Source organism: Fulvivirga imtechensis AK7 (assembly GCF_000331535.1).
Classification (GTDB): Bacteria; Bacteroidota; Bacteroidia; order Cytophagales; family Cyclobacteriaceae; genus Fulvivirga; species Fulvivirga imtechensis.
In genome coordinates, this window is record NZ_AMZN01000006.1 from 173,015 (window position 1) to 230,685 (window position 57,671).

At 42.9% G+C, this 57,671-nt stretch carries 47 protein-coding genes (2 of these 47 running past the window's edge); 26 read left to right on the forward strand and 21 right to left on the reverse strand.

The features are described 5' to 3' along the window. Nucleotides 1–1,061, forward strand: partial view of a S8 family peptidase gene (locus tag C900_RS02555; protein ID WP_157493858.1) — the end only. 1,348 nt of this gene lie to the left of the window's left edge; only the last 1,061 of its 2,409 coding nucleotides appear in the window; its start codon lies beyond the left edge, outside the window; its stop codon occupies nucleotides 1,059–1,061. 278 nt (nucleotides 1,062–1,339) lie between these two features. On the opposite strand, the gene C900_RS02560 is transcribed toward C900_RS02555, so the two are convergent. Both C900_RS02560 and C900_RS02565 read right to left on the reverse strand, forming a co-directional pair. Next, nucleotides 1,340–1,537 carry a hypothetical protein gene (locus tag C900_RS02560; RefSeq protein ID WP_157493859.1) on the reverse strand — a complete coding sequence of 66 codons (198 nt, stop codon included), beginning with the start codon at nucleotides 1,535–1,537 and terminating at the stop codon, nucleotides 1,340–1,342. Nucleotides 1,538–1,730: 193 nt separating this feature from the next. Next, nucleotides 1,731–3,689, reverse strand: coding sequence for a toxin-antitoxin system YwqK family antitoxin (locus tag C900_RS02565; protein WP_009577996.1), 1,959 nt, complete (start codon nucleotides 3,687–3,689; stop codon nucleotides 1,731–1,733). Between the two features lie 311 nt (nucleotides 3,690–4,000). Here C900_RS02565 and C900_RS02570 point away from each other — a divergent pair, with 311 nt between their 5' ends. Beyond that, a complete protein-coding gene (locus tag C900_RS02570; protein WP_009577997.1) occupies nucleotides 4,001–5,494 on the forward strand; it encodes a Gfo/Idh/MocA family protein in 1,494 nt (497 codons plus the stop codon). Nucleotides 5,495–5,527: 33 nt separating this feature from the next. Beyond that, nucleotides 5,528–6,340: a 3-keto-disaccharide hydrolase gene (locus tag C900_RS02575; protein WP_009577998.1), complete on the forward strand. Its 813-nt coding sequence runs from the start codon at nucleotides 5,528–5,530 to the stop codon at nucleotides 6,338–6,340. Between the two features lie 134 nt (nucleotides 6,341–6,474). On the opposite strand, the gene C900_RS02580 is transcribed toward C900_RS02575, so the two are convergent. Continuing rightward, on the reverse strand, nucleotides 6,475–7,218 hold the full coding sequence (locus C900_RS02580; RefSeq protein ID WP_009577999.1) for an EcsC family protein: 744 nt from the start codon (nucleotides 7,216–7,218) through the stop codon (nucleotides 6,475–6,477). Between the two features lie 237 nt (nucleotides 7,219–7,455). Here C900_RS02580 and C900_RS02585 point away from each other — a divergent pair, with 237 nt between their 5' ends. The 3 genes from C900_RS02585 (at nucleotide 7,456) to C900_RS02595 (ending at nucleotide 11,241) form a co-directional block, all read left to right on the forward strand. Further along, the gene (locus tag C900_RS02585) at nucleotides 7,456–8,391 is read left to right on the forward strand and encodes an ABC transporter ATP-binding protein (RefSeq protein ID WP_009578000.1); all 936 of its coding nucleotides are present in this window, start codon (nucleotides 7,456–7,458) and stop codon (nucleotides 8,389–8,391) included. Next, a complete protein-coding gene (locus C900_RS02590) occupies nucleotides 8,388–9,557 on the forward strand; it encodes an ABC transporter permease (protein ID WP_009578001.1) in 1,170 nt (389 codons plus the stop codon). The genes C900_RS02585 and C900_RS02590 overlap by 4 nt, the downstream gene beginning before the upstream one ends. Before the next feature lie 175 nt (nucleotides 9,558–9,732). Next, nucleotides 9,733–11,241, forward strand: coding sequence for a T9SS type A sorting domain-containing protein (locus tag C900_RS02595; protein WP_009578002.1), 1,509 nt, complete (start codon nucleotides 9,733–9,735; stop codon nucleotides 11,239–11,241). Between the two features lie 218 nt (nucleotides 11,242–11,459). Here C900_RS02595 and C900_RS02600 read toward each other — a convergent pair whose 3' ends face one another. The 5 genes from C900_RS02600 to C900_RS02620 form a co-directional block, all read right to left on the reverse strand. Then, complete coding sequence (locus C900_RS02600) at nucleotides 11,460–12,560, reverse strand: type 1 glutamine amidotransferase domain-containing protein (RefSeq protein ID WP_009578003.1); 1,101 nt, start codon at nucleotides 12,558–12,560, stop codon at nucleotides 11,460–11,462. Between the two features lie 677 nt (nucleotides 12,561–13,237). Further along, complete coding sequence (locus C900_RS28040; protein WP_009578005.1) at nucleotides 13,238–15,202, reverse strand: OmpA family protein; 1,965 nt, start codon at nucleotides 15,200–15,202, stop codon at nucleotides 13,238–13,240. A 64-nt stretch (nucleotides 15,203–15,266) separates the two neighbouring features. Next, nucleotides 15,267–19,160, reverse strand: coding sequence for a CHAT domain-containing protein (locus C900_RS02610; protein ID WP_009578006.1), 3,894 nt, complete (start codon nucleotides 19,158–19,160; stop codon nucleotides 15,267–15,269). 105 nt (nucleotides 19,161–19,265) lie between these two features. Beyond that, entirely contained in the window at nucleotides 19,266–20,393 is a 1,128-nt protein-coding gene (locus tag C900_RS02615; RefSeq protein ID WP_009578007.1) for a PQQ-dependent sugar dehydrogenase, read from the reverse strand. Between the two features lie 74 nt (nucleotides 20,394–20,467). Further along, the gene (locus C900_RS02620; protein ID WP_040495321.1) at nucleotides 20,468–23,701 is read right to left on the reverse strand and encodes a ligand-binding sensor domain-containing protein; all 3,234 of its coding nucleotides are present in this window, start codon (nucleotides 23,699–23,701) and stop codon (nucleotides 20,468–20,470) included. Nucleotides 23,702–23,925: 224 nt separating this feature from the next. On the opposite strand from C900_RS02620, the gene C900_RS02625 reads away from it, so the two are divergent. The 4 genes from C900_RS02625 to C900_RS02640 all read left to right on the forward strand — a co-directional run bounded on the left by C900_RS02625 (nucleotide 23,926) and on the right by C900_RS02640 (nucleotide 28,405). Continuing rightward, complete coding sequence (locus tag C900_RS02625; protein ID WP_009578009.1) at nucleotides 23,926–25,017, forward strand: Gfo/Idh/MocA family protein; 1,092 nt, start codon at nucleotides 23,926–23,928, stop codon at nucleotides 25,015–25,017. Between the two features lie 109 nt (nucleotides 25,018–25,126). Then, nucleotides 25,127–25,621, forward strand: a complete 495-nt coding sequence (locus C900_RS30505) for a gluconokinase (protein ID WP_009578010.1) — start codon at nucleotides 25,127–25,129, stop codon at nucleotides 25,619–25,621. Nucleotides 25,622–25,627: 6 nt separating this feature from the next. Continuing rightward, the gene (gndA, locus tag C900_RS02635) at nucleotides 25,628–27,049 is read left to right on the forward strand and encodes an NADP-dependent phosphogluconate dehydrogenase (protein ID WP_083867416.1); all 1,422 of its coding nucleotides are present in this window, start codon (nucleotides 25,628–25,630) and stop codon (nucleotides 27,047–27,049) included. A 9-nt stretch (nucleotides 27,050–27,058) separates the two neighbouring features. Next, a complete protein-coding gene (locus C900_RS02640) occupies nucleotides 27,059–28,405 on the forward strand; it encodes a GntP family permease (RefSeq protein WP_009578012.1) in 1,347 nt (448 codons plus the stop codon). Nucleotides 28,406–28,575: 170 nt separating this feature from the next. Here the strand turns inward: C900_RS02640 and C900_RS02645 are convergent, their stop codons facing one another. The 4 genes from C900_RS02645 to C900_RS02660 form a co-directional block, all read right to left on the reverse strand. Further along, entirely contained in the window at nucleotides 28,576–29,394 is an 819-nt protein-coding gene (locus tag C900_RS02645; RefSeq protein ID WP_009578013.1) for a translation initiation factor IF-2 N-terminal domain-containing protein, read from the reverse strand. Between the two features lie 116 nt (nucleotides 29,395–29,510). Further along, entirely contained in the window at nucleotides 29,511–31,748 is a 2,238-nt protein-coding gene (locus C900_RS02650; RefSeq protein ID WP_009578014.1) for a helix-turn-helix domain-containing protein, read from the reverse strand. A gap of 220 nt (nucleotides 31,749–31,968) precedes the next feature. Continuing rightward, complete coding sequence (locus tag C900_RS02655) at nucleotides 31,969–32,448, reverse strand: YdeI/OmpD-associated family protein (protein WP_009578015.1); 480 nt, start codon at nucleotides 32,446–32,448, stop codon at nucleotides 31,969–31,971. Beyond that, a complete protein-coding gene (locus C900_RS02660) occupies nucleotides 32,432–33,154 on the reverse strand; it encodes a M15 family metallopeptidase (protein ID WP_009578016.1) in 723 nt (240 codons plus the stop codon). Before C900_RS02660 ends, C900_RS02655 begins: the two co-directional genes overlap by 17 nt. Nucleotides 33,155–33,467: 313 nt before the next feature. Between C900_RS02660 and modA the strand changes: the two genes are divergently transcribed. The 5 genes from modA (at nucleotide 33,468) to C900_RS02690 (ending at nucleotide 37,512) form a co-directional block, all read left to right on the forward strand. After that, nucleotides 33,468–34,232 (forward strand): molybdate ABC transporter substrate-binding protein, encoded by a 765-nt coding sequence (modA, locus tag C900_RS02665; protein ID WP_009578017.1) that lies wholly within the window; start codon nucleotides 33,468–33,470, stop codon nucleotides 34,230–34,232. Then, entirely contained in the window at nucleotides 34,213–34,611 is a 399-nt protein-coding gene (locus C900_RS02670) for a TOBE domain-containing protein (RefSeq protein WP_009578018.1), read from the forward strand. Before modA ends, C900_RS02670 begins: the two co-directional genes overlap by 20 nt. Next, a complete protein-coding gene (gene modB / locus C900_RS02675; RefSeq protein ID WP_009578019.1) occupies nucleotides 34,611–35,282 on the forward strand; it encodes a molybdate ABC transporter permease subunit in 672 nt (223 codons plus the stop codon). Before C900_RS02670 ends, modB begins: the two co-directional genes overlap by 1 nt. Then, nucleotides 35,279–36,157 (forward strand): ABC transporter ATP-binding protein, encoded by an 879-nt coding sequence (locus tag C900_RS02680; protein ID WP_009578020.1) that lies wholly within the window; start codon nucleotides 35,279–35,281, stop codon nucleotides 36,155–36,157. Before modB ends, C900_RS02680 begins: the two co-directional genes overlap by 4 nt. A 302-nt stretch (nucleotides 36,158–36,459) precedes the next feature. Continuing rightward, nucleotides 36,460–37,512, forward strand: coding sequence for a COX15/CtaA family protein (locus tag C900_RS02690; protein ID WP_009578021.1), 1,053 nt, complete (start codon nucleotides 36,460–36,462; stop codon nucleotides 37,510–37,512). Here C900_RS02690 and C900_RS02695 read toward each other — a convergent pair. Then, complete coding sequence (locus tag C900_RS02695; RefSeq protein ID WP_009578022.1) at nucleotides 37,496–38,677, reverse strand: GNAT family N-acetyltransferase; 1,182 nt, start codon at nucleotides 38,675–38,677, stop codon at nucleotides 37,496–37,498. The genes C900_RS02690 and C900_RS02695 overlap by 17 nt on opposite strands. A 262-nt stretch (nucleotides 38,678–38,939) precedes the next feature. On the opposite strand from C900_RS02695, the gene C900_RS28045 reads away from it, so the two are divergent. From C900_RS28045 to C900_RS02720, 5 genes are all read left to right on the forward strand, one after another. Next, nucleotides 38,940–40,235: an oxygenase MpaB family protein gene (locus tag C900_RS28045; protein WP_009578023.1), complete on the forward strand. Its 1,296-nt coding sequence runs from the start codon at nucleotides 38,940–38,942 to the stop codon at nucleotides 40,233–40,235. A 14-nt stretch (nucleotides 40,236–40,249) separates the two neighbouring features. Next, nucleotides 40,250–40,927, forward strand: coding sequence for a DUF6989 domain-containing protein (locus tag C900_RS02705; protein ID WP_157493860.1), 678 nt, complete (start codon nucleotides 40,250–40,252; stop codon nucleotides 40,925–40,927). A gap of 149 nt (nucleotides 40,928–41,076) precedes the next feature. Next, complete coding sequence (locus C900_RS02710) at nucleotides 41,077–42,423, forward strand: sensor histidine kinase (RefSeq protein WP_040495324.1); 1,347 nt, start codon at nucleotides 41,077–41,079, stop codon at nucleotides 42,421–42,423. Between the two features lie 126 nt (nucleotides 42,424–42,549). Next, entirely contained in the window at nucleotides 42,550–42,975 is a 426-nt protein-coding gene (locus C900_RS02715; RefSeq protein WP_009578027.1) for an SRPBCC family protein, read from the forward strand. 172 nt (nucleotides 42,976–43,147) lie between these two features. Continuing rightward, nucleotides 43,148–43,597 (forward strand): GNAT family N-acetyltransferase, encoded by a 450-nt coding sequence (locus tag C900_RS02720; protein ID WP_009578028.1) that lies wholly within the window; start codon nucleotides 43,148–43,150, stop codon nucleotides 43,595–43,597. On the opposite strand, the gene C900_RS02725 is transcribed toward C900_RS02720, so the two are convergent. Beyond that, nucleotides 43,566–43,943: a reverse transcriptase family protein gene (locus C900_RS02725; protein WP_245558389.1), complete on the reverse strand. Its 378-nt coding sequence runs from the start codon at nucleotides 43,941–43,943 to the stop codon at nucleotides 43,566–43,568. The two genes, C900_RS02720 and C900_RS02725, sit on opposite strands and share 32 nt — an antisense overlap. A 455-nt stretch (nucleotides 43,944–44,398) precedes the next feature. On the opposite strand from C900_RS02725, the gene C900_RS02730 reads away from it, so the two are divergent. Further along, a complete protein-coding gene (locus C900_RS02730) occupies nucleotides 44,399–44,926 on the forward strand; it encodes a DinB family protein (protein ID WP_040495326.1) in 528 nt (175 codons plus the stop codon). Here the strand turns inward: C900_RS02730 and C900_RS29680 are convergent. Further along, a complete protein-coding gene (locus C900_RS29680; RefSeq protein ID WP_157493861.1) occupies nucleotides 44,909–45,082 on the reverse strand; it encodes a hypothetical protein in 174 nt (57 codons plus the stop codon). The two genes, C900_RS02730 and C900_RS29680, sit on opposite strands and share 18 nt — an antisense overlap. A 280-nt stretch (nucleotides 45,083–45,362) precedes the next feature. Here C900_RS29680 and C900_RS02735 point away from each other — a divergent pair, with 280 nt between their 5' ends. Both C900_RS02735 and C900_RS02740 read left to right on the forward strand, forming a co-directional pair. Then, nucleotides 45,363–45,707, forward strand: coding sequence for a type II toxin-antitoxin system RelE/ParE family toxin (locus C900_RS02735; RefSeq protein WP_009578035.1), 345 nt, complete (start codon nucleotides 45,363–45,365; stop codon nucleotides 45,705–45,707). Next, a complete protein-coding gene (locus C900_RS02740) occupies nucleotides 45,707–46,018 on the forward strand; it encodes a helix-turn-helix domain-containing protein (RefSeq protein ID WP_009578037.1) in 312 nt (103 codons plus the stop codon). Before C900_RS02735 ends, C900_RS02740 begins: the two co-directional genes overlap by 1 nt. A 1,007-nt stretch (nucleotides 46,019–47,025) precedes the next feature. Here C900_RS02740 and C900_RS02755 read toward each other — a convergent pair. The 6 genes from C900_RS02755 to C900_RS02780 form a co-directional block, all read right to left on the reverse strand. Further along, nucleotides 47,026–48,435: an MBL fold metallo-hydrolase gene (locus C900_RS02755; RefSeq protein ID WP_009578040.1), complete on the reverse strand. Its 1,410-nt coding sequence runs from the start codon at nucleotides 48,433–48,435 to the stop codon at nucleotides 47,026–47,028. 215 nt (nucleotides 48,436–48,650) lie between these two features. Beyond that, on the reverse strand, nucleotides 48,651–49,994 hold the full coding sequence (locus C900_RS02760) for a hypothetical protein (protein ID WP_009578042.1): 1,344 nt from the start codon (nucleotides 49,992–49,994) through the stop codon (nucleotides 48,651–48,653). A 1-nt stretch (nucleotide 49,995) separates the two neighbouring features. Beyond that, a complete protein-coding gene (locus tag C900_RS02765; RefSeq protein WP_009578043.1) occupies nucleotides 49,996–51,024 on the reverse strand; it encodes a c-type cytochrome in 1,029 nt (342 codons plus the stop codon). A gap of 4 nt (nucleotides 51,025–51,028) precedes the next feature. Beyond that, complete coding sequence (locus C900_RS02770; protein ID WP_009578045.1) at nucleotides 51,029–51,442, reverse strand: DUF6691 family protein; 414 nt, start codon at nucleotides 51,440–51,442, stop codon at nucleotides 51,029–51,031. Between the two features lie 159 nt (nucleotides 51,443–51,601). Further along, nucleotides 51,602–52,177, reverse strand: a complete 576-nt coding sequence (locus C900_RS02775; RefSeq protein WP_009578046.1) for a YeeE/YedE family protein — start codon at nucleotides 52,175–52,177, stop codon at nucleotides 51,602–51,604. Between the two features lie 726 nt (nucleotides 52,178–52,903). Next, on the reverse strand, nucleotides 52,904–53,536 hold the full coding sequence (locus C900_RS02780) for a Crp/Fnr family transcriptional regulator (protein ID WP_040495331.1): 633 nt from the start codon (nucleotides 53,534–53,536) through the stop codon (nucleotides 52,904–52,906). 288 nt (nucleotides 53,537–53,824) lie between these two features. On the opposite strand from C900_RS02780, the gene C900_RS02785 reads away from it, so the two are divergent. The 3 genes from C900_RS02785 to C900_RS02795 form a co-directional block, all read left to right on the forward strand. Continuing rightward, nucleotides 53,825–55,114: an acetyltransferase domain-containing protein gene (locus tag C900_RS02785; RefSeq protein ID WP_221408101.1), complete on the forward strand. Its 1,290-nt coding sequence runs from the start codon at nucleotides 53,825–53,827 to the stop codon at nucleotides 55,112–55,114. 291 nt (nucleotides 55,115–55,405) lie between these two features. Continuing rightward, entirely contained in the window at nucleotides 55,406–56,686 is a 1,281-nt protein-coding gene (locus C900_RS02790; RefSeq protein WP_009578052.1) for a vanadium-dependent haloperoxidase, read from the forward strand. 222 nt (nucleotides 56,687–56,908) lie between these two features. Continuing rightward, on the forward strand, nucleotides 56,909–57,671 hold the 5' portion of the coding sequence (locus C900_RS02795) for a helix-turn-helix domain-containing protein (RefSeq protein ID WP_040495333.1). It continues 104 nt past the right edge of the window; only the first 763 of its 867 coding nucleotides appear in the window; the start codon lies at nucleotides 56,909–56,911; its stop codon lies beyond the right edge, outside the window.

A 57,671-nucleotide genomic window follows, 5' to 3' on the forward strand; every position in this document is an offset into this window, starting at 1 on the left:
TGTCAGACCCGGCTACCGGCACTCCGCAGGGTGGAGCTGTTCTGGGTAATATAGGGGTAATGCCTAATTTGAGAGCCATAATCGAGAACACGCTGGAGATTACGGCTGATATTTACATGCGAGACTATGTGGGCGATACCGGAGTTGTGCCCAGCGCTGGTGCCATAAGCGCCAGTCCGGACATAATCGTTACCCCGGCACCTGTGGCCGATCCCACATTGGCGTTTGGTGAGGGTAGTGGTACTGAGAACTCCAATACGCTGGGTTCCACCGTGGAGTTTGGTCAGGATAACTACATTTATGTAAGAGTGAAAAACAGGGGTGGCAGTGCCGCAACCGGTGTTACTTCAACCGTGTACTGGAGCGAAGTATCCACATTGATCACCCCGAACATGTGGAATCTTGTCGGTACGTCCAATCCTATCAATGTGCCTGTAGGGGATACCCTGATGGTCACTGACCCGATCACCTGGGCGAGTGCAGACATTCCTGCTACAGGGCATTATTGCTTTGTTGGCATTTTGAACCATCCGCAAGATAGCGCTCCTCCGATTCCGGGTCCCACCAACTTCGATTGGAATGATTTTACCAACTTCATTCGTAATCACAACAACGTGACCTGGAGAAACTTCAATGTAGTAGATGTTGACCCTAACGAGCCTAATGCTGCTTTAGAGTTTAACATCACCGGAGCGCCAGATAAAAGAAGGTACTTTGATCTGGAATTGCAAAGAGCATTGCCCCGTGGTGCAGAACTTTGGCTCGAGCTTCCATACAACCTCTTTGCTTCAATGAATATCAAGGGCATAGAAGCTAAAATTGATAAAAAGAAGTTGTCGGCAAGTGTATTACTGCCTAACCTGAGAAGGATCAGGTTGTGTAACCTGTTGATTCCAAAAGGAGCTAAGTACAAATGCAGGTTCATGGTGTCTGGTCGTCAGGGCTTTGAGAATGGCATGCACCAGATAGCCGTCCGTCAGATTCATGACAAACTGGAAGTAGGTCGCATTACCTGGGCGATCAGGCCTAAGCAGTATAAACGAGATAAAAAAGCAAAGTAAACTCTAATCAGTGTCTATATGAAAACTCTGAGTGGCTTTAAGAAAATGTTCCCGTTAAAGAGCGGGATGAAGTGCCAAAAAGCGGAGTCCCGTGCCGTTGTTACAGTTGTCGGGATGGGTATCTTTGGGACGAGCATAACGCAGATATTGGCGTTTTCTTATAGACACTAAGTATAATTAACCTGGCTTTGGCCGCTTGGCCCATGCAGGCATCATTGCTATGCAGCATGGGTCGAACGGCTTTTTTATTTTAAGGCCTGAATATAAACGTAGTGAAATCAGCGTAGATCTTTAGATTCAGGAGAACCTTCCAACTCCCGGGTCATTCGCCTGATTACCCGGTCCATCTCCTGAGATTTTTCGTGGTCACTCTGATGCTTGTTGATTAAGCCTTGTATGTTCACGGCATCAATCAATTTCATTATTTGTTTCAAAATCGGCTGTCCAACAAAACGAATCTCTTTATCTTTACTCATGTCTATGTTTATTTGTGGAAAAACAAACATAAGACTTTGGGCGAAACCTCTGGGGAGTAGCCCTCTTTTATATTATTTTAGTCGGTCAGTAATGATATCTTTAATCAATTTTGCTATGTCGAACTCACGTTAATTGATGATGCCGGTTTGATGGAATACGAACATATGGATTCCTGAGTTTAATTTTTTATCACTAAAACCTTTCCCTCTTCACCAGATCTCCCTCAGCATTATAAAACTTCCATGTACCGGATTTCAGGTTGTTTTTATAGCGGCCTTTGATGATGATATTGCCGAGGCTGTCATATTCCAGATAGGTGCCATGCTTCAGCCCATTTTTAAGGGATACTTCATACTTAAGCTGGCCGTTAGGGTAGTGGTCACTCATGTTTTTGTCGCTGAGGTCATCGGGTAAGATATCTTCTATGGCTATGGATTCTTCAGGTTCTTCTGTAAAAACAGTGTCCGCAGACTGCTGAATAGCGCTGGCGAACAGGTCGTTCCATATTTTTACCTGTTCATAGTTCATATACTCAAAAATGATTTCATGAGCCAATAGCTTTCCTTTTGGTTTAAACTGAATACCGATCATGGGAAAGCTCTCCAGATACTCACGATGGGCATAAATAGCCTCATAGGATTCCCTGTCCAGAAATTTTTTGCTGTCTGCTATTAATTGCCTGGGATTAATGTAAACAAACAATGTTGATTTATCTTCAAACCGGCTCATGTAGTCGCTGAAATCACTGTTGCCACTCAGTGTAGCTTCTTCGTTATACCTGGTGATGATCTTGCCTAATGTTCTGGGAGAATTACTGAATACCACATAATCTCCCACTATAGCATAGTAAGGCTTTTCTATTTTAGAAAAAGCCCTGCCAAAGATGATCTTGAAAAAGCCCTTCACCGACAGAAAATTGATCTCATGATCTTTATATTCGATGCCATTAAACTTTACCGGAGTCTTTTTTCTGATCTGGTCTTTAATAAAGTTTAGGTTTTTGACGGCTTCATCCACACCTTTGTGCTTAAGGGCCAGTGCAAACTCTGCTACCGCATGAGGATTGTCGGTGCTGAGCTGAATAAATCCTATTTCGTCATCCATCCAGCTCAGAAAGTGCTCTTCAATGCTGATGCCTAAAAACTTTTCCAACTTCCTTTTATTTTCCTGATACGATTTACCCTCTTCTGAAGAGGCTACTGTTTCTACCAGATGTTGGTAAAACTTTTCCGCCTTATTAAATCCAAGGCTCACGAAATAAGAGGTGTTATCAGGTGCTATTTCAGGAAGTTTGATCCTGCCTTTACCTCCCTTATGCAGGGCATGTAGCATGGTAGGTACAGAATCAATCACATTGGAAAGGCCACTCATGGTAAAATGCTCGTCACTCATATCGAAGTTGATACCAGTATAGACCGTTGATTCCAGGAAGCTGAGAGCTGCAGATTCATCTTGCGTAAGCCATTGCTGTAAAAAGGCGGTGAAATATTTGTGCTGTAGATACACGGTGATCTGGTCGTCATCCATACGTCTGTTTACATCCAGAAAATACAGATCCCGCGCTATCTGAGGCTCATCTTTCTGATCAATAGATTGCTCTATCAGGGTATGGGTAGTGGAGACAGATAATAGGTTGTCATTAAAGTTAAGGTAAATATGAGTAGGGGAGTTCTTAAAGCTTATGTCAATGATCTCACCTCCATGGTAATCGCGCGTTTGCACAGCGGTAGTTTCATCTGTCAATTGGTCGATATAATTTTTTAGGAAATTAAACTGCATGGCCTTTTGCAGATCGATGATATAAAGGTAATCGTATTCATTTCTCCTGACCTCATGAATGGAGATCACTACCGGTCGGGCAGCTACCATTTCCCAAAGCATTTCGTTCTCCTTCATTTCCGCATTCATGCTGTCGATACTATTACCGATCTCAGCAAGATATGTATTGGTTTTCAGGTAGTTCCATATCTCGTTCGAAGTAAGCTTTTTCCATTGTGTAAACGGATCATCCATTTTTATGACCACTGCCGCATTGGCTGGTACTGCATTCAACGGATCGTTTTTCTTGACAGGTGAGAGATAAAAGAAATAGAGGTATATGGCACCGGCTATAACAACTACAATTAACAGGACTATCAATACTTTCTTCATAAACAAACTGATTATGCAGGTTCTTTAACGCAGGATAAAAGAATTATTTTAGAAAAGCCAGTGAAATAGTGGTTTGAGTCATTTTTATATACATAACTACGTACAAAGGCCTGTCTGTAAGAAAACGCCAATGTCTGCGTTACGTGGAATGTAAGAATATACCGAATAAAATTTTGTCAATGACAAATTGCGTAAATTGCAAACGATTGCGTGAAAAAAGTCCATTTTCAACGGTCGTAATTACTACTTTTTTCTAATAGTTTGCCTAAATTCATTCTTTCATACAATGAATTCCAGCAAACTTATATCTTATGAAGAAAGAAGAATCAAACGAACAAAAACTAAACAGGCGGGCATTTATTAAAAGCACAGGGTTGTTTGCAGCCGGTGTAATGATTGTCCCCAGCCACGTGGTTTCAGGATTGGGCCACGTTCCGCCAAGTGATAAATTAAATATTGCGGGGATCGGTGTTGGAGGGATAGGCAGGAGCAACCTGAGAAACATGAGCAGCCAAAATATTGTAGCATTGGCTGATGTAGATTGGAAATATGCCAGCGCTTGCTTTGGAGATTATCCCAATGCAAAAAAGTATAAGGACTATCGTAAGATGTTAGAGGAGATGGATAAAGATATTGATGCGGTAATGATCGGAACACCTGACCATACGCACTATGTGGCTACAGCGGATTCCATGAGGGCCGGCAAGCATGTATACTGTCAAAAACCCTTAACCCATTCGGTATATGAATCGCGCATGCTCACAAAATTGGCCAAAGAAACAGGCGTTGCTACACAAATGGGTAACCAGGGTAACTCCAGTGACGATATGCGCAAAGTGTGTGAGTGGATATGGAATGGTGAGATTGGAGAGGTAAAAAAAGTAGATGCATGGACTGATCGGCCAATATGGCCGCAGGGTCTTGAGCGGCCGTCAGAAAAAATGGCCGTTCCGGAAACGCTCGATTGGGACCTGTTCTTAGGGCCTGCACCTTACAGGCCTTACCATTCAGCATATACACCATGGAACTGGCGCGCGTGGTGGGATTTCGGTACGGGAGCTTTAGGAGATATGGCCTGTCATATTATGGACCCTGTTTACAAAGCGCTCGAGCTGGGCTATCCTTATGCATTTGAGGCTACATCTTCCCAGGTAAATACCGAAAGCGCTCCTATTGCAGAAAAGGTGACCTACTATTTCAATGAAAGACCTAAAAAAGGCAAGATCAATATGCCGGCAGTTGAATTTACCTGGTATGACGGTGGATTAAAGCCAGATAGACCTGAAGGTCTGAAGCCCGGCCTGTATCCCGGAGACAAAATGGGCTGGGGAGGCGCTATTTTCCATGGAACGAAAGGAACACTTATCTGTGGTACATACGCTATGGATCCATTTATAATCGGACGCGAAGACAACCCTCCACCAACAACAGGAGAGTTGCGAAGAATACCAAATGCGATGGAAGGCGGCCATGAAATGGATTGGGTACGTGCTTGCAAAGAGGGTAAGGCAAACCGTGTAGAGGCAAGTTCCAATTTTAATTATGCAGGTCCGCTCAATGAGGTAGTAGTAGCAGGAAATCTTGCTGTAAGGCTACAGGATCTAAGGAGAAGGCTTGAATGGGATGCAGAAAATATGAAAATCACCAATATTGGCGAAAATGAGGATATACGGGTGGTATCAAGCGATAAGTTTGAGGTGATCGATGGTCATCCTCATTTTGATACTAAATATGAAACCATAAATGCCAAAAGTGCTGCTGAAAGCTATGTGAAAAGAGAATATCGCCAAGGCTGGAGCTATTAAATTAAATTTAAAAACAAAAGAACGATTCGAATTATGAAAATCAAATCCTTACTATTTGTAATTGCCATATTAGTTTCTCAGGCATGTGGCACTAAATCAGGAGAAACCGAAGGAGAAACGACTGATACAAATGCAGTTGATGAAACAGAAGCTGTTACTGAAGAGCAAACCTCATTGAATACCTTATCCGAAAAGGAGAAGGAAGACGGCTGGATGCTGCTGTTTGATGGAGAATCCTCCAAAGGGTGGCGTGGCTATGGAAAAGACAACTTTCCATCGGATTGGCAGGTGGTTGACGGTACCTTGTACATGGCTGCTTCTGGAAGGGGTGAGGCCGGTTCTAAAAACGGTGGAGATATCATCTATGACAAGAAATTTAAAAATTTCGATCTGAAGCTGGAGTGGAAGGTATCGGAAGGCGGTAACTCAGGTATTTTTTATTTGGGACAGGAAACAGATGACTATGATTTTATCTGGAAAACTGCTCCTGAAATGCAGATTCTGGATAACGAACGCCACCCGGATGCCAAACTAGGTAAAGATGGCAACCGCCAGGCAGGCTCCCTGTATGACATTTATCCTGCAAACCCGCAGAATGCCAAGCCTGCCGGTGGGTGGAACCAGGTAGAGATCATTGTGTATAACGGCACAGTCGTACATAAACAAAATGGAGAAACTGTGGTGGAGTACCATCTATGGACCCCGAAATGGAATGAAGATGTGGCGGCCAGCAAATTTCCCGGACTCAACGAAAATTGGGCTGAAGTAGCACAAGAGGGCTATATCGGGCTACAGGACCATGGTGATGACGTCTGGTTTAGAAACATAAAGATCAAAGAACTTTAACTTTTAATTAGTGTCTGTAAGAAAACTCTAAGTGGCTTTAAGAATGAAGTCCCAAAAAGCGCAGTCCCATACTGTTGTCGGGATGAGCATTTTGGGACAAGTATAATGCAGACATTGGCGTTTTCTTATAGACACTAATTATTTCTAAACTCCGCCATCCTCATTCTATAAGCATTCATAGCATTGTAGCCAAGCTTCTTGGTATATTTGTGATTGACATACGCACCTGCAATGGCGCCAACTCCGGGGATCAACTGAATAAGCTTGGCAATGTCAATGAAATCACGATATTCCAATTGAAAGGTTCGCCAGTCAAATTGGTGAATATCACCAGGAAGAGATTCTTTTTGCGCCTCCCAGTCGTTCAGTATATTAAATACTGCATTACGATGCTTCTGACTCGAAAAGGTAAGTTGAAAAATGTGTAGAATATAAAGCCTCTCCTTGTAATCCTTCAGATCAACACCATACGCATTGGCGATCTCAAACAACATTTTCATTTTCAAAGTGAGCCATAGAGGAAAATCAGCAAAACCGGAGATAAAGCCCCCATAACCCGTTATAGCACCCTCAGCAGCGGATGAAGAGGAGTAGAAATTGACCTTTTTCAACGCCAATAGCTCTATTTCTTCAATGGAAGCGGGGGGGAGCCGCTTAAGGGTAGTAAAGCCTGCGCCAGACAATACCCCTCGCGTGATTTCTTTGATAGCCCCGGTGATTACCCGGTGCACTTTCTCAGGGATAATGCGATTGATCCTATGTTGAATTCCTTTTGCTGCCCTGTTAAGAAGTGTAGGTTTTTTGCTCATTTTTGCACACCACTGCCTGTGTTCAATATTGATCATTGTGAAGTAGGTGGATTGTTGGTCTATTTTCATAAAACTATCGAATAAAACGTACTTTATAAGAAGTGACAAATTCGCTACCCTCCCTGTACCTACTATCAACGAGAATTTAAAGCTGCGCTGTCACTTCTTGACGATCTTTAATTGCGGTATTGCCGTATTTAACCTCCATTCCAACCGCTCAATACAAATATGAAAAAACAACGACTGTGCCATCGTACCTTTTATGTCAACAGGGTAATAACTTAAGGATTTCCTGATCAGAAACCAATGAATCGTAATTCAAATAAACTGCTGTGGGTAGAGCAACTTAGCAAATGCTATCAAAATAGACAGGCTGTAAAAGACATCTCTTTTTCACTGGACGAAGGAGATATTTTTGCCTTTCTAGGGCCCAACGGAGCAGGGAAAACCACTACACTTCGTCTTTTGCTTGATATCATCAAGGCCGATAGTGGTATCATCAGTTGGAATATTAATGGAAAAAATACCCGATTGCCATCCTCACAAGAGATCGGCTACCTGCCGGAAGAGCGAGGGCTGTACCCTGAACTACCCATTATACGCACTTTAGTCTACATTGCCACGATCAGGGGAATGGATGCTGATGCTGCCAGGAAGGCTGCCATGGAATGGCTCGAAAAGGTAGGCCTGGCGGATAGGGCCGGGGAAAAACTGCAGGCGCTATCCAAAGGAAATCAGCAAAAGATACAGTTTATAGCCTCGATATTGCATAAGCCTGCCTTTGTTATTCTTGATGAGCCATTTTCCGGCCTCGACCCTATTAACCAGGAGCAGTTTATTGAATATATTAAGGAGATCAACAGGCAGGGAACAACCATACTATTAAGCGCTCATCAGATGCCGCTGGTTGAACGGCTGGCGAAAAAGGTCTTTCTTATGAATAGGGGCGAGCAAATATTTCATGGAGAACTGGCCGAAATTTTTAAGACTTATGGACATCAGCACATTCTTAATATCAGCTTTAGCACCGAAGTGCCCGAAGAAAAGCTTCGTATTTTGACAGATATGCAAAGTTTAGTATTTGAAAATAGCTATGAAACAAAAATTACACTTAAGCCAGGCGCCAACCTTGGCCAAACCCTGAGTGAGTTGGGTAAGTTTGAAAATATTACTAATATAAAAAGCCATCAACCGGGTTTGCATGATATATTTCTTCAACTTGTTAAAGAACACCAGCCATGAAATATCTGAAGCAGGTCTTTACAGTGACAGTATGGGAATACCGCAGGTTTTATAAGCCTAAAAATGAATTGGTCGGCATTGTCATTATGCTGATACTATTTAGTTTTTTCTATCTGGGTAGTAAATATGTGATGTCTGATACAGAAAAAAACACTTTAACCCTACTCGAAAATACTGCTCCTGGTCTCGTTGATACGCTTGCAAAGGAATTTGATGTGGAGGTGATTTCCTTAACAGCAAAAGATCAGTTTTTAAAGGAAATTATTGATGAGAAAGAAGGGCTGTTGTTATTGGAAAAAGATACAGGTTATGTGCTTCATTCATGGAAAAAGCCGGCAGCACTGAAGCTGCTGCAAAAAAAGCTAAATAGCTACACCCAAACAAAAGTTGTTGAAGAGTTAGGCATCACAACTAAGCAGTTGGACAAAATTCTCAGTCCTGCGATTGTAGAGCAATTGTATTTTGACGATAGCGGAGCGCGAAGCGTCCTTGTTTACTTCTTCGCAGGGCTGATGATCATGGCAGTACTCGTTAGCTTTGCCTATCAGTTTACCGCAATTACCGGTGAAAAGCAGCTCAAGATCACCGAGCAGATCGTATCAGCTATCAAACCTCAGGCATGGATGGATGGAAAAATACTGGGAATTACGCTTACAGGTCTTTCTTCAGTAGTAGCTTATTCCATTATCAGCTCATTGGGAGGAATGCTCTATTTCCAGTTTACAGACAGGCCTGTGAGCAATATTATTGAAATCCTACACCTGCCTTCTATTCTCATATTCCTGGCTTTTACCATGGTGGGGATTATGATGTGGAATGCCATGATGGCAGCCATTGCATCGGTAATCACCGACCCGAACAACTCGGGAAAGAGCTCATTGATGCTGGTTCCGCTAATTTTTGTAGTAGCTTCTCTGCTAGTAAGCCCCGATCATAGGGCAGGTGTGTTCCTCTCCTGGTTTCCTTTAACTTCGGCTACTGCTATGCCCATGCGCTGGGTAGTGTCAGTGGTAGATTGGTGGGAACTAGCAGGATCTTTTGCCGTACTCGTGATCACATTCTACCTTTTTAGAAAACTTGCGGCTAAAATTTTTCATGTATCGATCCTTATCAGTGGCAAAGAGCCCACCTGGAAAGAGGTATGGAAGCTTGCGAGGGAGGGATAAGTGTGCTTAAAAAAGCACGCTGAGGCGACTGTAAACTTCAAAGCCTATCTTTTTAATGTTTTCCGGGGATGTGTTCCGTCCCTTTAATTTCCACTACGTTTACCATTTGTTTACCATCGAAATTAGCTTTTGCATAACGATAGACCCACTTTCGTAAAAACGAAAATGTATTATTATGAAAAGAAATCTTTTACTACAGGAACTAAGAAAAAGGGTGCGATTGCTGTTTTTGGCCGTGCCGCTCTTCTTCAACTATTCTTTTTTATTATCATCACCTGGCAGCCAAAATGTGGCCATCGGCAATAAGTATTACACGGAGACCTCTCCACTATCTGCCAGCATAACACCTGAAGATATCAGGGTTTGCAAGAATGATGTGAGCAATGGCGTGTTGCTGACTGCCATAGCCTCCGGTGGGGATGGTATGTACTCCTATAAATGGCAAAAGTTGCAAAAGGATGGCACATGGCTAAACCTGGATGCAACAACAACTTCGTATATAGCCACCTCTAACGGGAGGTATCGTTGCGTGATTAAATGCTGTAATAAAGAGTCAGTAGTGAAGCCTGAGGCACGTGTGAGGTATTTCGCACCGCTGGCCGCAACTGCATCACCTGAGCAGCAGACGCTATGTACACCTGGAGAAGGAAAAACCTTTCAGGCCACTGCTACCGGTGGTGACGGCAATTATACTTACCAGTGGCAGGTACGTGGACAAAATGCTGATGGCACGTATAGCTGGAGCAACATACCAGGGGCTGATTCATCTTCTTTTTATACGGATCAGGTCAACAGATACAGGTGCAAAATCATGAGTTGTGGGGAGAAGGTAAAAACAAACCGGGTGGAATTAAAAGAATATGTTCCCCTTTCAATCACGACACAACCCAAATCAGACACTGTTTGCTATGGCGAATCTGCTACGTTTAGCATTGTTGTGGCAGGAGGAGATAGCTACAATTCATATTATTGGGAAATATACTATCCTTTTAATGATTCATGGATATTTGATAGCGTGAACGGATCAGCAGGTACGCCAAACTATACCCCAAAAAAACCTGGTAAGTTCAGATGCAAGATCATCAATAGAAATTGTAACGAAACAATTATCTCCGATGAGGTGGAGTTTGTTGTGGCTGCCATGTGGTTTCATGATATTGAAGATGCAGTAGCTTGTCCTGAACGTGAAGCTGTGCTTGTTGCAAGAGCATATAGAGGCTGGCCCCCTTTTCACTATCAATGGCGGAAAGATAACGGAACTGTTTTGGAAGATATCGTGGGAGCCACTGACAGCACCTTTTCCACTAGTATCCCCGGCACATACTATTGCTTTATACAAGACAATTGTAGAGGGTTTAATTTAGGTCCGGCTACTGTTACTTATGAACCTGTCTGCAATAGTACAATCACAACTGCTCAAATGACTAACGAACCCACCTTGAAAACATACCCTAATCCAACACAGGGTGAAGTTACCATTGATGTGTCTGAATTTGAAAATGAGCAGATACAATCTGTAGAGTTAATTGATGGTCATGGAGATGTAATAGACATGTGGACCTTTTCCGGTCATAATGCAATGGAGCAACTTAATTTAGCCGGATGCAAGGAGGGAACGCTCTACCTGAAGGTCATCACCTCTAAAAGAATAATACGCCAAAGACTTGTTAAAACGAACAGGTAGAATTTGCGATTCAGCCCCGGGATCATTGATCCCGGGGCTGAATCGCAATGCTCCTAATAAGGACTGATTTCGATAAAAGAATTGTCATGCCGACTTTGGAAGCATCTTGTTAAGATACAGTTTATCAACGTTTCTGAATAAGATCTCTCTTCCCTGGAATGACATTCTACATTTAATAGCATTGGGTGGTGAATCTCATTGTATCTTTAGTAATGACCCTATTTTTGTTCAATAGATTTCGCATATGCAAGCAAGCGGATCAAAGCAACTGCGTTCCCAAGCTTCCACTGCATGGCAGCTACTATACTGTGTACAGCAACAAGCTCTCTGTTCACTAACCTTCCATTTGAGTGGAATTCATCGATGTGCTTCCTGGCTGCAGCATATCCAATCTTCCCATAAACATTTAAAATTTCTACGGCATTCTCTTCAGTAGTTTTTTCTCGTTTTTTTGGTACATATCCCATTTGTTCAATCATTTGCCCGGCTACTTTCCAGGTCGACCAGGGATTTTGGCCTGTCACAAGGCTTCCGTCCTGAACGACATTTTCCAGGTACATACTACCCCTGTCAAAGCGCGCGCCTTTTTCCACTAACTTATCTTGCAGTAGAAAAGGGAAGATATCGGGTGCATCGGGGATTAAGAACAGCTCTTCTTCATTAGTGAAACCGCTGATCTTTCTATTTGCCACCAGGTGTTGACCTCCATTCAACGTAACATTTATCAATGCGGCAGGTCCATGGCAAACAGCTCCGATCACTTTACCGGAATCGTAGTATTGACGTACCAGCGACTGAATATATTTATTATCAGGGAAGTCAAACATAGTGCCTTTGCCACCTACAAAATATACGGCTTGATAGTCATCCGGTGTCACATCCTTTATAGCAATAGTATGATCAACCTTGATTTGGGCGATAGTGTCATTCAAAAAAGCATAATCGTAGACACCCATATCCTCATCGTCAATCACTACAGGAGGCTTACCGCCCAGCGGACTGGCTATATCTACTTCAAAGCCATTGGCCATAAATACGTAATACGCACGTGATAATTCCGTCAGTTCGTAACCTGTAGGTTTGCCGTTGTCGCCCATCACACCGCAGCTTGTTACGACAGCCAGTATTTTACCTCTGACAGGTATTGAGTCAGCCGTCAGATAGCTTAGATCTGTGGGAGCAGCTTTTGATATATCTATTTCTGTTGTTTCCGAAGGTTTGATCAGGCTCATAAACCAGAATCCAAAAGCAACTGTAGAAATAATCAATGTGGCAAAAATGATTAACGACCATTTAATAAGAGTTTTTTTCCTTGACATAGTTTTTATTGTTTTTTGGACAAACAAGCAGCTATGTCACAGAAAAGTCTTCCAAAATGATCATTTCGTAAGAGTAAAAGATCATTTTGGAAGAGTCCCTTGTAAAAACATCCTAACCACCAGTCCCCGGACCTGTTCCGGAGCCCTTTGGAGTAGGGAGATGACCGATGTGATACTCCGCCAAAAGCAATGAAAATCCGAAGAACAGGATTTTTTTCTTTGCCATACTATTGCTTGGGTTTGCCGAGACTACTTTTCAGTGAGCACTTTGCTGAAGGGTCCCGGAACAGGTCCCATAGCCGTTAACTTAAGCATCCCGGTAGGGATGCAATATTGGTAGCCCGGGGTGAAGCCCCGGGATAGGATTAGATTTTTTTATGCGCCACATTCAAGCTTGGGAAGATGAGAAGGCTATTTTGGCGCATCCATGCTTACTAAGGTAAATGCTTCGAACTCATTCCTGCCATGTGTGCCAAGGAAGCCTGTGTTCCATGGTTGGGCCTTCCTATGGCACACTCAACTTCTCGTTTAAACCCGGGGCTTCACCCCGGGCTACAAAGATTTACCCCCTCTGGGGGCTCGTTATTCTCTTAAGTTAACGGCTATGGGAACAGGTCCGGGAGCTGGTGCTATAGAGCGGTTAGTGGCTATTTTTATGTCGTATTGTCGATCCTAAATCAATCTACCGATAATACCAGCAACTCAACTCTCCGGTTTAGCGCCCGGTTTTCAGCAGAAGTATTAGGCATCAGCGGCTTTGCTTCTCCGTAGCCCCGCGCTCGCAGGCGTGCTTCTGAGATACTGTGGCTGACCAGGTAGTTAACTACGCTCTGAGCTCTTTTCTTAGAGAGTTCCAGATTGAAATTATCGTTCCCAATATCATCTGTATGAGCTTCTATTTCAATGGCTATGTTCTCGTTGTCCTTTAAAAGGTCAATTACACGATTGAGTGTAAAATAAGACGTAGAATCAAGCTCTGCAGAGTTGACTGGAAAATTAATATTGTTAAGTGCCAGGTGAGAGCCAACCTCCACTTTCCTGGTCTGAAGTTTAATTTTATAAGCACCGGTTTCATCGTGTTCGCCACTACCGGCAGTAATCATTGTGGAAGAAAATACATACCCCTTATCACTACTCGTTACTACTTCATAGCGGTCTCCCTTGCGGAGATAGACTTCTTCGTTGGAATTCGCAATGATGACCTCATCCTCATCATTATTCTTAAAGTAGATTTTGGTACTACGTTTTTTCCCGGAAGTGATGTCTGTAACTTCTACCATTGTCCGGATCTTTTCATGTTCAATTTCAACTTCATAAGCTCGGGGGTACCACAGTGTTGGGTCAAATGCAAGTTCTTTTTCAACCTGGTAGTATCCCTCAGCATCTATGCTGACATGGTAACCTTCTTTGGAACTCAGTTCAACTGATAAAGGGATGGAAGAAATCAGAAGCGAGTCATTATAAATGACTTTTTTACTGCTCCTGCCCGTAATGGTAACGAAAGCAGACACCGGCTTCTCGAGATCTTTGTCCTTCACTTGTAGCAGCAACCCAAACTGATCTTTCAACTTTATATCCTGATGCACTTCCTGGTATGTCGTTACCGCTGAATAATCAAGTAGTACTTCCTCTATCAGGTGTTGTCCGGTGGTGAATGTAACAACAAACCTGCCACCTGCGGGCAATACCAAACTATACCTGCCATCAGCAGGATTACTTGTCAGGTGTGCTATCACCTGATTAGATTTCACTTCTTTAACCCTTATCGTGGCCTCCATCGGGCCATTGGTTCCGGTTATGATGCCTTGTACAGTGACATTGATATTCTGATGGTATTCCTTAGGAATGTTTACTGCATAAATATCGTTATTACTAAAGAAATACATCTGATCACCAGATGCTGATATACAAGGTGACTGATCGCTGGCTTTAGAATTGATGTATTCGAGCGCCACGGGATCCATCCAGGTGCCGTCATCTTTTAGCTGCGTTTGATACATATCATATTTCCCTTTGCCATTCTCTTTAATGGAGGAAAAGATCAGCGTTCTGTTGTCAGCCATTATTTTCGGATCCCTTTCACAGCCACTATTAATAACAGGTGGTAAAGCTACAGGTTCACCCCATTTTCCCGAGGAGTCTCTATGGGAAACGAATATCGAAAAGCAATGCTCCTTTTCTTTTTTGTTATAGGGGTTGTTTTGGTTAACCCGTATAAAATATAGTGAATTGCCATCTGATGAAATACTTGGGAAACCCTCATAATCATCGGTATTGATCGGTGCACCAATGCTTTCGGGAACGCTCCACTGGTCGCTCTCCATTCTTTTCGAGAAATAGATGTCCTCGGAGGTAGTTACCCCTTCAATAAAGGCTGTATAGTAAAGAAAGTTTCCATCATAGCTAAGGGATGGACCGGCAATGAAATCACATTTCTCATTGATGGAGGTCAAAGGTATGGGCGCGCTCCAGCCATCGTCACTAAGTGTTGACTTATAAAGCTCCCAGGCTGATCCGCGATTCGACTGGAATATCAGTGTTTTTCCATCGGCACTTATAGACGGGGCAAACTCCACGTATTTATCACTGCTTATGGTGTTGATCCGCTCAGACTGTGCCTCAGCCAGTTTAAATATTGCCAATTGGCTAGTAAGAACTAGGAAGACGGTTTTGAATTTTCCAATCATAACCTAAATATTTATTTTATTAATTGCCGATCATTACAAAAGCACCCCAATTGTATGGAGTGTCGTATTTTTCCTTTAACACAAGCTGTGTATCTCTGAAAGCTGCGATCTTATCTTTTCCGCCAAGCCATTGCTTATAAAATTCAACCATCAGTTCTTGTGTAACAGCGTCTTCTACTTTCCATAAACTCATAATCACCGTTTGCGCACCGGCAACAAGAAAAGATCGTTGAAAGCCATACACCCCTTCTCCGTTTTTTACTTTGCCTGTTCCCGTTTCGCATGCTGAAAGCACCACGAGCTCTGTCTTGTCCAGCGCAAGATTCATAGCTTCATATGCTGTCAAAATACCGTCCTCTTCTGACAGAGGTAAATTCTTACCGTTCATTTTTAATAACGCATTAGTTTCTGAATTAGCTAGCAGCAGTCCGGAGAGCATGAGAGGGTTGGTGTTGGGCTCTTCCTGTTTACCGTGGCCAGGCTCAGTTTCGAACTCTGACTTAAAGAAACCATGTGTGGCAATATGTAGAATGGTGGGATTTTTGGTTTTTTTTATCCGAAATTCATCCGCCTGATCGCGCATGTAAATATTACATTGCCACCCATAGGTTGTTAACAGATTGGCGATCTTTTCTACCTCGTCCTTTGTTCCGGGGAGTTCATCAAAGCCTGTAGCGGGCTGCAGTTGCCCCTGAACAATAATACTTCTCTTTCTTGCAATACGGATGTCACCCGATTCCAACTCACCAGCGGTTTGTGAGCGATAACTGGGGTATCCGAATAAACTGGCTGTGAGGGCAGTAGGGGTAGTGCTTTGCTTTTTCTCAGTAAGTTGTTTTAAGCTGCTTATAAGATGAATGGACAACTTATCAATTATGTATTTGTTCTGTCTGTCATTATGAAGCGTATTAAGGTTAATTTTATTAAATACCCCGTCAGGCGAGACATAGAGCGTATGGATTCCATTGAGCCTGGCATCTACCGGCTGCCAGTACTTTTCAAAAGAAGCACTATTATCCACAAAGAAATTGATACAATTGAGATATCGCCTGAATTCACGCCCTTCCAATTCTTCACCATTTTTCCAAAGAATGAGTTCAGGATAATTTCCCATAGGCTTTACCAAAAGACCCGCATAGACTATAGAATCATTTTTTGTATTGAGTTTGAGGCGAATAATTTCCAGTGCAGCCTCACCATCTTTCAGCGTTGATTGGACATCCCTCCATGATGTCTGTGAATGCTCAAAGGTGCCTGCAAATTCCGATGAGGATATGGACAGGCTTTTCTCTAGTAGATTGGCCTGCCTCTCCAGGATTTCCAGCTCATATTGTACCAGACTTTCATCAGAGGAAGCGTAAATTCTGGCCAGCCTGTCTTTAAGCCGTATCCATTGATTAAAGGTCTCTATCAACTCGTAATTGCCACTGTTAAGTATTTGATGCCTGACCTTTGAAGTGGCATTTAAAAGGATTGCTTTTGTCGCTAAGCGGAAATCCAATAGAGCCGCGGTGCCAGCGGGATCGGCAATGGAGCGGTGGATCGCGAAATCAAGATAGGCCTTAACAGGAAGAGCAATCTTCTGATAGAAAGCTGTTTTTTCGTGTTCACTGAGCGCAGGAAATACCTCACTGATTTGATTGAGGTATATATTTTTCATTTCTTCAAAAAAAAGTATGGCGGCATTACTATTTCCTAGCTTCTGATACAGAACAGCCAGGTTATACAGACTGTGGGCATAATCCGGATGTTTTACTCCAAGTTTTAACTTACGTATACCCATCGCTTCTTTCAACAGCGCCAGTGCCTTTTCATCCTGGTCAGTATCCTGGTATATGATGGCAATATTGTTAAGCTTATTGGCGTAGGAGGGGTGTTGTGTGCCATAATGCTTTTTATCGATACTTAGCGCTTCTTCGTATAGTATCAGCGCTTTTTCCAAATGACCCGTTTTATGGTAAACGGCAGCAAGGTTTTGCAGGGATATGGCATACTTCGGATCATCACGTCCGATAGTGGCTTCGTCTATTTCAAGCACTTTTTCCAGTAGCCGTAGTGCCATCGAATAATTTCCTGTAAGCTGGTAAACCGAAGCTAAATTTTGGGCCACATCAGCATAAAAGCGTGTAGTATTATCTGTCGTTTTTAGTAACTCTCTGTAGTTTTTCTCGGCCTCTTTATAGTTGCCTAGTGTGATGTAAAATGTTGATAATGAATTTTGAGCATCAGCCAGCGCTACTGGGTTTTTAGCCTCAGAAAAGGCTTTTATGGCGCTTCTGTAATGTGATTCGCTGGCTCCATAATCTGTGGTGACCTGCTTTATTTTCGCCATCTGAAGGTGGCTTTCTGCTTTTACCACCAGATTGGTATCGTTTACGATGTGATCCATTGCCTCTTCTGCTGCCTTGTAATCTCCCAGGCTCAAATACAGCCGGGATAACATCAAGGCAATACGGGCATGTTTCATTTGCCCGGGAAAATGCTGCTTTAGTGTTGTATGGAGGGATAGGCCTTCATTAAACCGGCCTGTCTGGATGAAGCATTCATAACCCAAAAGTAGAATGGAATTAAATATTTCAGGGTCCGCATCTGTAATTTCTGGATGCCGGAGATATTTGTTCAGCAAATCAATGCCAGGCTGGAATCTGTACAGGTTCATCCAGCGTGACAATATGTCCTTAAAAATGGACGAGGCAACGTTCACGGATAATTGGAAACTGATATCCAGGCACTTTTTGTAGTACTTTTCTGCCTCGGGAAGATCATGAACGAGGCGTGCAATATCTCCTTTTTGCAAGGCCATGTATGCCTGTTCCCTACTAATATCCCGGTAAAGCTTTGCCGCTGCTACATTGGCTTTTTCCCAATACCTGAGAGCTTCCTCAGGCTTTTTCAGCCTGATCTGTTGCTCAGCACCATTAAAGTACAGGGAAAAGGAGGTATTGCTGACAATATTGTTAGTTTCAGCAATCTTAGCGCCTGTTGCAAACGAATGAATAGCCTCCTCGTGTTGTCCTGCTGTCATTTGTTCGAGGCCGGTTTTTAACAACTGATTCAATATTTGTGCATGGTTGCCCACAGAGGCTTCCGTGTAATGTATCGAAGCTTCCTGAGTAAGTTGCGTGAGTATATTTACTGCCTGAGCGTACTCTGGCCAGTCGGTCAGGTTATTATTTTCCAAAGTAGCCCTGAAAGTGCTGAGGGTTTGCATCGCATCACTGGCGCGGCCATTGCTCCATTCTAAATACCCAAGAGTGAAGAGACCGTGAAGGTGATCTTCTCCACCTTCCGGGTACTGCTGCAGCATCGGAAGTGCTGTTTTTAACTTCTTTATGGCGTAGACTTCCCCTCCATCAACCATCGACAAAAGTTGAGCCCAGAATACTTCATTTGCCAGGTATTGATACGAATCTTCTGAATATACGGATTTTTTGATCTCAGCCAGGTGACTGTAGTTTTGAAGTGCCTGCTGAATAGCTCCTGACTTCTCACAAAAAAAGATCTGCTTTTCAAGGGCCTCCATAAAATGATGTGACTCCCGGCCTTCTATTTCCGCAAATAATTCTGCTTCACGGTTACAATATTCGATCGCTCCTTCGAAATGGTTAAGTTGTTGAAGTGTTGCGGTTAGTATCTGGTGAGAGTAAGCCTCTGCTTTTAATCCGTTTTGAGCCGAAAGCGGGAGTGCCTTTTGGGCTTTTTGCAACGCCAGCTCATAAGCTTCCTGTTGAAATGCCTCAACCGCTTCGTTGTATGTAGATTGCCAATTTTGGCTATATAAGGTTTGTGAAGTAAACCCTAGTAGCGAGATGGCTATGGAAACTTTCAGATCAAAGCATAATGATAGCAGTGCTTCCGAAAAAAATCGAAAAGTATAGTTTAAAAAATCAGGTATTCCTGCCTGTTGTATCATTTGCGGGATTAAACGCTTTGGCATAAAATAAGCATTGCTTCAATGCATTGCCCGCTAAATTGAGGGAATATCCTACATCTGTATGTGAAACGGGTTTATTGCTGATTACCTGATGCTTAGTCGCCAAATATTACCGTTACCCTTATCGGTAAGCACATAAACCGAGCCATCAGGAGCCTGCTCTACGTCTCTTATCCTGGCGCCAAGTTCGATCCTTTCTACTTCTTCGGCATTTTGTCCATCAATCCTTACTCTTACGATGGCCTGGGCTGTAAGGCCCCCGATAAGCAAGCTTCCCTGCCATTCGGGAAACATTTCACCAGTATAAAAAACCATGCCTGAAGGTGAAATAACGGGGGTCCAGTGAATCAAAGCATCAGTAAACTCCGGGCGTGTAGGAGGGTCAGGGATATCCTTCCCATCGTAGTGTTCGCCCCAACTGACAACAGGCCATCCATGGTTTTTCCCCGCCTCAGGCTGATTAAGCTCGTCTCCACCTTTAGGGCCCATTTCAGCAATCCAAAGCCGGCCCTGATCATCAAAAGCTGCACTTTCAATGTTGCGGTGGCCATACGACCATATTTCGGGCTTTGCATTTTGCTGGTTGATAAAAGGGTTGTCGGAAGGCGTGGAACCATCAGGATTGATACGAACAATAGCGCCCATGTGATTGGAAAGATCCTGAGCTGGATCAAACTTAAATCTTTCTCCCATTGTTAAGAACAGCTTACCGTCCTGTGAAAATACTATTCGTCCCCCAAAGTGGTTCTGACCGTCTACTTTAGGCTCCTGCCTGAAAAGTACCGTGAATTCTTTAATACTATTTCCATCCAGCTTGCCGCGACCTACAGCGGTTGAAGCCATATTGCTTTGTCCGGGTTCTGAAAAGGCCAGGTAAACAAGCTGGTTGTTCTTAAAATCGGGATCCAGGGCTACATCCAAAAGGCCGCCCTGACCCTTGGCAAATACTTTGGGTGTACCATTGAGAGGTTCTGAAAGGGCATTGCCAGAGCTGAGTATCCTCAAATTTCCGGAACGCTCTGTTACCAGCAGCCGCCCATCAGGAAGAAAGGCCATACCCCAGGGGTGATTAAGGCCGTCAGTAAGATCCTCCACCTGGATCTCTCCGTTATCGGCTTCAGTATTTTGATCCTGAGAGCAGGCTGATCCGAAACTTAGTACAAGGGTTATAATTACAGTTATACAGATCGAGTGCGCATTATGTCTTTTCATGGCTCGCAGTTTTTAATATAACCGACCTAAATGGAGAAAGTTATAGCTAGTACACTGTTTTAAATGGAAACTCTCTATTTCGGAAGGGTGAAAATGAATTTCGATCCGTTTATTCCATCAGATTCGACCCAAATGGAGCCGCCCTGCTCTTCAATGATCTTTTTGACTATGGAAAGCCCAATGCCAGTGCTTTCAGTGGTGTCTTTTGGTTGCAGTGTTTGGAATATCATGAAGATTTTTTCATGATATTCCTCTGCAATGCCTGGGCCATCGTCTTTAACAGAGAAATAGTGAAATTTTTGATCGCTATGGTATGCTATAGTGATATTTCCGGTATCCCTGTTATGGTATTTAATGGCATTGCTGATCAGATTAGTGAAAACCTGTTCTGTCCATGTCCGGTTGGTTTGTATCACCGGAAAATCGCCTGTCACCTCTACATTGAAACCATCAGGAATACTGAGTATACTTAATACTTCATTGATCAGTTCCCCGGATGACACGGTTTCTTTTTCGGCAGACATGCGTCCTACCCGTGAATACTGCAAGATCCCGTCTATAAGATCTTTCATCCTGCTCACCCGGCTTTTAAGAAGAGTAAAATTACTCTTCACTTCTTCATTAGTATTTTCCTCCAGGTCTTCTTCAATCCACTCCGAAAGGCTGGCTATACCTCGCAGAGGCGCTTTTAAGTCATGAGATACTACATAGGCAAACTGGTCCAGTTCTCTGTTAATTTTAGTGAGGCTTTGTGTTTTTTCCTGTACCTGCAGCTCCAGAGCTGCTTTTTGAGCCTTAACTACCCTCATTCTTACTAAATATACAGAGATGAGAATACCCACAGCCAGCAATGCTACTGCTACCTTAAAAAACCAAGTATCCCAAAAAGGTGGTGTAATGATGATCTTCAGTGAAGCAGCATCTTCATTCCAGACACCATCGTTGTTGCTGCCTTTCACTTTGAAAATATATTCTCCCGGGTCCAGGTTGGTATAGGTGGCTTTTCTTTCGGGTCCTGCCTCAATCCAATGGTCCTGGAGGCCTTCCAATATGTATTTGTATTGGTTGTTGTATGATTTCCTGTAGTTGAGCGCTACGTAATCCAGGTTGATGTAGTTTTGCTTGTAGTTAAATGTGATTTGGCTCGTATATAAAAGGCTCTTTCTTAGAGGACCATCTTTGCTGACGGGTATTACCTGGTTGAACAACCTGAGCTCTGTAATGTATACGGGAGGGATGTATTCATTGCTTTTGATATTTTCAGGTAGAAACATGTTATATCCGTTGATGCCGCCAAAAAGTAACTCTCCTGTAGACAGCCGCCTGTAGGCCCATCTGTTGAACTGGTTGCTTTGCAGCCCATCATGAAGCCCATAATTTTTAAATGTTTTCTCTTCAGGATTGAACATGCTCAAACCTTCGTTTGTACTCAGCCAGATGTTGGTATTATTGTCTTCCAGTATACCCATAATAACATTATTGGGCAGTCCGTCCTGCTTGCGGAATACTTCAAAGGTTGCTGTTTCACGGTTAAACATGCACAATCCGCCACCGTTTGTCCCTATCCATAATCTGTTTTTTGAATCTTCATACAAAGAGTATATGGAATTGACCGGAAGGCTGCCATTGTTAATGCCGCTGGATCCATAGTGGGTAAATTTCTCAGTAATAGGATCGAACATATCGAGTCCGTTTTGACCGGTACCTACCCATATTTTACCCAAGTGGTCCTCATACATGCATACCACAATAGCATAGCTTATATCATTGCGATCATTTTTATAGGTATACTGTGTGAAATTATCTTTGTCTTTGTTGTATCTGCTGAAGCCGTTGTTCCAGGTGCCTATCCAAATGTTGCCCTGGCTGTCTTCCATTATATCAAAAATGTAATCGCCACTGAGGCTATTAGGATCATCCGGGTTATTTTTATAATGTCGATACTCATCAGTTTCGGGATTGTAAACAGTAACCCCACCGGCCCAACTGCCTATCCATAAATTTCCTGAGCGGTCCACTTCCAGGGCCAATACTTTGTTGCTCCCTATGCTATTCGGTTTGTCCGCCCTGTGCATCAATAATTTAGTAAAATCATTTTTTCCCCTGTCAAAGTAGTTAACACCGCCTCCATCTGTACCTACCCAGTAATTGCCTTTCTGATCTTCAGCAAATGACGTAACATTATTGTTACTCAGCCCTTTACCGCCCTTGTGTCTGATGTGCTTAAATGAATATTTGTCCTTGTCAAATATATTGATCCCTCCAAACCTCGTGCCGACCCAGAGCCTGTTATTTACATCTATAAAAGTGCAGGTAGTAATGTTACTGCTCAGGCTGTGTACGTTTTCGGGGTCATGGAAGTATTTTTTAAAAACCCCGGTTTTTCTGTTCATTACATTCAATCCGTTATCAGTATTGATCAGTAGCTGACCTTCAGCATCTTCATTAATACTGGTAACATAACTATCCGACAAGCTTAAAGAGTCCGTTCTTTCATATGGATACCGGACAAATGTGCTATCCGATGGATTGAAGCGGTTGATCCCGCCACAGAAGGTGCCTACCCATATAGTCTTGTCGCTGTCTTCATAAAAAGAGGTCACATGGCTACAGCTAATAGTGGTGATGTCCTCCCGATCATGCTTGTAATTGATGAATTTCTCTGTTTCAGGATTAAAATAGCTGATGCCTGCATGTGTGCCTATCCACAGGTTTCCCAGATGGTCCTCTATCATTGCAGAATTGGCAATATTATCGTGTATCAGGGAATTGGCTTCACCGTCTTTTTGTACGTATCTTTTGAATGTCCCGGTTTCTTTTATAAAGAGATTGAGACCGTAGGAAGTACCTACCCAAAGCCGGCCTTTGGAATCGAAAAGTAACGCGTTGACGACATTTCCACTCAGCGATTGGTTGTTAGCAGGGTCATGTAGAAATCTTTTAAAAACACCATATTCCCTGTCATAGAGGTTCAGGCCACCGTATGTAGCCAGCCAGATGTCTCCATTGACATCTAATTTAATATCGTTTATCAAGTCATTGCTAATGGTGGTGCTATCATTGGCATCATTTCTGAATATTTTAAAATTGTACCCGTCATACATATTCAGGCCGTCTTCCGTGCCTATCCAGATAAAACCTAGGCTATCCTGCACTATTGACCATATATTCGCCTGAGAGAGCCCGTCATGGTTACTGAGCCTGTCAAAAATATAATCCTGCCCACGAAGGTTTGCCAGAAACGTGAAGTTGAAGAGAAAGAGAATAATGACAAACCGAAGAAATGATCTAAAACAAAAAATGGTCATAAACAGATAAAAATCAGGTCTCCCTGCCTATTGTGATTAAGACGTTAGCCCGTAAGCTAGCTACAATTGATCTAATGAATTTGATAAAAACGAGCCAGAACATACATCTGTAGGTGAAGTATTGCTTTTTGTGCGGAAATAGTACCCGTATGACTGTTAGCTAAATCTGATATTGTCATTATAATTCTTAGTTTCTTAATTTAGACCTGTAACAGATATTTCTCATGAGAAATTCCAGAAGAGACTTTATAAAATCAGCAGGAGCGGCAACTCTTCTTTTGTCCTCTGCACCTGCCGTTTTTTCAGGAGTATTTACTTCGAAATATAAGGAGAAATTAGGGGTGGCTTTAGTTGGGTTAGGCTATTACAGCACCGATCTGCTCGCCCCGGCTTTGCAACTGACTCAGTACTGTGAACTGAAGGGAATTGTGACCGGCAGCCCATGGAAAATTCCTGTATGGCAAAAGAAGTATGGCATTGCAGACAAAAATGTTTACAACTATGAAACCATGCATCAAATTGCCAATAACCCCGATATTGATGTGATCTACATTGTTTTGCCTACCGGTTTGCACAGTAAGTATAGCATAATAGCAGCAAATGCAGGTAAGCACGTGTGGTGCGAAAAGCCGATGGCCAGAACGGCTGCTGAGTGTGAAGCCATTATTGCTGCCTGTAATGAAAATAAAGTCAGGCTCAGCATAGGTTACAGAATGCAGCATGAACCCAATACCCGGACAATAATCGAGTTTGCCAAACAAAATGCCTACGGACATATAAGTAGGGTAAAGGCCGAAGCGGGTTATTATGATGGCCGGTCAGATCACTGGAAGCAAAAGAAAGCAATGGGAGGAGGGGCAATGTACGACATGGGTGTATATCCACTAAATGCTGCACGATATGCCACGCAAATGGAACCGATAGCTGTAATCGCAAGACATGAGACCAACAGGCCGGAGATTTACTATGAAGTGGACGAAACTACTTATTTTACATTGGAATTTCCTCATGGCGTTGTTGCCGATTGTGCTACCAGTCTGGGAAAAGGTATGAATGAACTCCGCGTAGATAGCAGTAAAGGCTGGTATGAACTGATACCATTTCAGGCTTATTCAGGTATCCAAGGGCGGACAAGTGATGGCAAAAGACTGAACGAGTCAATTGCCAACCAACAGGCCAGGCAAATGGATAATGATGCCCTGGCTATCATGAACAAGACAAATGTGATTGTTCCCGGTGAGGAAGGACTAAGGGATCTCAGAATAGTTGAAGCTGTTTACAAGTCTGCCAGCCTGGGGCAGCGGGTTACTCTATAACTTTTATAATCGTAAACGTTTGTAATTGCGGGAGCAGCGGGAAAGCTTAAAATGCCGGGCTTTTTGATTGGAAATTAGCCTGTGAAACGCGAAAATTGTATAGAGGAGCATGCATATCTACATCATAATAGGACCATCCGGAGTAGGTAAAACGACCATAGGCACACTGCTAAGTCGTAGGCTGAACCTGCCATTTTACGATGCTGATGACTTTCATCCAGAAAACAACATCAACAAGATGAAGGCAGGTATACCACTGTGTGATGAGGACCGTTTTCCCTGGCTTAATACTTTATCCGATAGCATTAAAAAATGGCATACCGGTACTGGAGCGGTGGTGGCGTGTTCGGCACTTAAAGAAAAATACCGAAGGCAACTGATGTCTATTCCTGACAAGTACACCACCTGGATCTACCTGCGCGGCAATGAAAGCCTGATCAGGGGCAGGCTGGCAAACAGAAAGCGGCACTTTTTTAACAAAGAACTGCTCAGCTCACAATACAGTGAGTTGGAAGTACCGGAATATGGCTGTCATATTGATGTCAACAAAGGTCCCCAGGACGTTGTTGATGAAATATTGGAATGTATCAACAAAAAAAAATGAACAACCATGAGTACGCGATCCGAATTCGGCTTGATAGGCCTTGGTGTGATGGGGAAGAGTCTGGCGCAGAATATTGCCGGTAAAGGTATCCGGCTCTCAGTCTACAACCGCCATATTACAGGCAAGGAGGAGGGAATTGCCGAAGATTTTGTGTCGTTACACACCCAATATACTGGCTTGCAGGGATTTGATGACATCAGTCAATTCATAGATTCACTTGAAACACCCCGGTCGATTCTACTCATGGTTAACGCCGGGCCGGCAGTCGATCAGGTAATAGCAACGCTTCTTCCTTTGCTGAGCGCAGGTGATATGATCATCGATGGTGGAAATTCACACTATAAGGATACCGAACGCAGGGAAGTTGCTCTGCGGGAGAACGGGATCTATTTTCTTGGTGTGGGCATATCAGGAGGAGAGGAAGGGGCGCTTCACGGCCCGTCACTGATGCCGGGAGGAAGTAAGAAAGCCTACGATAATGTAGGAAGGTACCTGGAATCTATAGCGGCAAGAGATAAAAACGGAAGGCCATGCTGCACTTATGTAGGGCCACAGGGTGCAGGCCATTTTGTTAAAATGACTCACAATGGTATTGAATATGCGGAAATGCAGCTCTTGGCCGAGGTTTATCACCTACTGCGATATTATCTGGGAAAGTCGCCAGAAGACATTTCTAATATTTTTGAAGAATGGAAAATTCACGGCCTTAACAGCTATATTCTGGAAATAACGATCGATATTCTACGTACTAAAGAGGGGGGAGAGCTACTTCTGGACAAGATACTGGATGCGGCAGAGCAGAAAAGTACCGGTGGCTGGACGGTTGAAGCTGCATTTGAACTAGGCACTCCATTAGGGGCTGTTTCTGAGGCTGTTATGGCGAGATTTTTGTCTGCTGAAAAAGAACAACGCCTAAAGGCAGTGAATGTGTATAGCAACGGAAAGCAGGCAGCACAACAAACGGCCTCTCCAAACTTTGCCGACAAATTGAAAAAAGGCTATGAAGCCGCCCGTATCATTAACCATGCTACAGGTTTTCTCCTATTAAAAAAAGCCTCCGAAAGGTACAGTTGGAACCTTAGTCTTTCCGAAATAGCACGGATTTGGACCAATGGCTGTATTATCCGGTCTGCATTAATGGAGATACTAGTAGAAGTGCTGATGAAGGAAACAGACATACTACAGCATCCGAATATGGTTGCTATGATGAGCGACCGGGTCGAGGATATAAAAACAGTTGTTGCGGAAGGACTCGGTGCCGGTCACGCTTTGCCCGTGCTGAGTGCTTCGCTAAATCATTTCCTGGGTTATACTACCGGACTATCTCCGGCTAATCTCATACAGGCACAGAGGGATTATTTTGGCGCTCATACCTACCAACGAGTGGATAGGCCTCTGACAGAGCACTTTCACACCCAATGGAAATAATATAACTATATGGACTATCAATTGCTACTGGCGGCAGTAGGAGGTATAGCTCTGCTGCTCTTCCTCATCCTTTACCTGAAGATACAGGCTTTTCTTTCATTACTCATTGTCAGCATGTTTGTAGGTGTGGTCTCCGGTATGCCTCCGGAAGATATACTGAACCACATGAAAGATGGGATGGCCGGTACCCTGGGTTTTGTGGCTACTGTAGTGGGGTTAGGCGCCTTATTTGGAGCAATATTGGAATATTCAGGAGGGGCACAGCGCCTGGCAAGCTATATGCTCGGTAAAATGGGTATAAAAAAAGCGCCATGGGCCGTTATGGTCACTGGTTTCATTGTAGCAATTCCGGTATTCTTCGATGTAGCGTTTATTATATTGGTGCCTGTGATATTTGCATTAAAGCAGCGTACGGGCAAATCATTGTTGCTTTTTGCTATTCCTCTGTTGGCAGGGCTGGCGATCACCCATAGCTTTATTCCGCCCACACCAGGTCCGGTGGCAGTGGCTGATATACTGGGTGCTGATCTGGGCTGGGTGATCATAACAGGTTTTATCACAGGTATTCCCGCGGCTGTGGTGGCAGGACCACTCTTCGCTAGTTATATCAGCCGTAAGATCGACCTCCCTCTTCCGGATAGCTACATCGAACAAGAAAAAGAGAACGGGGATGCTCCGCCTCCATGGCTCATCCTTTCCATCATTACCTTGCCCATCCTTCTCATCGTGGCAAGAACGATGGTGGAAAGTCCTTTTATCAAACAGACTGAAATACCAGGGATAGTCTCTTACATTATAATATTGATTGGGCACCCTTTTACTGCGTTGATCATCGCTAATCTGGTAGCCTGGTATTGGTTAGGCGTCAGCAGAGGAGCTACCAAAACAGAATTGCTAAAGATCTCTTCAAAGTCATTATATCCTGCAGGAGTTATTATCCTGCTTACCGGAGCGGGGGGTGCATTTAAGCAGATACTGGTGACTTCGGGTGTTGGCACTATGTTGGTAGAGTCGTTGAGTGGAGACCTGTTTTCACCGGTTTTGTTTGCTTTTATCATCGCTGCCATAGTGCGTATTATGCAGGGGTCTGCTACTGTAGCTATGATCACCGCTGCGGGAATAACGGCCCCGCTTCTGATGGGGAGCAGCTTTGGTGACATACAGAAAGCTGTATTGGTAATAGCCATTGCCTCGGGCGCTACTATTCTTTCACATGTCAACGATAGCGGTTTTTGGCTGGTGAGCCAATACTTGGGGATGTCGGAAAAGCAAACCTTTAGATCGTGGACCGTGATGACTACCTTGATTGCAGTGACAGGCCTTATCGTAAGCCTGCTACTGTGGCTGGTAGTTTAAATTGTGTCTAAGAAAAACGCCATTGTCTACGTTACGCTTTCCCCAGAAATGGGCTTCCTGAGTTGTTAGGAACTCTGCTTTTTTGGACTTCATCCCGCTCTTTAGAGGGAAAGTTTTCTTAAAGCCACTTAGAGTTTTCTTGCATCTACTGAACTGGCTTGCGGCTCCAATCAATCATACTTCCCGTTGAGCCATTCCCAAAACCTGATGATGGGATTGCTATGTTTCTTAATTAACCTTTTACGGCTTGCCGGCTCCTGCTTTTTTGCCGGTTTTTTTGAAGGCTTCTTCTTTATTTTTTCTTGAGGGGCGCTTTTTACCTGCTCTTCGTAAAATCGCTTCTTCTTATCTTTGAGCTTTTTCTCCCGTTCCCTTTTCTTCCTGAGCGCCTCTCTTTCCTGTCGCTTTAGCTTTTGTTCATAAGATTCCGTCTTCTTGCGCTTGGTTTGGCGTTTCTGAGATTTCCTGTCCTGGGTATCCTTTTTCCTGTTTCGTGAAGGCGCTGATACTTGTTGGTCGTTACTCTCATCAGTTTTTTCCTCCTTCTTTGGAGGTTCAGGAAGCTCTATTTTTCCTAACACTTTAATCCCTTCAAGCTTGATCTTTTTGGCTCTTATTACCTCTGTTTGCTGCTTATCCTCTTCGCTTTGTGTTTCTTTCGTATCTTCTATATGCACCTCGCCCGGTTGTTCATCTTTGGCGCTTTGCACCGCAGGTTCAGCTTCCTGAGGTTCAATGAACTCTGAATTTTCACTGGCGCCTTGGGTAGAAAGCAGGGGTTCTGTCGTTTCTTCTGAGCTTTCCTCTATTTTTTTGTCTTCCTCTAATTGTTCATTGGGGTTGCCGAAGTGGTTGTAAATCAGTTGCGTATGTTCTTCATTTACTTTAGCATTGCTACTTTGTCCGATGTCTACACCCTGGCCGGATAAGAATCGGATGATCTCATTTTGTGTCACCCCAAGTTTACGGGCCAATTGTACCAGCCTCATATTACACTCTTTTTTTGGCGGCAAAAATATGACGTTTTGAGCATCCATGCCATCAATTATGACATTAAAAACACTTAGGTGCGTAATTGGAAGGTATAGAGGGTTTTAGTGATCACCTACCGTTCATTAGCTGCCAACAGTTTGATATAATTAAGCACAGCTCTGATCTCTCCATAGGTAAATTCGTCACCAAGCTTCTCTTTTATTTGAGATGCAGACTCATCAGCAACCGTTTCGATAACCTGGCGGATCATGGCTATTTTATCCTTGCTCACAAGCGCTTCTATGTCTATTTGACCGGAAGTAATAAAAGACGCCAGGTGACCTTCTATGGTACCGGCTGAAAGGTTTCTCTCTTGTGCAATATCTTCTATGCTCTTTCCTTCCTTAAACATACTTAGGGAGAGGCGGTGGCTTTCACCCTTCAGCGGTTTGCTGCTAACCTCTTCCTTTGCCTTACTGGCCATGGCCATGGCATTTAATTTATGACTGGTTCTTATTTCTTCAAGTAGCTTCACTGGGTCAACATTATTGATCAAACCATGAGTTACCTTGGTGAGCTGTTCGATCTGTTGCTTTTTTGCATTAAATGCATTGGTAAGCTTCACAACATCTTGCAAATACTTCTTCACCTTAGGCTGCTTTTTTACCTGGACAATATGACTTTCAAGCGGAGCTAATAATTCTATTTGCAGTTGATCACAAAAGTATTCCTCGGCAGCCTTCACTCTTTCACAGATATGTTGATAGCCATCTTTTTCGGCTTTTGACAGCAGTTTTTGCAATTGAATAGTAAATTTCCCTGCCGTTTCCTCCTGTCGCTTTATAGCGATAGATAAGTCGTTCGCCATGGCCTCCGCTTCTTTCAAAACAGGAATTCTGCGGTTTTCCAGATCATTTTTAAAATTTTCTATTGCTACTGAAAGCATATTCCAGTCAAAACCATCCAGCAACATTTGATACATATATTGACGCTGTGCCATTTTTAACTCCCTTAGCATATCGGGCTCATCGAGCGCTGTTTTAGAAAAAGCATTGGCTTCTTCATCAGTGCTTATGCAGTCAGGCGTGATGGGAGAGTAAAGTACCAGTCCGTCAAGAGATGTAAGTCGGCTGAGTGCAACATATACCTGACCTGCGGCAAAAGAAGCGCCTGCGTCAATAATAGCTTTGTTAAAGGTTAAGCCCTGACTTTTGTGTATGGTGATGGCCCACGCCAATCTGAGAGGGAACTGTGAAAATGACCCTATCACTTGTTCTTCCACTTCGTCTGCTTCCTGATTATAGGTATACCGGATGTTTTCCCATATCTCCTTTTCAACTTGAAACTTACCAGGCTCACCCGGGAAGGTCACATATATCTCGTTTTTGTTTAATCGTGATACTGTACCGATCTTTCCGTTGTAGTACCTGCGTGATTCGCCTTTGTCGTTTCTGATGAACATTACCTGTGCGCCTTTCTTCAATTTAAGCTGGCGCTCGGCAGGAAGGGCGGATTCATTAAATGTGCCATCAATTTGTGCTTCGTAGGTGAATAGCGGATCCGAAATCGCATCGAGCTCTTTTTGGTTGATCACATCGGCCTTAGAATTATGCGTGGTAAGGATAATATACTCGCCCTTTCTTTCCGGTTTAAAATCAGGATGATAATACTTCTGAAGAAGTTGAATATCTTTATTGGTTATCAGGTCGTTACGTAGGTTGTTCAACAGACTTATAAAAGCTTCATCGCTCTGTCTGTAGATCTTTTTAAGCTCCATGTATAAGGGCGGAGATTGTCTGAGGGCATGTGCATGGAAGAAAAACGAACCTCTGTAGTGATCCTTCAAAATTCTCCAGTCCTCGTCCTTCATGACGGGTGGCAACTGAAAGAGATCTCCTATGTATAGCATTTGTACTCCACCAAAGGGCAGGTGGGGTTTATGCCTGATGTGCCTCAGCACCACATCCACCGCATCTAACAAGTCAGCGCGTACCATCGAAACCTCATCGATAACCAGAAGATCCAATCCCCGGATCAGCTTGCGTTTGTCTTTATTGATGCGCAGATGCTTCAGGAGGCTCGTTTTGTTGTGTACGTTGGTCGTGGTATGAACCTCTACCGGCTGCGATGCTGGCGAAAAAATACCGAATGGCAACTGAAATAATGAATGAATAGTTACACCACCGGCATTAATGGCTGCAACACCTGTTGGAGCTACTATTGCCAGCTTCTTAGGGCTATTCTCTTTGATATACTTCAGAAATGTGGTTTTGCCGGTACCGGCTTTTCCGGTAAGGAACAAGTGTCTGCCCGTTTGGTTGACAAACTGCACGGCCATTTCAAAGTTCTTGTTTAACGGATCATGTTCCATGATTTAAAGTAAATGGTATTCCTCCATGTATCCAAAGTATAGAGTGAATCTATTACAGTTTTTCAGGCACTGGCGTAAGTGTTAAGCGGTAGCGTCACTTGTGCTACAATATTGTAAGTATCAGACTTACGTTTCCAATTTTTAATAGCTTAAGTCTGAAGACTTAGTGGTTCATGAGTCCGAGTCATCGCTGCGCTAAAGACTTGAACTATATTTTCTATTAAAACTTTTCTCCTTTGGCTATTCTGTTGATGGCTTCAGCCATTCGCTCTATTTTCAGGTCTTCTGTCTTTACTCCATATATCCAATCCACATATTTCTTGCGCTCCGGGTCTGATAGCTTCTTGAAATACTCCCATGCATCAGGATCATCTCTGAGGCAGGTGATAAATTCCTCGGGCACCTCTGTGGGACCATTATCTTCATAAAGCACTATTTTCACCCAATCCCCAGCCTCTTTTTTGATCTTTTTGCGAATAGGGGCTTTTACCGGCAGAAATAATTGTCCATTGCCCATAGGCATCAGGTGATATTGTCTGATCTCAAAATCATCAATGAACCCACTTACTTTTCTCCAGCCGAAAGGATTTGTCTTTACCGGTTGCACATCCGGAAGACGAGCATAAGTCCAGCCTCCTTTGCCAGGAAACCTTTCCAGTTGTACATTGCTGTCTACTAATATTTCACCTGTCGGGTTCATTGTCGCACGCTGGTTTAAAGTTAGACAGGGAATATTTGTTTGAGGTCCGGAAGTTGTAGTGCCACCATTCTGTAGTGATCGGGTTAAACCCAAAAGACTGCATGACAGTCTTTAGCAACTTTCTATTCGCCAGCACTGTATCAGGAAGGTTGGTGTATGCATGATGAGCTTCTTTCCCAAAAAAATCAAAGGACGTACCCATATCCAGCTCTTTTCCCTGATCATCTACTAAAGTGATGTCTACCGCACCACCTCTGTTGTGAATAGATCCTGTAGTATAAGGATTGGCCACATATCTGGCATCTGGGTAGATCTCCCACATCTGTTTTTGAACATCTACAGGCCGATAGCAATCAAAAAACTTGATATGAACGCCATATATCTGCAGAGAATCATTCGCCCGGATCAGCGCATCAGCTACTTCTTTGCGGACCAGGCAATTGCCGCAGTCGTAGACAACTTTTTTGAGGAAGTTGTCGGAAGTGGCATATTTCATATCGTATGAAAAGCCACCAGCGTACTCTTTTAAAGATACAAATGCGGTGTCGTGTAACGAAGCAATCAGATGCGGCTCCGCCTCTTTTCGAAGGTCTTTTGCTGTGTCAGCCGAAACATACCTATCAGTCTGCTCTACCTCTGTAGAAGGACTACTGCAACCGAACAGGCAGGTGAAGAGAAAGGTTATGTAGACGGTTTTTGAGGTCATAGCATACGATTATGGGTTGCGGAACTATAAGCCCCCAATTATCGGAAAGTGAGTGAATTAAATCAATGTTTTGACTAAATAGTGTCTGTAAGAAAACGCCAATGTCTGCGTTACACTCGGCCCAAAAATGCTCACGTATCTCAGTACGCTCCGCTTTTTGGCACTTCGTCCCGCCCTTTGGCGGGAACGTTTTCTTAAAGCCACTAAATCACAACTTATCGTCATCGGTAGGTAGGAAATGATCGATCAGTATGTCTGAATTGTACCCCAAACCTTGGTTTTCACCAGCCGTAGTTGGTAAATTTAGCAGCAAATGAATAAAATACTTCTGCTACTTTTCACGATAATGGTTGTTTGTGCTTGCAGGTCAGGAAATGATGCAAAACTTACCATTGCCACTTCTGCAAATATGCGGTTTGCCATAAAGGAGCTGGTTGATGCATTCAGCGAGCAAACCGGCATAGACTGTGAAATCATCACCGGCTCCTCGGGAAAGCTGATGGCACAGATAATAGAGGGAGCGCCATACGACCTGTTTGTTTCTGCGGACATGAAATACCCGGAAGCGCTTTATCAACGTGGGTTTACCACCGGAACTCCGCAAACCTATGCCTATGGCAGACTGGTACTTTGGTCTGCTGCTGAAGGAATTGAACCTGATATAACAATACTCACCAGCGGGCAGATCAACCATATCGCGTTGGCAAACCCTAAAACTGCCCCATACGGCCAGGCAGCAGTAGAAGTGCTGAAGCATTATGATATTTATGAAAAGGTGGAGCAAAAGCTGGTTTATGGGGAGAGTATTTCTCAGACCAATCAGTTTATCATCTCAGGCGCAGCGGAAGTAGGTTTTACGGCTAAGTCTGTAGTATTATCGTCAGAAATGGCCGATAGGGGCGCCTGGATAGCAGTTGATGAAAATGCGTGTCGCCCGATAGCCCAGGGAGCGGTCATTGTTAAAAGCACTGGCGAGATGAAAAAGGCTGAAAAGTTTTATGCATTTTTATTCTCTGAACAGGCAAAAGAGATTTTAGAACATTCGGGATACGCCAAAAATGAATATACTAACCGGTAAGATAACTGCCATTGAGGTAAGCGGAAGCCTGTCGTTGGTCACGGCCGTTGCTGAAGATGTGGTATTGAAGTCAATCGTTATAGAGACCCCGGAAACCGCCTCTTATCTGCAAGAAGGCCGACCGGTCAAATTGCTGTTTAAAGAAACAGAGGTAATTATCGGGGTTGGCAACTTATCAAATATCAGCTTGCAAAATAGAATAGCAGGAACAGTCAGTAGTATTGAAAAGGGCAGCCTGATCAGTAGATTGGTAATTAATACCAGGTTAGGGGAGATCGTATCCGTTATCACTACACGGGCGGTTGAGCAACTGAATATAGATATTAATGCGGAAGTGAAAGCTATGATAAAAACAAATGAAATGATGCTATCGGAATAATGGAATGGCAACCACTCATACTGACCTTTCAACTGGCGCTGGTGACTACTGTTTTTCTGTTGATCATTGGGATTCCCTTGGCATGGTGGCTGGCTTATACCAACCGAAAAACAAAGGCAGTGGTGGAGACGCTTGTAACCATGCCATTGGTGCTGCCACCTACCGTTTTGGGGTTTTATCTGCTTGTAGCTTTCAGTCCGGCCAATGCTTTTGGAAGCTGGTTGGACGAGTGGCTGGGCATTCGCTTCATATTTACTTTTGAGGGGCTTGTGCTGGCTTCTATCATCTATAGTTTGCCATTTATGGTGCAACCTGTTCAGTCAGGTTTGGCTAACCTTCCTTCGCAACTTCGCGAAGCTTCTTATGTGATGGGAAAATCGGGTATGACCACTTTATTCAAGGTTTTACTCCCAAATATAAAACCTTCTTTACTTACAGGCATAGTCCTTTCTTTTGCCCATACCATTGGCGAATTTGGCGTGGTGCTTATGATTGGGGGCAATATACCCGGTAAGACCAAAGTGGCGTCCATTGCCATTTACGATGAGGTAGAAGCGTTGAATTATAGCGCAGCTAATATGTACTCCATCATCCTTTTTGCCATTACCTTTCTCATTTTATTGTCTGTCTATCTGCTGAACGGTGGGTATTTTAAAAGCGCTGGCCGATGATACACATATCATTACAAAAGATACTGAATACTGCGCAAAACCTCATGACACTGAACATTGAGCTGGCACTTGAGCGAGGGCAGTTTGCTACACTTTATGGTGCATCAGGGGCGGGAAAGACGTCTACCCTGAGGATGCTTGCGGGCCTGATGAAGCCTGATGAAGGCCAAATCATTGTCAATGACAAAACCTGGGTGGATACTGATAAGGGCATAAACCTTCCGCCCCAGCAGAGGCGGGTCGGGCTGGTGTTCCAGGATTATGCACTGTTTCCCAACATGACGGTGAGGAAAAACCTGGAGTATGCACTGACCAGGCGACAAAAGCCTGACATTGTTGATGAGCTGATGGATATGATCGAACTGTCGGAACTGCAAGACAGAAAGCCGGGGACGCTATCAGGTGGACAAAAACAGCGTGTGGCACTAGCCCGGGCTCTTGTACAGCGGCCGGATATCTTGCTGTTGGATGAGCCGCTGTCTGCACTGGATAGCAAAATACGCATCAAGCTGCAGGATTACCTTCAAAAGGTGCACCGGCAGTATGGCCTGACTACTATTCTCGTCAGCCACGATATCCCTGAGGTTTTCAAACTTTCCGACCAAGTCTATGTCCTCGAAGATGGTGTAGTTGCCCGGCAGGGGAGTCCTGCAGAAGTTTTTGGTTATGGTCAGATGAGCGGGAAGTTTCGTTTTACAGGGGAAGTTTTGGAGATACGGAAAGAAGAAGTTGTTTATATTGTAACAGTGCTTATTGGCACCAATGTGGTTAAGGTGATTGCTCAGGAGTCTGAAATAGCAGGGTTGAAAGTTGGTGATCAGGTGATGGTAGCTTCTAAGGCATTTAATCCGGTTATTCAGAGAGTGGGTGAATAGCTTTTACAAGACTATTATCAATTAGTGTCTCTAACAAAACTCTAAGTGGTTTTAAGAATGAAGTCCCAAAAAGCGGAGCGTACTGAGGTACGAGAGCATTTTTGGGACAAGCATAACGCAGGCATTGGCGTTTTCTTACAGACACTAATTATAATTAACAAGTTCTATATTGGTATGTGGAGTCTGGTTTTCGGCTTTTTTTTCGTATTTCTAATATTAAATCCCAGCTCTATGACCTGGATCATAGAACAATGATTTGAAATCGTTCATATTGCGGCAGAAAAACAAATTGCTGGTGTTAAATGAATAAAAATAGATCTGCCATTATAGCCTGGCTTTGGTCAGGCATTTTTTTGGTATTACTTATGGTCATGGTGGGTGGCATCACAAGGCTCACCGGCTCAGGGCTGTCCATTGTAGAGTGGAAGGTGATCTCCGGTACTATCCCGCCTCTCAATGAGCAGGACTGGCAGAAAGCTTTTGAAGCTTATCAGCAATTTCCTGAATATCAAAAACTTAATTACCATCTTACCCTTTCCGGGTTTAAAAGCATTTTTTGGTGGGAGTACATCCATAGACTGATAGGCAGGATCATTGGAATAGTTTTTATTATTCCTTTTATTTATTTTCTGATCACCAAGAGCCTAACAAACAGAGCTGTCAGAAGCCTACTGTTCATTCTGTCATTAGGAATGGTACAGGGTGTAATGGGATGGGTCATGGTTGAAAGTGGTTTGCAGGATAACCCTCATGTAAGCCATTACCGGCTCGCCATGCACCTTGGCCTGGCATTGCTATTAATTGGCGCCATACTCTGGCTGATACTTGATATGAAGAATAATGAACGGGTGCATACCTCCACTATAAAGAGTAAAAGCCGCGCTCTTCCTATAGTCTGCTTAGTTGTCATCTTTATTCAAATTATACTCGGAGCTTTTGTAGCAGGATTGAAAGCGGGGTTTTATTATAATACCTTTCCTTTGATGGATAGCACTTTGCTGCCCGTCCATACCTTTGATCATGGCGATCATCTTTTTGATAATGGCGCTTTTGTTCAGTTTCTGCACCGGTGGTTTGCTTGGATAGTTACAGGAACCATTGTCATGTTATGGCGGAGGATCAGGTCAGGCTATTATCCTAAAAAAATCAGGCGCTATGCAGATTACTTGCTGATCGTGGTTTGCCTGCAGGTAATAACAGGAATTGCAACCTTGGTATTGAGTGTCCCTTTGGTTTTAGGGGTTATACACCAGGTTCTGGCAGTACTTATATTTGGTATGGCCACAGTTATGCTCTACTATTTAAGGCATAGCGTTACACTATCATTTACCCCCATCGTTAAACCATCTTCCTGAATGTGGCATGTTGTTTATCTTCAACTGCGCCCATGGCTTTATGGATGGCGATCATCTTATCATTAAAATCACCAACCCATGCCAACTGTACATGTTTGTATTGTGGACGTTTCTTACCTTCATTGAAGGCATGATAGATCAGTGCAGACTCCAGGCCATGATGTTGAAACTCCGGCACTATGCCCATAACGATTACCCGTGCGCATGAGAAGCCTTTGATTTTCTTGTAAAACAGAAACTTCAGCTTCCCCCACCAATTGAATGCCGGACCTGAATATTTGATCACCTCATTTACATCGGGGAGCGCCACCAGCAGTCCTGTTGGACTTTTACCCGCATAAGCAAACCAAATAAAGTCTTCTTCCATTATTGGCTTCATTTCGCTGATAGATTTCCTGACCACATCGGCATCCATGGAGTGAAAATCTTTGAAAGACACCCATGCTTTGTTATAAATTTCAACAAAATCAGCCACGAACTGCTCTCTCGCCCGATATCTAAAGGGTTTAAAGGAATAATGGTCATTGCTGGCTACTCGTTGTGCAATTCTGACAAACCTTTGTGGTAAAGGCCTTGAAAAATCCAGGCTATTGGTGATCTGGCGGTATAGGATGTTAAATCCGTAAGCTTCAAAAAGCTCCTGGTAATAAGGAGGGTTATAATTCATGCCGTATGAAGCGGGGGTAAAGCCTTTGATCAGTAAACCCCAGAACTTATCATTTTCGCCAAAATTTATCGGACCATCCACAGCTTCAACAAAATAATGAACCTTCAGCCATTTCACGGCTATGTTAAATAGTGTAAAGGCCGCATTTTTATCATTAATACATTCAAAAAAACCGATGCCACCAACTTTTTTGTTACCATCATACATTTTATTGAAGTTAATAAAAGCTGCTATCCTTCCGGCCTCTTTTCCGGAAGGAGTGGTGAGTATCCAACGTGCAGCATTACCATGTTTGAAGTAGGGATTTTTACGTGGATCAAATATTGCTGCTATATCCTCCCTCACAAAGGGGATCCAATCCGGATCATTGCGATAAATTGTTTCGGGAATTTTATAAAAACGTTTTTCCAGGGGCCTGCTGTCCACCTCTATTGTATGGTATATGTTTTCCGCCTTCTCTTCTACACACTCACTTATCTCCTGTACTTCTGAGATCATAGATACTGTTTTTTAATGAAGGGCTTAAGTTAAGAACTGCACTATTTTGATAATATGATCTGGATCATAGGGTTAAATGACCGCTATAATTAGTGTCTCTAAGATGTTTTCTTAAAGCCATTTAGAGTTTTCTTACAAACACTAATCAGGCATCGGGAAACTTTATTGTGGAATTTCGGCTATAATGTTTTTAAATATTGCAGAAGTAACTATTTTGCATGCATACTGTACATTTTTTAGTTTATAACGCTTTCTTGTAAGAATGAAAGACACTTTTTCGCTGTCAGTATTGACCCCTGACGCACTGAATAATTATAGGTTAATAGCAGATCCCTTAGCTGATGATACAGTAGCACAGATCATCACGTCAGGATATGAAAAGGAGATCAGCCAGGTGTTTATGACGCTGGTACAGAATGATAGCTTCAAAGCTGACACATTTTCTCACTTTGAGTCGGATCTGGCAGCTATTCTCAGTGAGTATTTCGAGCGTACCAGCCAGTTACCCTCCTGGGCGGATATGTCAATGATCAACCGGGGCGAGAAGCTGTTCAGTATCTATGGCCCTGAGATATTCATGTTGCTCAATGTAAGTTCGCTTCCCTTGTGCTACACTTGTGCCAAAGGAGCGAGAGTATTATTTGATACGGGGCGCCTGCTGGTACACAACAAAGACATGGACCCGCTGGCCAGGAGACTGATGGAAACTGCCCAGATGATCGTAAATGTGATGTCTTCCGGTGGGTTGGCGCCTGAGGGGCGTGGTATAGTTACCATTCAAAAGGTAAGACTGATACATGCAGCTATTCGCTATTATCTAAAGAGCGGTCAATATAAAAACACACCGTGGGATGTTGCCGGGCTGGGGGAGCCCATTAACCAGGAGGATCTGGCCGGCACTTTGATGTCTTTTGGCCCGGTGATACTATCAGGGCTCCGACATTTGAATATACAGTTGACCCAACAGGAATCAGATGCTTATATGCACTGCTGGAAGGTAGTGGGGTATCTCATGGGTATTGATGAGGCACTGTTGCCCAATACTTATGATGAGGGCTTCGAACTCGCCACCAGGATACTGAAGCACCAGGCCGCTGAATCTGACGAAGGAAAGGCGCTTACACAGTCGTGCATTAAGTTTATCAATTACATTATGCCGGGTAACACTTTCGATGAAATGCCTAATTTTTTGATGGACTTCTTTTTAAAAGACTTCTCTAAATCATCTGCTGTCGACTTATCCAAATGCATCGGTGTCACCAGCCATTCGGATATAAAGGACAGAGTCGTACTCTCTTTGACCAGGTATATTATCGGAAAGATAAGCCACCTGGAAAATTCGGAGTTTATCCGTACCATTACACCTCCGTTTAACAGGCTTCTGCTACAGGGTATTATTCACCACCTCAACGGAGGGAAGGGTGTTCATTTTTCCATACCTCCTTCACTGCAGAAGGATTGGGGGCTGACAGAAGAATGGAATAATTACAAGCTAATCACTCCCAGTATTTTAGGAAACAGGCTCGCCTGGCAAAAAAAGAATCAAAAGTTGATATGAATATGAATGTAACTATGGAAACTTACGCAGTTCCCGGCCTTGACAGGAGGACTGTTATTGCGGTGTTCAGCTCTTTGGGTTTGTTGCTTGCATGGTCTTTTGGCAGCTCCCTTTTGGAGGCCGGACCAATATCTGCCAGCATTATTACCTATTGCTTATATATCTTTTACTGGTACTATGCTATTCGCTTCAAAAATCCATTGATATATCGATTGGTAATATTCGGAACGGTAGCAGGAATATTGGAGCTGGTAACAGATCACTACCTTGTTGACACTATCAACAGCCTAATTTACCCCGGCAATGAGCTGATGATATGGAGCTCCCCGGCTTATATGCCATTTGCATGGTCTAATGTACTATTGCAACTGGGATTTATCGGGGTGTGGCTTACAAAGAAATACAACATTTTTAAAGCATCCGTTATTTTGAGTATTGCCGGAGGTATGTACATACCGATATACGAACACCTGGCCAAAGATGCCGGGTGGTGGATATATAATAACAACACCACTATGATATTCAATGCACCGGTCTACGTCATTCTCTGTGAAGCGTTGATATCTCTTTCTTTGCCACTTTTGATCTTTTATTCGCTGGATCGAAAGCCAATCAGAGCTATTACGCTTGGTATTGTTGAAGGGGTGTGGATATTGTTGAGCGCTGCCCTGGCTTTTGGCCTTGCGCGATAGAAATTTTTAACTTTAACGTTTTCTTTTTGCAGTTGGTCGCGAAATCGGTAGACTGGATAAATTACTTGATTTTTTTGCCTTATATTGCGCATGCGTAAGGTAATAGACGAATATTGCCTTTTTTTGACATAATCTTATCCCGACTGTTTATGAAGATTGCAGCGTTGGTCGATTCCTTCATCAATCCTGTACACTTTAGTAATGCGAATACGCTGAGGCGGGCACGCCTGTTCGTTCGTGGCTGCTGGCTTACCAGTATCTTTTCCACGACCTATATCTGGTTGAGTATGGTATTTAGCTACGATAAGGGTATTTATCTGATGATTTTTAATGTTATTGCCTTTTTGCTACTCCCATTTTTAGCTAAAACACGTATTCCCATTGCATGGTTAGGCAATGTTTTCATCTTTGTAGGCGCTTTTGCTATTATAGTGCTCACCTATTATTCAGGGGGTGTGTGGTCTGCCGTTTACCCGTGGATCATCTCTATTCCTGTGCTGGCATTGCTGGTGGTCAACCGCCTTTCGGGAAGTATTTGGGGAGGTATTTCATTTCTCTTTATGCTATGGTTTGCCTTCATTGCTTACCAGGGCAAGGAACTTCCTGTGGAATATAATCCTGAATTGAGAACGTTATGGTACATTTCAGTATTGCCCGGATTGTTATTGATCATCTTGTTTATAGCCTTTGTGTTCGAATCTATCCAAACCAAAGCGCTAACTGACCTGGAGGATAAAAATGAATTGCTCGAAACTCAAAAGGAGATGATAGCAGCACAATCAACCGAGCTGAAAAAGCATATTGAAGAAAAAGATTATATAATCAGGATACTTGCTCATGACTTAAGAAGTCCGCTCAAAAACATTAACAGCCTTGTTAGGTTGATGGAGTTTGAGAATGATCCGGTGCGTCATAAGGACTATATTAGTATGATCACTCAATCTTCTTCAAATGCGCAACATCTGGTGAACCGTGTTTTGGAAATGGATGCCTCCAGCCAGGAGGATTTTGATCTTAAAATGGAGCGAATAGATCTGTACCTTTTGCTTACCGAAGTGGTGGACAATATGGCTAAGCCTGCTAATGAAAAGCGAATACAGATCCGATTGAGTAATCAATCTTCTAATTGTACCGTACTGGCTGACAAAACTTACTTGTATCTTATCCTCGAAAACCTGATGTCTAACGCCATAAAATTCTCTGAAAATGGCAAGGAGGTACAAGCCAGTGTTTTTGAAAATGGCTCGTCCGTACAAGTGAAAATTATGGATGAAGGACCGGGAATTAACCCGGAAGAGGAAAGCAGGTTATTTAAAAAGTTTTCAAAACTGAGCGCACGGCCCACAGGGGGCGAAAGCTCCACCGGGCTGGGCCTTTCTTTAGTAAAGCGTTACGTTGAATTGATATCGGGCCAGGTGTATTACGAAGCGGCAGAAAGCGGTGGAGCTACCTTTGTGGTAGAGCTGCCGTTGATAGACCAGGCTGCTGCCAGTTAAATTGTAACTCTGGCGTATTCACCACTAGCTATTGCCGTTTTTACACCCCAGTTGGCAGTTTTTTGGCAGTTATCTTTGTCTTAACAAAACATTAAACAACTTTTACACCAAAAAACGAACGTAACAATGGAAACTAAAGACAAAACCGCCATCACTGTAGAAACAACTATAAAGGCCCCCGTAGAGAAAGTTTGGAAGTACTGGACAGAACCTAAGCACATTATCAACTGGTGTTTTGCCTCTGACGACTGGCATGCTCCCCAGGCAGAAAATGATCTGAAAGAGAAGGGGAGATTTAGCACTACAATGGCCGCTAAAGACGGAAGTATGAGCTTTGACTTTGCCGGTGTATACACTCAAGTCAAACAGCATGAGGTAATAAAATATACCATGGATGATGACAGAAAGGTAGATATTCAATTTTCAACTAATGGCAACGAGACCAAGGTTATGGAGACCTTTGAAGCAGAAAATACACATCCTATTGAAATGCAAAGAGGTGGATGGCAAGCTATTCTGGATAATTTCAGGCAGTATGTAGAGGAGAATTGACTCCACCTCAAGTTCTGGCCCGACTAGCACGCGTTAGCGATAGCGTAACGCGTGCTTAGTTACGCTCGCCCCCAAAAATGCTCTCGTACCTCAGTACGCTCCGCTTTTGGAGCTTCATTCTTAAGGCCACTTAGAGTTTTCGTATAGACCAAATCTGAAAATTTAATTATTAATGATTGAAAAACTTCAAAACAATAAAATAGAAATATCAAATCAAATACATGCAGTTTTTCAATTATCGTATGCTATTGAAGCAAAACTGTTAGATACAACTGATTTTCCGCCACTTAAAAGACCTCTGGAAAGTTATCTAAAAAGTGATAATGTGTTCTTTGGATATTTCGAAAGCACTGAATTAGCAGGAGTTATTGAGATTGAATTTGCTGATAAATACATAGACATCAATAGTTTGGTAGTAAACCCCAAATTTTTTAGACGCGGAATAGCGAGAAAGTTATTAGAATTCATTTTCAATAAATTTGACTTTAAACTCTTTATTGTGGAAACGGGTGTTAACAACAAACCAGCTAATGAATTGTATAAAAAGCTTGGTTTCAAAGAAATTAAACAATGGGATACTGACTTTGGAATTAGAAAAATATTATTTGAAAGAAGAGCTTGAGCCGTTCTTCAAATTTGTAGGGTTTGGTTTTCTTGGTAACCTCTTTGAGTTTACGTTTGAGTGAACCCCAACTGCTTTTCTTTGCCACCAATTGGTATTTGCCCTTTTCACCTTTCTTGTAAGTGGGTACAAACCCGTGGCCCAGCAACTCAAAATTGCCCGGTCTTCGTATTCCGTTTTTCTCCTTGTTGATAGGCAGTTTCAACTTATCCTGTAAAAACAGATAAACCTCGTTCCCTATCCTCTTGGCTTCTGCTTTTGATTTCGTGTATATACTGAAATCATCAGCATAACGGACGTACCGATGTCCTTTTCTTACAAATTCCTTGTCCAGTACATCCAACACTAAGCCGAATAGCTGAAATACCGTCAAAAAAAGCCTGAACGGGAGATTTTGTTCAGGTTTTTTGGTGAAATAAGAACTGTGCTACTAAAGGTATTTCAGTTATTCGGTGTTGACCGAATTCCGGGCTCCTTAGGGGCAAAGTATTTTTTGCTACAGTCTGTTTTAGCTTGTTTTTTTTACGATACAGCCGTTTAGCGTCTTGTTCATAGTCCACCGCTGGAACTAAGGACCTCTTAGCGATAAGTGTCTGTGCATGGTATTATGTACAGAATTCTGTTATTTTAAAAACTCATTGCTTACCTTCATGAAATGAGCCGCGGTTATAAAATAGAAGCCAGTCAGTTATTTGACGTTTATTCACAAACAAAGCATAGTTTTGACCGTATCACAGGCTCTCGTAATTATTTATAACCTTAGTCTTCCCTTGGTAAGATTAAGGATTACGATTGTAAGGTATGCGAACAATACTGAACATTGCGTTTGGACTTTTGCTTATAGGTTGTTCCCAAGAGAACAAACACCCGACAGTTAAATCAATTCTTCTTGAACAACTTAAAAGCACTCATACACATAAAGATTGGTATGTACCAGTAAAAGATGCAGTAGAGGGACTTACAGTCGATCAGGCAAACTGGAAGGACAGTACCAGTAATCACTCTATTGGTGAATTAGTCTCACATTTAGCATTTTGGAATGAAAGAATACTAATTGCTTTTCATGGTAATTCTCCACCTGACTTTGATGGGAATAACGAACTGACTTTTAAAACATTTAACAGGGAGGACTGGAATTACGCAGTCCAAAAGTTAGACAGTATACAGACCGCTTGGGAGCAAGCTGTAGACAACGCTACCGACAAACAATTAGCGGAGTGGAGCGCTTCAATTGCAAACATCTGCACACATAATTCCTACCACACCGGACAGATTGTTTATATAAGAAAGAAAAATGGTTGGTGGGACGGGTCAAAAGGAGTAAAGTGACCACCCCTTTGTTAGTGTTTTCATCAACAAACCAAACCGATAGCTGATCATTACCACAATACCACAATATCTGTTAAAATGAAGCTTGATCTCTCGTTGTTCGTAGTCTACCGCAGGGACTACGGACCCCTCAATGATCACCAGTGTCTGTGACACGGCATTATGTGCAGAATTCCTGTTATTAGAACACTATTGCTTACCGAGTCAGTTATTCATTTTCTTTCATTTGCTGCGGTTGAATGGATTATTTTTTTACTTGCAGAGCATAATTTCATCGTGTCGCAGACACTCGTAGTCATTTATAATCCTTAGTCTTCCTTTGGTGAGATTAAGTATAACATGGGAAGAACCATTGCCGACAATACTTTTCATTCTTAAAGTTTCCTTTTATTGAAACTTTTTCTAGCTTTGTCTTGTATTATTTAATGTTGATTTAGTGGAGAAAAAGTTTGAGATTAAGTTATTAGAAGAAGCTTTCGAATTTATTAAAGGCCAAAATGATAAGGTTCAGGATAAGATATTCTACAATATTCGAAAGGCACAGGTTCTAAATGACCCGAAACTTTTTAAAAAGCTAAATCAAAATATTTGGGAATTCAGAACCAAATATGCAGGGCTCCAATATAGAATTCTTGCCTTTTGGGACAAGGAAAGTAATGAAATGACGCTGGTTTGTGGCACACATGGATTTGTCAAGAAAACGGACAAAATAAGTCCTCAGGAAATAGAAAAAGCCGAACAAATCAGGATTGAATATTTTGAACGGAAAAAGAAAGGATGATGAAAACATACAGTTTAGAAGAAGCACAGGATTTACTAATCGGCAAGATTGGAACACCTAGAAGAGACCAGTTTGAATTTGAACTGAAACTTGAACTAATCGGTGCAATGATCAAGACTGCCCGTAAGGAACGTCATCTTACACAGGAACAACTTGGGGAGTTAATTGGCGTTCGGAAGTCTCAAATATCCAAACTTGAGAACAACGCCAAAAACGTGACCATCGAAACAATTATGAAAGTATTCGAAGCTCTAAAAGCCAAAGTAAACTTCAAGGTTGAACTCCTGAACAACGAAGTGAACATTGCTTAAATGTGGGGAATAAAAACTAAACTGAAATATCAATTTGCAATTGCGTGATACCAAAATTCAAGTAGCTTATAAGATAGCCAGCTTAATCCCCATCGGGTTTGGATTAATCTTTATCCTTATTCCGTCTAAGTCTTATGAACTTACCGAACGAATTTGGGCAGCTATTGTGCTTAACATTGGATTCCATCTGATCTTTCAACTTTTAAGCAGAATGCCTTTTGGCGTATACAGCCTTATCCTAACACAGAACTCAAAGATTCGAATTCCCGGTTCAATAATGTTAAAGATTTGGATCATGTTTACCATAGCTTTTACCATTTTAGCAACAATATTTATCATTAAAATGGTCATTTCAGATGCTATGTATAACAAACTACTTATACTTCCAATCTTCTTCGCAATAGTAATAGGAGCAATATCCTCATGGAATAAAATAATGGCAGAATGAGCGCTCTACAACAGACGCTATCATCCTAAGCAGACTGAGTCATTTGCAAAGGCTGGTGTGGTGAGATCCTTTTATAAAATTTGAAAAGTCCGGCTTGCCGATAACTTGGGTTGTAGGTGTTGTTGAAGTTGGAAACAGAAATTGAGTAGTACTATGGATCAAATTGATAATTTAAAATAAGGCATAGTGACTTGGGGAATAGCCATATTAATTTTCGTGATTGTAATCATATTGGATAATATTGACTTTTTAACTCTCAGGAAATGTCCAAAATGTGGAAATATATTTTCTACTACTCGAATAAAAAGAGTTGATCATGGTTCTCTCTTTGCGAAACCTGGACACCATAGAATTCTAGTAGATTATAAATGTGGAAAATGTAATGCTAAATGGACTTCGGTTCGCGAAGAGGACCAAAGCATAGATTAAAACAAACAGAATACCATACAACAATATTCGATTGTTGATACTCTCACCAACAAACCCCCAACCCACAAAAAAGCCTTGATCCCGTTTGGACCAAGGCTTTTGACACAACCTAAACCATACATACTTAATCTTACAACATCGTTTCCGGAGTGTGGTATTCGGTCACTTTAATGCATGATTTTTTGATCTCATTAAAGCCACCCCTGATGTTGGTGATATTTTTAAATCCTCTTGCTTTTAGTATTGAAGAGGCGATTACAGAACGATAGCCTCCCTGGCAGTGCAGGAAGTAATGCGTATCTCTGTTGATCTTTGACATATTTCTATTGATGAAGTCCAGCGGGAAATTGATGGCTCCCTCGATATGCTGAGATTCGTACTCGCTTTGCTTTCTTACGTCAAGTACGTTCAGCTTTTCGGTGTCATACAAGTTAGTAAAATCGTGCGGGCCGATCTCATCAATTTTATCCACTGGCTTACCGGCTTTCTCCCACGCTTCGACACCACCTTCGAGGTATCCCAAAGTGTTGTCATAACCGACTCGTGACAGTCGGGTGACCACCTCTTCTTCTCTGCCTTTGTCGGCAATAAAAACGATCGGTTGCTTCAGGTCAGTGATCAACGCACCTACCCAGGGAGCAAATTTATCTTCGATACCGATCCAGACCGAGCCAGGTACAAAGCCCTTCACAAAATCTTCTTTTGATCGTGTATCCAGGATCATCGCATCTTGCACTTCAACAGTACTTTCAAACTGCTCTACATCCAATGGTATGATCCCTCTTTCCAGTACCTCATCGATACTCTCATACCCCATTTTGTTCATCACAGCATTTTTAGGGAAGTACTGAGGGGGCTCTACCAGGCCGGTAGTTACTTCTTTTATAAATTCCTCCTTCGTCATATCAGGGCGAAGGGCGTAGTTAAATTGCTTTTGGTTGCCCAGTGTATCTGTTGTTTCTGCACTCATATTCTTACCACACGCGGAGCCTGCTCCATGGCCGGGATATACGATGATATCGTCAGACAGGGGCATGATCTTTTTGCGCAGTGATTCAAAAAGATGTCCGGCCAGATCTTCCCTGGTCAAATCAGTTTTCACTGCCAGGTCGGGACGTCCCACATCTCCGATAAACAGGGTATCTCCGGTGAAAATCGCCTTTTCGTCACCTTCTTCATCAATGAGCAGGTAAGTGCTCGATTCCATGGTATGTCCGGGAGTATGTAGCACTTTAATTTTGATGTTGCCCAGTGGGAGTATCTCACCATCTGTTGCTATATGTGCATCATATCCGGGTTGTGCGGTAGGTCCGTACACGATGACGCCTCCGGTTTTCTTAGCCAGATCGATGTGGCCGGAAACGAAGTCAGCATGAAAGTGCGTTTCCAATACATATTTGATCTTAGCGCCATTTTCTTCTGCCTTTTCTATATAAGGTTTCACCTCTCTCAACGGATCAATAATAGCTGCTTCACCATTTGACTCTATGTAGTAGGCGGCCTCTGCCAAACATCCGGTATAGATTTGTTCTATTTTCATAACGATTTTCTTTTGTTTTACAATACTGTAAAAATCGCTGTTGCACGGATGTAAAATTGTTACTTATGTTACAGAGCAAATATGATCTTCGTCAGCTTTGGAGGTAATGTTTGTCAGGGTTTACGGGTAATTTCACAGCACTCTATGCCGGGTAATTATTAACAGAGGGCACGGAGGGGAACAGAGATCTCGGAGAGATATACCATAACTGAGGTTTAAAAATTGTAGTTTACCACAAAGTTAACCTGGAACATATCTACCTTATTCAGGATGAAGTTGGGATTCTCGGGGAAATCTCCCTGACCGATCTTGTAGACCAGCAATAGCTCCGGCTGCAGGTGCTTCAGTTTCTCAGAAGTATAGAAAATATCAAAGTTGAGATGCGTATATCCGGGCTGTGCATATTTATTGTCAGCAGGGTCAGTTACGGGTGGTTTCCAATGATGGCCTGCGCTAAAAACCGTTCGAAGTTTGTCGTTATTTATAGTAAAAGTCTGGTCATAGGTCAAAACCAGAGCATGATTGTCCGCGGAGCCTTCGCTGCGCTCTCTTTTTTGAAAGCTGAATAATAGCTCGCGCCCCCATTCTCTGGGAAATAAAAACCTTCCGCCCGGCAGAATATGGTCATACCCGATTGTGATTTTTGCCGCGTTCCATCTAAAGGTCATTTGTGCTCCCAATACATTCGCATTTTTATCGGTGAAATATCTCAGAGAGTCGCGGCTATTGCCTCCATCTCCCAGGCGATCCTGTCGGACATATTCCATCGACAATTGTGTGTCCTTTTGACCTAGTTTGATGGTTGGGCGTACATAAATAGTGTTAAAAATGCCATCCACATAATAATTAGATAACTCAACGTCAATATTTTTATCCGGGCTGGCATTCATATTTGCCATAGCAATGAAATCAGAAATTGTATTTCCTGCATACCGGCTTTCTTTTCCATCCGGATTTCGTCCTACAGGATACTTACCGATACTTGTTCCGATATCAAAGAACTCACCAGTTGACCTTGGGGCGATAGCATTAAATACACCTAGTTGAACTTTGTATTTGTTGGGTGCAAACGAATACCACAGCCCTTGCTCCAGGGTGGGGATCATCCTGCCATCCTGTGGGTTGATCATTGGAGTTACAATTTTCATTCTCCCAAGCGTTACCTCATGCTTCAGGTGTGCATATTTTAGAAATAATTCACCGGGAATAACAATCAACTTGTCACTAAGATCCTCGACATCAAATAATCCTGCTTCGTAGCGGCTTACTTTTCCGGTAACGGGGTCAGGTTGGCTGAGATCTTGTATGCCTGTATTGATCGATGTGTAGAGCACTCCACCAACCTGCCAATGGTTATTAAAAGAGTGAGTATACCCAACTTTTCCTCCCGTGGCCAATGCATAGAAATCTTTCAGATCGCCTTTATTATATGTGCCCAGAAAGAAAGTCCGCCATTGGCCGGAGATTTCACCTTTTTTTTGGGGTGGCGCACTGCTTTCTTGTCCACTGACCAGTTGTAAAGATGAAAGTATTAACAGGCTTGCTATGAAAATTCTCAACTTATTTCGTTTTTGTGATGCCGTATTTTTCTTGGTAGAATGTCATAATGGGTTGAAACGGCCCGTATTTATGCTGTTCAGCAGGGAATGTGTCGGCCCATGGGCCATATGGTGTGGAAACCGGTTTCAACCTGATGTCAGGGAAGTCGGCCTCCGTATTTTCTTTTAAGGGCCTTTCAAAACTATTGATGTAAGCAGCTACATGATAAGCTTCCTCATCTGTAAGCTTTGGGTTATCCCATGTGGCCTGACCGAACGGCATATTTCCTTTAATGAACTCCGCTGCCGTAAGCAGACGATTCATTCCCGCTCCATGATTATAAGTGTCTGTGCCCCATAGAGGCGGGTACTGGTATCCTTTTGTGGTATCTGCCAGTTTTATGCCCTGGCCGTCTTCTCCATGGCACACCTGACATTCCAGCACATACACTTGCTTTCCAAAAACAGGGTCAGCAGCTACTTCCGGTATTTTAATAGATGGAAAGCCAGCAAACTCAGCTTGCCTGTCTTGAGGTACATCTTCACTGAGCCACTCCATGTAGGCCACAATAGCTTTCATTTGTTTCGAGTCACCGGGTAGCTTTCTTCCGTTCATACTTCTTTCCATGCACCCATTGATACGGTCTTCGATAGTCCCTATTTCATTTTCACGTGCGCGGAATTGCGGGTACCGATTGGTAACACCCACCCATGAACCGGAGCCTGCCTGTGTGCCGTTCTGCAGGTGACAGTTTTTGCATGCCAGATTATTGCCGGCATAGATCATCTCATGGTCTTTAACCATTGGTCCGATGTACTTGGGCGATTCGGTGACCAGCAGGTAACCATATTTGATGAGTTGGCCTTCTTTGCCTAATGGCAGGTCGGTTTCAATGTTTTTTGGTGCCCAGGTGCCGGCAACCTCCTTCTTGGCAGTAAAGAAGGAGGGGTTGATCCGGTATGCTACTATTATTCCAAATACGGCCACTATCATGACCATCAGCAGGATGGTCATTTTTGATAGTAGTCCTAAAATTTTAAAGATCTCCATGATCTTAGTGAGGCAATTTATTTCTCAATAATCCATAAGTGTAAGTTCCTAATAGAGCCGCTGCAATCACCACTAAAATGACTCCAACGCCATTGCCCAAAAGGATGAACATCGGACCGGGGCATGCGCCTGTCATAGCCCAACCCAAGCCGAAGATAATACCACCAATAAGGTATCGAGATACACTGTGTTGTTTAGGGTAGATCTCAATAGGTTTGCCATCAATGGATTTCATCTTTTTACGTTTTATTATTTGTATAAAAATGATTCCCAAAACAATGGCTGATCCTATTACTCCATACATATGGAAAGACTGGAACTTAAACATTTCATAGATCCTGTACCAGGAGATGATCTCAGCCTTAGCCAAGGTAATACCAAAGATTATCCCTATAATTAAATATCTTAATATTTTCATTTGTGTATAAATTTGATTTCAAAGGTCACAACTTGTCCCGAACTTATTTCGGGATGGAATTCGCGATAAACTTTATTCATCCCACATTGGTATAATTTAGGATAAAGTTCATGCTCATTTCATATCAATTCAATGATTTTAAACGTTTGTACTAATGATTTAAAGCGTGAGCAGGTGTGGCAGCACCAGGTGTGTCATTAACAGGCCACCGATAAAGAAGCCAACTACCGCTATCAGTGAGGGTAACTGCAGGTCACTCAATCCGCTGATGGCATGGCCGGAAGTACAGCCTCCTGCGTAGCGGGTTCCAAACCCAATTAAGAAGCCCCCTACCACCAGCATAATAAAGCCCCTTACCGAAAACAACGATTCCCAGTTAAAGATACTTTCCGGCACCAGCGAGCTTCCCGGATCTTCAACACCCAGGGCATGCAAGTCATTAATAGTTGCCTGCGAGATATGCACTTCCTGTGAGGGAGTGAGGTAAACATGTGCAATTAAGCCCCCGATGATCAGTCCACCGGCAAATATCAGGTTCCAGATCTGGCTCCTCCAGTTGAAGTCGAAGAATTCACAGGTTTTTCCAGCCCCAAAAATCGAACACATCGTTCTTAAATTAGCCGAAATACCAAAGCTATTGCCCAACAACAACAAAGAAAACATTACCAGGGCAATCACAGGACCTGCTACATACCATGGCCATGGCTGACTAATAAAATTTATAAACTCATTCATTTTTTTCTCTTTTCGTTTTGAAATTATATGCAAAAGTATAGCCTGAAAAAGGGTAGGAGTGTAACAATTGTTACAGATCAGTTACTGTTCACCGTTCACCGTTCACAGTTTGTTTTTCCAGTGATCTCCATTATTATTTAATTTAGGAAAGATAAGGATTTTTAGGTTTCGTACCAGTTCCCGGACCCAGTTCCGGGACCCTTCTGAAAAGCACTTCTTGAGAAGTAGTCCTACAAACTTAACCACTGGAATGGCGCAGAAAAAATCCCATTTCTGAGGTGCTTCATAAGTTATGAAGAAGGTTGGCTCAGAGCATTAGTTCTGTTCTGCGGGGCCCCGGAACGGTGTCCGGGGACTAGTAGTTAAGGATTTTTTTAACAGAAAAAATTGGTCATAAAGGTTATGTCAAAACTGTAAAAATAACACCAATCCCCCCTCGTACCAGTTCCCGGACCCTGTTCCGGGACCCTTCTGAAAAGCACTTCTTGAGAAGTAGTCCTACAAACTCAACCACTGGAATGGCGCAGAAAAAATCCAAATTTCTAAGGTGCTTCATAAGTTATGAAGAAAGGTTAACTCAGGGCATTAGTTCTGTTCTGCGGGGCCCCGGGAACGGTGTCCGGGGACAGGCTGGTTTTGGATTTTTTAGCATTAGAATACTTTACTATACCTGGGCACCAACTCACCAATTACTGAAACACTTCCGGCAGCCCGGCATTTAGGAGCCTACAATATCTCAATTTTATTCCTGTGCTGCTCTATCTTACCTTCGTTTTCCAGTTGCTTCAGCAGGCGTGAGATCACTACGCGGGAGGTGTTCAGCTCTCTGGCGATCTGTTCGTGGGTTTTGTTAATCTCAAATGAGCCGGATGCCTGTTTTTTGTCAAGCAGGTATTTGTATAACCTTTGGTCTAGTTTCATAAAGGCCATACTGTCTATGGCAAGAAGCAGTTCATCAAAACGTTTTTGGTAGGACTTAAATATAAACCGTCTGAATGCAGGATATTTTTCTACCCACTTATCCATAAGTGTCATTGGGATCATCCATAGGAGCGTATCTTCTTCAGCGACAGCGCTGAACTCACTCTTTTTGTTTTCCAGGCAGCAGGTAATAGACATAGCGCAAGCCTCACCGCCTTCCAGGTAGTAGAGAAATATCTCACTTCCATCCTTATCCTGACGCATCACCTTTAGCGTGCCTTCGAGTACCAGTGGTATTTCTTTGGCATTCATACCGGGTGTGATCACATTTGAACCTTTAGAGATCTTCTTCAGACGACCAGTTGTGATGATCTCGTCAATCAATCCTTTTTCAAATCCCTGTGCTTCTAATAATTCGGTAAGCTTTTCCTTTTCCATGATGCGGTATTCAAGAGGCACTAATATAAATGTTTGTCGTTATTCAAGGAAGCTCCCCGGCAAATAGTTGCTGACCTGTTTGGCCAATTCTTTGAACTTCCACATCAACTCCCGCCATACAGCGCCCCCTACTTTTGTAACCTGTAATTTCCAATTTAATACTTTAACAATGAAAACTTCAGGTTTAAAAACGGAACAAAAGACGGTTAATAGCCGGTCACGATCCTTTCTTTCACATGCTGTCAGGTTATTATCAAAGCTTGATTGGCAATTTGCCGGATATACGAAATGAGAGCAACAGATAACCCTTACATGACGATGCAAAAGCATGTACTTGAATATCAGGGAGAGGTGAAGATGCCAATCGTTGATACAAGGTCTGACAGATATGAAGCGGGTAGCATAAGCAAGTCACGCATTTCATCTATTGACCTGCTTCGTGGGCTAATTATGATCATCATGGCCCTGGATCATGTGCGTTATTACTTTCATTATGATGCATTTCATTATGACCCTGCCGACCTTTCCCAGACGTCTGTAGCTCTGTTTTTTACCAGGTGGATCACCCATTTCTGTGCGCCTGTGTTCGTTTTCCTTGCAGGAACATCGGCCTTCCTTTCGGGGCAGAAGGTGAAGAGCAGGAAAGCGTTGTCGATATGGCTGATCAAGAGGGGGCTGTGGCTGATCGTGCTGGAATTTACCCTGGTGAAATTGGCCTGGATGTTCAAATTGGATTATGAAATAACTCTTCTGCTGGTAATATGGATTTTGGGTATAAGTATGATCGCCCTGGCAGCATTCATTCACCTGCCAAAATACCTGATGCTGATATCGGGGCTGGTCATTGTATGTGGTCACAACCTGTTAGATGGTGTTATTCCTCCTTTTTTGCCCGAACCTCTCTGGAAGATAATGCACATCTCATTTTCTTCTATAGTTATAGGGGATACCACTGTTATTGTTGGTTACCCGGTGCTTCCATGGATAGGACTGATGGTCTTGGGTTACTATTTCGGGATGTTGTACAAACAAGATTTTGGTGATGATGTGAGAAGAAATATTATCATGAAACTGGGAATAACAATCACAATTTTTTTTGTATTGTTAAGGTTAACGAACACGTACGGTGAACCTGTGCCATGGTCTGAGCAGGAGAGTACCTGGTTTACTATACTTTCTTTTCTGAATACCACCAAATATCCTCCCTCATTATTGTATTTATGTATGACTATAGGACCTTCATTGATCCTGCTGACCCTTTTTGAAAAAGCGGATGGATGGTGGGCAAAAAAGCTTGTTGTAGTTGGCAGGGTGCCCCTCTTTTATTATCTGCTACACCTCTACCTGATCCACTTTCTGGCGGTTATTGCAGCCGTAGTTATGGGGTACACATGGTCGGATATGGTGGTCGATACCATGTGGATCAACACTGAACCGCAGCTACACGATTATGGCTTTAGCCTGCCCTTTGTTTATTTCGTGTGGGTTATGGTGGTGATCATGCTTTATCCTCTATGCCGTTGGTACCATGACTACAAAAACCAAAACAGGGATAAATGGTGGTTGAGCTACCTGTAGACTGCCTAATAGAAAGGGTCCTCAGTTAATGTGTCAGGCGAACGTAGTGAAGCAATCCCGTCCCGGTTACAACCCATTCGGAACGGGATTGCTTCTCCCAAAAGCTGAGGAGATCGCAATGACGTTTCTTTTTTTTCTTTTAAATAGCAACTCCATTCTGGCTATGCGGTCTCCAAAATTTTCGTCATGAACTCCGTTGTCAACTCTTTGGACTTTTATGCAATCAGAACCCTCTGAGGCACCTCTAGCTTTGCATCGTAACATTTAATCACTTAAAAATAAGTCAAACAAATGAAAAATTATGTTTTAATAATGGCTATTTGCCTGATGAGTTTAAGCACCTTTTCTTCCTGCTATTCATCGGAAGAAATAAATGATGGGGATGGCAGGCCGGCTTATTCCGGTAAAATAATTTTGGACTGGAACCTCATAGCTTTAGAGAGTATGGGTGGAGAAGGGTACCAGCTTCCACTGGTGAACTCCCGTATAAACGCGATGATGCATATCGCCATGCATGATGCGCTTAATGCCGTATTACCTAAATACGAGAAATATGCTTACAAGGGAAGCGATAAAAGTGTAGACGCGATTGCTGCGGTAGCGGCAGCGGCTCATGCCGTTTTGCTGGTTCATTTTCCTGAGCGGGAGGCGGTTCTACATGAAAAGCTTGCTTTGTATCTGGATGATGTGAAAGACGGTGCAAAAAAGGATGCAGGTATTGCATTGGGAAAAGCGGTAGCGGCAGCAGTTATTGCCACACGCGCTAACGATGGTGCTTTTGCAGATCCGGTAGGAATGGTAGATGCACCAGCGGGAGCCGGGGTCTACCAGGTCCTTCCACCATACAATTTTGCATATGCCGAATTCTGGAAAACTATGAAGCCCTTTAGTCTTGAGAGTCCCCAACAGTTTAGGAGTAAGCCTTTTCCCGCATTAAATTCTAAGCAATATGCCAATGATTTTGAAGAGGTTAAGAAAATAGGCCGGCTAAATGGACTGGATCGCACTGATGAACAGGCTTTGATTGCGAAATATTGGTACGAACTGTCAGAAATGGGTTGGAACAGGGTGGCTAGAATAGTCTCTGAAGATAAAAAACTGGATTTACACACAACGGCACGCTTGTTTGCCTTGCTCGATATTGCCATGGCTGATGCGTATATTGCAGGATGGGATTCAAAGTATCACTATAATTTCTGGAGACCATTGACAGCTATTCGTGCAGAAGATGATGGCAATGATCAGACAATTACCGATAACAACTGGGAGCCAGCAGAACCAACGCCTCCGGTGCCTGACTATCCTTCTACCCATAGCGCCCTTGCTAATGCAGCGGCAACGGTTTTAACCTATGTCGTGGGTAATGATGTGCCTTTCAGCATGAGGACAAGTACAGCAGTACCGGCAGAAATAGTCCGTACTTTTAAAAACTTTCATCATGCAGCCAATGAAAACGCGGAGTCACGTGTAACGGCCGGCATACATTTTAGGTCTGCTTGCAAGGCAGGTCAGCAAATGGGTAATGAAGTCGGAGCCTGGGTGATTGCTAATAAATTAAGGCCACTGAGATAAACTGTCTTCAAATACGTTTTGAAAAAGGGGTGCATTCATGTATCCCTTTTTATGCTTTAAGTTCGATAGTTTACCAATACCCGTTAGCGAAAATTAAATGGATTGATCACCTGGCATCATAAGGTTGTACACCACATGTCTACCTTAATTTGCCTCCTTCTGCGGCATTTACACGTTTTTACAGGAAGAATTGGTCAAATTTTTAAAACTCAAGTAACAGCAATGGAAAATCTATATGAAATTAGCAGAGAACGGAAGCAGTACCGCCAATTAGAATGTGAGGGTGCATTGTTGGTCGAATTCAGATGCCTTGACAATAGTTCTTTGATTCATGATGTCTGGTCTCATCACGCACATATCGTGTATATTACTTCGGGTAATAAGCAATGGATAAATACTGACGGAGATATTACAGTAAACAAAGGAGAAGCCATTTTTTGCAAAAAGGGAGGCTACCATGTGAGGAGTTTCTATGAAGAGGAATTTTGTGCATTGTTATTCTTTTTCCCTGAAGAATTTATTCGTGATACGGTGCTGGAATATCAGGAACACTTGAAGATGTTTAATAGCTCGTTGCTTGATTTTCAGATGTTGAAGATGAATATCGATGATAACCTCAAAACTTTTTTTGATTCGTCAATGATGAACCTTTTACAGTTGAAAGACCCATCAAATCTTTTACTTAAGCTGAAGTTTAAGGAATTGATCCTTCAGATCCTTACATCAAGCGCAAATCCTAAGCTGGCTGCGTACTTTATGTCTACTTTAAAGGAGGACAAAGTAAACCTGAGGAAGGTGATGCAGGATAACCTCATGGCCAACCTGACCCTTGAAGAGTATGCAAGGCTCTGCAGCAGAAGTCTGTCTTCGTTTAAGAGGGATTTTCAAGAGATATTCGGCATGGCTCCGGGAAGGTGGTTAAGGGAAAACAGGTTGAAAATGGCCAAAATGAGGTTGTTAAGTACAGATGAAAATATCAATGACA

Excerpts from the sequence above, each read along its gene's own strand:
- C900_RS02680 (WP_009578020.1), top strand. The coding sequence starts at position 35,279 with ATGATACACATATCATTACAAAAGATACTGAATACTGCGCAAAACCTC.
- C900_RS02785 (WP_221408101.1), top strand. The coding sequence starts at position 53,825 with ATGAGAGCAACAGATAACCCTTACATGACGATGCAAAAGCATGTACTT.
- C900_RS02770 (WP_009578045.1), bottom strand. The coding sequence starts at position 51,442 with ATGAAAATATTAAGATATTTAATTATAGGGATAATCTTTGGTATTACC.
- C900_RS02740 (WP_009578037.1), top strand. The coding sequence starts at position 45,707 with ATGAAAACATACAGTTTAGAAGAAGCACAGGATTTACTAATCGGCAAG.
- C900_RS02565 (WP_009577996.1), bottom strand. The coding sequence starts at position 3,689 with ATGAAGAAAGTATTGATAGTCCTGTTAATTGTAGTTGTTATAGCCGGT.
- C900_RS02645 (WP_009578013.1), bottom strand. The coding sequence starts at position 29,394 with ATGAGGCTGGTACAATTGGCCCGTAAACTTGGGGTGACACAAAATGAG.
- C900_RS02615 (WP_009578007.1), bottom strand. The coding sequence starts at position 20,393 with ATGAAAAGACATAATGCGCACTCGATCTGTATAACTGTAATTATAACC.
- C900_RS02755 (WP_009578040.1), bottom strand. The coding sequence starts at position 48,435 with ATGAAAATAGAACAAATCTATACCGGATGTTTGGCAGAGGCCGCCTAC.
- C900_RS02625 (WP_009578009.1), top strand. The coding sequence starts at position 23,926 with ATGAGAAATTCCAGAAGAGACTTTATAAAATCAGCAGGAGCGGCAACT.
- C900_RS02560 (WP_157493859.1), bottom strand. The coding sequence starts at position 1,537 with ATGAGTAAAGATAAAGAGATTCGTTTTGTTGGACAGCCGATTTTGAAA.
- C900_RS02655 (WP_009578015.1), bottom strand. The coding sequence starts at position 32,448 with ATGAACCCGACAGGTGAAATATTAGTAGACAGCAATGTACAACTGGAA.
- C900_RS02640 (WP_009578012.1), top strand. The coding sequence starts at position 27,059 with ATGGACTATCAATTGCTACTGGCGGCAGTAGGAGGTATAGCTCTGCTG.
- C900_RS02595 (WP_009578002.1), top strand. The coding sequence starts at position 9,733 with ATGAAAAGAAATCTTTTACTACAGGAACTAAGAAAAAGGGTGCGATTG.
- C900_RS02715 (WP_009578027.1), top strand. The coding sequence starts at position 42,550 with ATGGAAACTAAAGACAAAACCGCCATCACTGTAGAAACAACTATAAAG.
- C900_RS30505 (WP_009578010.1), top strand. The coding sequence starts at position 25,127 with ATGCATATCTACATCATAATAGGACCATCCGGAGTAGGTAAAACGACC.
- C900_RS02600 (WP_009578003.1), bottom strand. The coding sequence starts at position 12,560 with ATGTCAAGGAAAAAAACTCTTATTAAATGGTCGTTAATCATTTTTGCC.
- C900_RS02780 (WP_040495331.1), bottom strand. The coding sequence starts at position 53,536 with ATGGAAAAGGAAAAGCTTACCGAATTATTAGAAGCACAGGGATTTGAA.
- C900_RS02590 (WP_009578001.1), top strand. The coding sequence starts at position 8,388 with ATGAAATATCTGAAGCAGGTCTTTACAGTGACAGTATGGGAATACCGC.
- C900_RS28045 (WP_009578023.1), top strand. The coding sequence starts at position 38,940 with ATGAAAGACACTTTTTCGCTGTCAGTATTGACCCCTGACGCACTGAAT.
- C900_RS02765 (WP_009578043.1), bottom strand. The coding sequence starts at position 51,024 with ATGGAGATCTTTAAAATTTTAGGACTACTATCAAAAATGACCATCCTG.
- C900_RS02695 (WP_009578022.1), bottom strand. The coding sequence starts at position 38,677 with ATGATCTCAGAAGTACAGGAGATAAGTGAGTGTGTAGAAGAGAAGGCG.
- C900_RS02775 (WP_009578046.1), bottom strand. The coding sequence starts at position 52,177 with ATGAATGAGTTTATAAATTTTATTAGTCAGCCATGGCCATGGTATGTA.
- C900_RS02580 (WP_009577999.1), bottom strand. The coding sequence starts at position 7,218 with ATGAAAATAGACCAACAATCCACCTACTTCACAATGATCAATATTGAA.
- C900_RS02710 (WP_040495324.1), top strand. The coding sequence starts at position 41,077 with ATGAAGATTGCAGCGTTGGTCGATTCCTTCATCAATCCTGTACACTTT.
- C900_RS02790 (WP_009578052.1), top strand. The coding sequence starts at position 55,406 with ATGAAAAATTATGTTTTAATAATGGCTATTTGCCTGATGAGTTTAAGC.
- C900_RS02705 (WP_157493860.1), top strand. The coding sequence starts at position 40,250 with ATGGAAACTTACGCAGTTCCCGGCCTTGACAGGAGGACTGTTATTGCG.
- C900_RS02660 (WP_009578016.1), bottom strand. The coding sequence starts at position 33,154 with ATGACCTCAAAAACCGTCTACATAACCTTTCTCTTCACCTGCCTGTTC.
- C900_RS02585 (WP_009578000.1), top strand. The coding sequence starts at position 7,456 with ATGAATCGTAATTCAAATAAACTGCTGTGGGTAGAGCAACTTAGCAAA.
- C900_RS02570 (WP_009577997.1), top strand. The coding sequence starts at position 4,001 with ATGAAGAAAGAAGAATCAAACGAACAAAAACTAAACAGGCGGGCATTT.
- modB (WP_009578019.1), top strand. The coding sequence starts at position 34,611 with ATGGAATGGCAACCACTCATACTGACCTTTCAACTGGCGCTGGTGACT.
- C900_RS02610 (WP_009578006.1), bottom strand. The coding sequence starts at position 19,160 with ATGATACAACAGGCAGGAATACCTGATTTTTTAAACTATACTTTTCGA.
- modA (WP_009578017.1), top strand. The coding sequence starts at position 33,468 with ATGAATAAAATACTTCTGCTACTTTTCACGATAATGGTTGTTTGTGCT.
- gndA (WP_083867416.1), top strand. The coding sequence starts at position 25,628 with ATGAGTACGCGATCCGAATTCGGCTTGATAGGCCTTGGTGTGATGGGG.
- C900_RS02650 (WP_009578014.1), bottom strand. The coding sequence starts at position 31,748 with ATGGAACATGATCCGTTAAACAAGAACTTTGAAATGGCCGTGCAGTTT.
- C900_RS02620 (WP_040495321.1), bottom strand. The coding sequence starts at position 23,701 with ATGACCATTTTTTGTTTTAGATCATTTCTTCGGTTTGTCATTATTCTC.
- C900_RS02670 (WP_009578018.1), top strand. The coding sequence starts at position 34,213 with ATGAATATACTAACCGGTAAGATAACTGCCATTGAGGTAAGCGGAAGC.
- C900_RS02575 (WP_009577998.1), top strand. The coding sequence starts at position 5,528 with ATGAAAATCAAATCCTTACTATTTGTAATTGCCATATTAGTTTCTCAG.
- C900_RS02730 (WP_040495326.1), top strand. The coding sequence starts at position 44,399 with ATGCGAACAATACTGAACATTGCGTTTGGACTTTTGCTTATAGGTTGT.
- C900_RS02690 (WP_009578021.1), top strand. The coding sequence starts at position 36,460 with ATGAATAAAAATAGATCTGCCATTATAGCCTGGCTTTGGTCAGGCATT.
- C900_RS02720 (WP_009578028.1), top strand. The coding sequence starts at position 43,148 with ATGATTGAAAAACTTCAAAACAATAAAATAGAAATATCAAATCAAATA.